44 protein-coding genes and 1 pseudogene are annotated in these 57671 nt (G+C 68.5%); 21 read left to right on the forward strand and 24 right to left on the reverse strand.

Translation table 11 applies throughout. The annotated features are described in order from the left end of the window. Positions 1-485: 485 nt before the first annotated feature. Entirely contained in the window at positions 486-1049 is a 564-nt protein-coding gene (locus ACWDV4_RS20125; protein ID WP_449981013.1) for a hypothetical protein, read from the reverse strand. Between the two features lie 482 nt (positions 1050-1531). On the opposite strand from ACWDV4_RS20125, the gene ACWDV4_RS20130 reads away from it, so the two are divergent. Together ACWDV4_RS20130 and ACWDV4_RS20135 are read left to right on the forward strand one after the other, a co-directional pair. Then, entirely contained in the window at positions 1532-2761 is a 1230-nt protein-coding gene (locus ACWDV4_RS20130; RefSeq protein WP_449981015.1) for a hypothetical protein, read from the forward strand. After that, positions 2745-3530 carry a hypothetical protein gene (locus tag ACWDV4_RS20135; protein ID WP_449981017.1) on the forward strand — a complete coding sequence of 262 codons (786 nt, stop codon included), beginning with the start codon at positions 2745-2747 and terminating at the stop codon, positions 3528-3530. Before ACWDV4_RS20130 ends, ACWDV4_RS20135 begins: the two co-directional genes overlap by 17 nt. A gap of 67 nt (positions 3531-3597) precedes the next feature. On the opposite strand, the pseudogene ACWDV4_RS20140 reads toward ACWDV4_RS20135, so the two are convergent. Beyond that, positions 3598-3930: pseudogene (locus ACWDV4_RS20140) on the reverse strand (MFS transporter); the annotation flags it as partial. 229 nt (positions 3931-4159) lie between these two features. Between ACWDV4_RS20140 and ACWDV4_RS20145 the strand changes: the two are divergent. Next, entirely contained in the window at positions 4160-4720 is a 561-nt protein-coding gene (locus ACWDV4_RS20145) for a hypothetical protein (RefSeq protein WP_449981019.1), read from the forward strand. Positions 4721-4875: 155 nt separating this feature from the next. Here ACWDV4_RS20145 and ACWDV4_RS20150 read toward each other — a convergent pair whose 3' ends face one another. Further along, a complete protein-coding gene (locus ACWDV4_RS20150; protein WP_449981021.1) occupies positions 4876-5898 on the reverse strand; it encodes an SDR family NAD(P)-dependent oxidoreductase in 1023 nt (340 codons plus the stop codon). A gap of 841 nt (positions 5899-6739) precedes the next feature. Here ACWDV4_RS20150 and rph point away from each other — a divergent pair. The 3 genes from rph (at position 6740) to ACWDV4_RS20165 (ending at position 10966) form a co-directional block, all read left to right on the forward strand. After that, complete coding sequence (gene rph / locus ACWDV4_RS20155; protein WP_449981023.1) at positions 6740-9340, forward strand: rifamycin-inactivating phosphotransferase; 2601 nt, start codon at positions 6740-6742, stop codon at positions 9338-9340. 321 nt (positions 9341-9661) lie between these two features. Then, entirely contained in the window at positions 9662-10390 is a 729-nt protein-coding gene (locus ACWDV4_RS20160; RefSeq protein ID WP_449981025.1) for an alpha/beta fold hydrolase, read from the forward strand. Positions 10391-10489: 99 nt separating this feature from the next. Next, a complete protein-coding gene (locus ACWDV4_RS20165; protein ID WP_449981027.1) occupies positions 10490-10966 on the forward strand; it encodes a winged helix-turn-helix transcriptional regulator in 477 nt (158 codons plus the stop codon). 67 nt (positions 10967-11033) lie between these two features. On the opposite strand, the gene ACWDV4_RS20170 is transcribed toward ACWDV4_RS20165, so the two are convergent. Together ACWDV4_RS20170 and ACWDV4_RS20175 are read right to left on the reverse strand one after the other, a co-directional pair. Next, a complete protein-coding gene (locus ACWDV4_RS20170) occupies positions 11034-12758 on the reverse strand; it encodes an ABC transporter ATP-binding protein (protein WP_449981029.1) in 1725 nt (574 codons plus the stop codon). A gap of 26 nt (positions 12759-12784) precedes the next feature. Next, positions 12785-14548 carry an ABC transporter ATP-binding protein gene (locus tag ACWDV4_RS20175; RefSeq protein ID WP_449981031.1) on the reverse strand — a complete coding sequence of 588 codons (1764 nt, stop codon included), beginning with the start codon at positions 14546-14548 and terminating at the stop codon, positions 12785-12787. 149 nt (positions 14549-14697) lie between these two features. On the opposite strand from ACWDV4_RS20175, the gene ACWDV4_RS20180 reads away from it, so the two are divergent. The 4 genes from ACWDV4_RS20180 to ACWDV4_RS20195 all read left to right on the forward strand — a co-directional run bounded on the left by ACWDV4_RS20180 (position 14698) and on the right by ACWDV4_RS20195 (position 19664). Then, positions 14698-15522: an ABC transporter ATP-binding protein gene (locus tag ACWDV4_RS20180; RefSeq protein ID WP_449981033.1), complete on the forward strand. Its 825-nt coding sequence runs from the start codon at positions 14698-14700 to the stop codon at positions 15520-15522. Positions 15523-15554: 32 nt separating this feature from the next. After that, positions 15555-16541, forward strand: a complete 987-nt coding sequence (locus ACWDV4_RS20185) for an ABC transporter substrate-binding protein (RefSeq protein ID WP_449981034.1) — start codon at positions 15555-15557, stop codon at positions 16539-16541. Then, the gene (locus ACWDV4_RS20190) at positions 16538-18646 is read left to right on the forward strand and encodes an iron ABC transporter permease (protein ID WP_449981035.1); all 2109 of its coding nucleotides are present in this window, start codon (positions 16538-16540) and stop codon (positions 18644-18646) included. Before ACWDV4_RS20185 ends, ACWDV4_RS20190 begins: the two co-directional genes overlap by 4 nt. A gap of 61 nt (positions 18647-18707) precedes the next feature. Further along, positions 18708-19664: a siderophore-interacting protein gene (locus tag ACWDV4_RS20195; protein ID WP_449981036.1), complete on the forward strand. Its 957-nt coding sequence runs from the start codon at positions 18708-18710 to the stop codon at positions 19662-19664. A 14-nt stretch (positions 19665-19678) separates the two neighbouring features. On the opposite strand, the gene ACWDV4_RS20200 is transcribed toward ACWDV4_RS20195, so the two are convergent. Next, positions 19679-21097, reverse strand: a complete 1419-nt coding sequence (locus tag ACWDV4_RS20200) for a short-chain fatty acyl-CoA regulator family protein (RefSeq protein WP_449981038.1) — start codon at positions 21095-21097, stop codon at positions 19679-19681. A gap of 197 nt (positions 21098-21294) precedes the next feature. Between ACWDV4_RS20200 and aceA the strand changes: the two genes are divergently transcribed. Together aceA and aceB are read left to right on the forward strand one after the other, a co-directional pair. Next, positions 21295-22566, forward strand: a complete 1272-nt coding sequence (aceA, locus tag ACWDV4_RS20205; protein ID WP_449981040.1) for an isocitrate lyase — start codon at positions 21295-21297, stop codon at positions 22564-22566. Beyond that, positions 22563-24188, forward strand: coding sequence for a malate synthase A (gene aceB / locus ACWDV4_RS20210; protein WP_449981042.1), 1626 nt, complete (start codon positions 22563-22565; stop codon positions 24186-24188). Before aceA ends, aceB begins: the two co-directional genes overlap by 4 nt. A gap of 379 nt (positions 24189-24567) precedes the next feature. Here the strand turns inward: aceB and ACWDV4_RS20215 are convergent, their stop codons facing one another. From ACWDV4_RS20215 to ACWDV4_RS20230, 4 genes are all read right to left on the reverse strand, one after another. Beyond that, positions 24568-27492, reverse strand: coding sequence for a BTAD domain-containing putative transcriptional regulator (locus tag ACWDV4_RS20215; RefSeq protein WP_449981044.1), 2925 nt, complete (start codon positions 27490-27492; stop codon positions 24568-24570). Positions 27493-27589: 97 nt separating this feature from the next. Beyond that, positions 27590-28246 carry a response regulator transcription factor gene (locus tag ACWDV4_RS20220; RefSeq protein ID WP_449981046.1) on the reverse strand — a complete coding sequence of 219 codons (657 nt, stop codon included), beginning with the start codon at positions 28244-28246 and terminating at the stop codon, positions 27590-27592. Positions 28247-28430: 184 nt separating this feature from the next. After that, entirely contained in the window at positions 28431-28664 is a 234-nt protein-coding gene (locus ACWDV4_RS20225) for a hypothetical protein (protein WP_449981048.1), read from the reverse strand. Between the two features lie 140 nt (positions 28665-28804). Continuing rightward, the gene (locus tag ACWDV4_RS20230) at positions 28805-29926 is read right to left on the reverse strand and encodes an epoxide hydrolase family protein (RefSeq protein WP_449981049.1); all 1122 of its coding nucleotides are present in this window, start codon (positions 29924-29926) and stop codon (positions 28805-28807) included. 99 nt (positions 29927-30025) lie between these two features. Between ACWDV4_RS20230 and ACWDV4_RS20235 the strand changes: the two genes are divergently transcribed. Further along, complete coding sequence (locus ACWDV4_RS20235; protein WP_449981050.1) at positions 30026-30499, forward strand: MarR family winged helix-turn-helix transcriptional regulator; 474 nt, start codon at positions 30026-30028, stop codon at positions 30497-30499. 11 nt (positions 30500-30510) lie between these two features. Here ACWDV4_RS20235 and ACWDV4_RS20240 read toward each other — a convergent pair whose 3' ends face one another. From ACWDV4_RS20240 to ACWDV4_RS20260, 5 genes are all read right to left on the reverse strand, one after another. Beyond that, the gene (locus tag ACWDV4_RS20240; protein WP_449981052.1) at positions 30511-31392 is read right to left on the reverse strand and encodes an ABC transporter ATP-binding protein; all 882 of its coding nucleotides are present in this window, start codon (positions 31390-31392) and stop codon (positions 30511-30513) included. An 18-nt stretch (positions 31393-31410) separates the two neighbouring features. Continuing rightward, a complete protein-coding gene (locus tag ACWDV4_RS20245; protein WP_449981054.1) occupies positions 31411-32205 on the reverse strand; it encodes a hypothetical protein in 795 nt (264 codons plus the stop codon). Between the two features lie 5 nt (positions 32206-32210). Then, a complete protein-coding gene (locus ACWDV4_RS20250; RefSeq protein WP_449981056.1) occupies positions 32211-32891 on the reverse strand; it encodes a hypothetical protein in 681 nt (226 codons plus the stop codon). Between the two features lie 61 nt (positions 32892-32952). Beyond that, positions 32953-33840, reverse strand: a complete 888-nt coding sequence (locus tag ACWDV4_RS20255; protein ID WP_449981058.1) for a zf-HC2 domain-containing protein — start codon at positions 33838-33840, stop codon at positions 32953-32955. After that, entirely contained in the window at positions 33837-34448 is a 612-nt protein-coding gene (locus tag ACWDV4_RS20260; RefSeq protein ID WP_449981060.1) for an RNA polymerase sigma factor, read from the reverse strand. Before ACWDV4_RS20260 ends, ACWDV4_RS20255 begins: the two co-directional genes overlap by 4 nt. 149 nt (positions 34449-34597) lie before the next feature. On the opposite strand from ACWDV4_RS20260, the gene ACWDV4_RS20265 reads away from it, so the two are divergent. The 6 genes from ACWDV4_RS20265 (at position 34598) to ACWDV4_RS20290 (ending at position 40852) form a co-directional block, all read left to right on the forward strand. Then, positions 34598-35137: an RNA polymerase sigma factor gene (locus ACWDV4_RS20265; protein WP_449981061.1), complete on the forward strand. Its 540-nt coding sequence runs from the start codon at positions 34598-34600 to the stop codon at positions 35135-35137. Further along, a complete protein-coding gene (locus ACWDV4_RS20270; RefSeq protein ID WP_449981063.1) occupies positions 35134-35937 on the forward strand; it encodes a hypothetical protein in 804 nt (267 codons plus the stop codon). The genes ACWDV4_RS20265 and ACWDV4_RS20270 overlap by 4 nt, the downstream gene beginning before the upstream one ends. Before the next feature lie 31 nt (positions 35938-35968). Beyond that, complete coding sequence (locus ACWDV4_RS20275; protein ID WP_449981065.1) at positions 35969-36769, forward strand: ATP-binding cassette domain-containing protein; 801 nt, start codon at positions 35969-35971, stop codon at positions 36767-36769. Further along, the gene (locus ACWDV4_RS20280; RefSeq protein WP_449981066.1) at positions 36766-38097 is read left to right on the forward strand and encodes a hypothetical protein; all 1332 of its coding nucleotides are present in this window, start codon (positions 36766-36768) and stop codon (positions 38095-38097) included. Before ACWDV4_RS20275 ends, ACWDV4_RS20280 begins: the two co-directional genes overlap by 4 nt. Further along, positions 38097-38696: a hypothetical protein gene (locus ACWDV4_RS20285; protein ID WP_449981068.1), complete on the forward strand. Its 600-nt coding sequence runs from the start codon at positions 38097-38099 to the stop codon at positions 38694-38696. Before ACWDV4_RS20280 ends, ACWDV4_RS20285 begins: the two co-directional genes overlap by 1 nt. Before the next feature lie 590 nt (positions 38697-39286). Beyond that, positions 39287-40852 carry a S8 family peptidase gene (locus ACWDV4_RS20290; protein ID WP_449981070.1) on the forward strand — a complete coding sequence of 522 codons (1566 nt, stop codon included), beginning with the start codon at positions 39287-39289 and terminating at the stop codon, positions 40850-40852. 130 nt (positions 40853-40982) lie between these two features. On the opposite strand, the gene katG is transcribed toward ACWDV4_RS20290, so the two are convergent. From katG to ACWDV4_RS20315, 5 genes are all read right to left on the reverse strand, one after another. Then, positions 40983-43211 carry a catalase/peroxidase HPI gene (katG, locus tag ACWDV4_RS20295; RefSeq protein ID WP_449981072.1) on the reverse strand — a complete coding sequence of 743 codons (2229 nt, stop codon included), beginning with the start codon at positions 43209-43211 and terminating at the stop codon, positions 40983-40985. Positions 43212-43257: 46 nt separating this feature from the next. Then, positions 43258-43689 (reverse strand): Fur family transcriptional regulator, encoded by a 432-nt coding sequence (locus ACWDV4_RS20300; RefSeq protein WP_449981074.1) that lies wholly within the window; start codon positions 43687-43689, stop codon positions 43258-43260. 71 nt (positions 43690-43760) lie between these two features. Next, on the reverse strand, positions 43761-44426 hold the full coding sequence (locus ACWDV4_RS20305; protein WP_449981075.1) for a fasciclin domain-containing protein: 666 nt from the start codon (positions 44424-44426) through the stop codon (positions 43761-43763). A gap of 107 nt (positions 44427-44533) precedes the next feature. Then, on the reverse strand, positions 44534-46681 hold the full coding sequence (locus tag ACWDV4_RS20310; RefSeq protein WP_449981077.1) for a M14 family zinc carboxypeptidase: 2148 nt from the start codon (positions 46679-46681) through the stop codon (positions 44534-44536). Positions 46682-49563: 2882 nt separating this feature from the next. Further along, positions 49564-50688, reverse strand: a complete 1125-nt coding sequence (locus ACWDV4_RS20315; protein ID WP_449981079.1) for a helix-turn-helix transcriptional regulator — start codon at positions 50686-50688, stop codon at positions 49564-49566. A gap of 95 nt (positions 50689-50783) precedes the next feature. Here ACWDV4_RS20315 and ACWDV4_RS20320 point away from each other — a divergent pair, with 95 nt between their 5' ends. Next, positions 50784-51812 (forward strand): ATP-binding cassette domain-containing protein, encoded by a 1029-nt coding sequence (locus ACWDV4_RS20320; RefSeq protein ID WP_449981080.1) that lies wholly within the window; start codon positions 50784-50786, stop codon positions 51810-51812. After that, positions 51809-52627: an ABC transporter permease gene (locus ACWDV4_RS20325; protein WP_449981082.1), complete on the forward strand. Its 819-nt coding sequence runs from the start codon at positions 51809-51811 to the stop codon at positions 52625-52627. Before ACWDV4_RS20320 ends, ACWDV4_RS20325 begins: the two co-directional genes overlap by 4 nt. Positions 52628-52685: 58 nt before the next feature. On the opposite strand, the gene ACWDV4_RS20330 is transcribed toward ACWDV4_RS20325, so the two are convergent. From ACWDV4_RS20330 to ACWDV4_RS20345, 4 genes are all read right to left on the reverse strand, one after another. After that, positions 52686-55832 carry a BTAD domain-containing putative transcriptional regulator gene (locus ACWDV4_RS20330; protein ID WP_449981084.1) on the reverse strand — a complete coding sequence of 1049 codons (3147 nt, stop codon included), beginning with the start codon at positions 55830-55832 and terminating at the stop codon, positions 52686-52688. Positions 55833-55928: 96 nt separating this feature from the next. Beyond that, a complete protein-coding gene (locus tag ACWDV4_RS20335) occupies positions 55929-56630 on the reverse strand; it encodes an alpha/beta hydrolase (protein WP_449981086.1) in 702 nt (233 codons plus the stop codon). An 86-nt stretch (positions 56631-56716) separates the two neighbouring features. Continuing rightward, the gene (locus ACWDV4_RS20340) at positions 56717-57085 is read right to left on the reverse strand and encodes a DUF4180 domain-containing protein (RefSeq protein ID WP_449981088.1); all 369 of its coding nucleotides are present in this window, start codon (positions 57083-57085) and stop codon (positions 56717-56719) included. Continuing rightward, positions 57078-57536: a helix-turn-helix domain-containing protein gene (locus ACWDV4_RS20345; protein WP_449981090.1), complete on the reverse strand. Its 459-nt coding sequence runs from the start codon at positions 57534-57536 to the stop codon at positions 57078-57080. The genes ACWDV4_RS20340 and ACWDV4_RS20345 overlap by 8 nt, the downstream gene beginning before the upstream one ends. Positions 57537-57671 lie beyond the last annotated feature (135 nt).

Consider the following 57671-nt stretch of genomic DNA (forward strand, 5'->3'; position numbering starts at 1 on the left):
GGACTCTCGACAAGCCCTATTTTCCCTGATCAGAAGGCACTTCTTCGTTTCCGGTCCACTCCTTGGACAGCCCTTAACGAAGGGCCGAGGTTAACTTGCGGTCGGAAAGGTCTATGCCGGATTGCGGGAGGTGGTGACCGGTTTTAACCTTTTGATCCATGGCTCATGCCGGAGCTGCTGCTGTGGTCCGGTGTGAAGTCGGCCGGCACGGACGATTCTCACAAAGCCCGCCGCAGGTCATCGCGCGAATGGTGATGTCGGCAGTTGGGGCAGCGGAGGGGCTTGGTTCGTCGAATCGATCATTTCGATCTGCCATCGCACGATGATGGGTGCGACGAGCCGGCCAAGGTGCCAGCTGAGGAACCCCGTGGCGATGAGGAGTGACAGGAACGCCAAACTGAATGTCCATTGCCGCAGAAGTAGCCGGCGATTGACGGGAGCGCTGGGCGGCAACCCGTCCTTGAGCGCCGTCCACTGAGGCCAGCTCACAGCCACGACAGCACCTCCTGCCCGACGGTAGCGGCCGACTCGGCGATAGCGGTGTCGGTGACACCGACCGCCTCGTACCTGACGTAGACGAGATAGGTGCCAAGACAGGCGGTGAGGTGAATGATCCGGCCTGTGCCGGGGTCACCCGCGAAAAAGTAGACAGCGGCGTCGCCGAGTGGAATGCGGTATGTGGTGCGGTTGAGGGGTGTCAACAGTGCGGTGTCACGCTTGATGCACTGCGGGCCTTGGCCGTCGTGCCGGCCGTAGCGAACCAAAGCGACCCACAGCGAGGCTCGTACGCCATTCACAGTGGACGTGCTCTCCGCTGAGCAGGTGTTCGAGCGGGTACCGGGGCGGCTTCCCTCCTCGCCCTTGGCATGCAGCGGCCCGCGTTGAGGCACGAAAAGGTCGAACAGTTCAGGTCGGATGAGCTGACACACCGGGCGTGGTGAAGGTGGGTCAACGGTCGCACTCTCCCAGGCCAGCCTCAGGCCGATCACGCCGGCCTGCAGGATGCAGATGGTCAGCGCCGTGAGCTGAATCGCTTTTCTAGAACTCACCCCGCCAGTGTGGCCGAGCTAGGCAAGGACGAAATCTGTCCAGAAAGCAACCGCCCAGGACAGCGGCGGACGAGTGTGTGCCGGCCGTCTCGCGTCATGCTCGGCCAAGGTTCGGATAACCCTACTGTCGCGGCGGTTCACCTGCTGGCACCACACGACGGTTTTGTCTGGAATACTGCCTACAGTCCACCTTGTACAGTGGTGGAAACGCTGATCGGGTCGGCGCCTACCCTCCGGGTACTGGGGCCAGATCCAGGGGCTGGTCAGCTGAAGGACGTCCTCTCATATTCTCCCCGCGTGGAAGTACATGGAGTGCATGGAAAACGAGATCCATGGAAGGTGGGAGAAAAGTAAAAGTAGGGAGAAAAGGGTCTGAAGCCGTGCAGGGCACCGAGTGGGTCGAACGGACTGTAGTGGGCTGCCGGCCTCTAGGTAGTTCTGTGCGAGTTCGTGTCGCAAACTCGAATGGCAGGTACGGATTAATGCATACAGTAGAACGAACAGAAGCTCACATCGAGGATGCGGGCAACATCCTGGTCGCGCCATCGGAGTTGCAAGGTAATGGCTTGGCCAGTGACTTCTGTGGGCCGGTAATCACTCTGGACGACCTTTCTTCTGGTTCGCTCGACCTTGCTCAGAAAACCGTCTATCTGTGCGGCGACATATCTAGCATCAGCGGCCACAAGCTCGATACGGCTGAACGGGTATTCGTTATCCGGGAGTTCTCGCACGGCTACAACGAGGATGATGGCAAGCCTTGGCCCCTCGTAGGCCTCGGCCAAGTCCCCATCCGCGTACCCGGTGTCGGCGTGTACTACCGGCGCTTTTTCGACCCCAGTTCCGATTATTTCAACCGGATCTGTGCAGAGCACTCGTTCCAGTCCCTCACAGAGTCCACCAAGCCTGGGACGGCCCATCGCACCGGAATTTATCTGACCCCCGTCACGCGGGACAGCGGCGAACTACATTTCCGCCTGCTCCGGTGTTCCACCAACCTCTCGGGACCGACCGAGAACTTTCGCGCGACCGACACGGGTATCGTCGATGCCCTGAACCGCGAGGCCGCCTTTGTATTTCGAAACCAAGCGTCGCTGAATCACGTCCTTGCGCAGATCTACCACAACACCCCCACCACCGCTGAGCGCAAGCAGTCCAAGGCCAAGATCTCGGCCCACGCCGACAAGACCAAGGACATGCCCGTCAACGGCATCATGGCCTTCTGCACCTTCTATGGTCAACTCGATAAGCTGCGCCCCTTGACCGAAGACGCCTTCGATTACGGTTTAAATGGTGTCAGCGGTCTGACCAAGCTCCGTTTTCGTCTCAAGGAGCCAGCCGAAAAACGCGCCGGGCACCAGTTCCCTTCGCAGTTCACTCTGACTCTGTATCCCAACTCCGTGTTTTTCATGCCGCTGTCCACTAACCGCCTCTACACGCACGAGATACGGCCCTCGACGTTGGACGCCGAGCTGCTCCCGACGCGCTTGGGGTACGTGGTTCGCTGTTCGAGCGCCGAAGCTGTTCACAAGAACGGCCACACGTTCCTCAAGGCAGATGGAGATCCGGTGCAGCTGGAACCACCCACACCCGAGGGCATGAACGAGCTGCGCAAGTTGTACGCCGAGGAGAACAAGAGTCAAGCCTTTATTGACTATGGCGACAAGTTTCTCTTCAGTATGAACACAGGAGACTACATTGCCCCCCAAATATGAAATCTCGGATGAGATTCGCTCGTACGCTCTGCTCGCTGAGGGAAATCTTTTTGAGGAGCTGTTCGCATCGGCTCGATTTGAAGATGTGGGAAAAGGTAGGCAGGGGGCTGTGCTTGTCAAGGCTGACGAGGCGAGTGGCATTCCTCTCGTACGTACCACCACTCGATACGGTACTCCGGCGCAACGTTTCCGGGCGGTGCACGAGCGGCTGGCGCAGCAGATTAAAGAACGTATGGCGCTTCCTGCTGGCTTCAACAACGCTCTTATCGAGAGCTATGCGAATTCTTATGCGACTATGGGTAGCCATTCCGACCAGGCGCTCGATCTCGCGGATGAGTCGTTTGTTGCTGTCTTCTCCTGCTACGAACGTCCCGAGCTGGTGAACCCGCCGAGGAAGCTGATCGTCGAATCGAAGGAGAGTGGTGGCAATAAGTTCGAGATCCCATTGGTACACAATAGTGTCGTCGTGTTCTCTGTTGATGTTAATCGGCGACTTAGGCACAAGATCGTATTGGATGCATCTGCTCGAACAACCGAGAATCGGTGGCTGGGTATCACCTTTCGAACGTCAAAGACCTTTGTGCGATTCAGTGACGGACATGCATACTTCCCGGATGGTAGGCGCCTTACGCTGGCCGACGACGAACAGAGGCGCGAGTTCTACCAACTGCGGCGCCGTGAGAACAATGAGACGGACTTCACCTATCCTCTGCTGACGTACACCATCAGCGAGAGCGATCTGATGCCGCCCGAACCTATTGAGGATTAGCCTCTGGCGTCAGATCGGCTTGTTCGTGTGCATCCTTGCCGAGAAATCACAGGGTCGCGGCGGCACATCACTCCTCGGGCAGCTTGTGCATGGTGCTCAGCGGAGAGAAGACGACCCAGAACACCCCGAGCAGGGCACCGAGGCTGGCGATCCAGAGAGCGGAACGTACCCCGATCACAGTGCCGAGTACCCCGCCGATCAGGGCACCGACCGGCCGGATGCCGTAGTTGACGGTGCGTTTGAAACCGGAGACCACGGCGAGCATCGTCTCCGGCGTAGCCGCGATTTGCACCGATCCGGCCGCGATGTCGAGGACCATGACGCCCAGCGCGGAGACGAACTCGGCGGCGAACAGCAATGCGAGCACCAGTGGCCGTGGTTCCCCAGCCAGCGGCACAATGCGCCGACCCGGTCTGTCTTGACCCGAAACGCATTCGGCGGAGCCAGCAGGTGCGGCTTACCGCCGGGCCTGGCCTGAGGTGACCAGGATCGGCATCAGTCAGCTACGGAGATTCTGCCAGCATTCCCCTGCCGGGTAGCCGCTTGATGGTCGAACCGGAACCATCCGGAAGGCTTGCCCTTCTAGTCACTGAGTCCCAACGCTGGAACTGGCATCCATGGAGGTAACGGTGAGAACACCCAGCCCCTTGGCCGTGCTGGTGCCGCTGTTCGCGGTCGTAGTCGGGTGCGGGCAAGCCCCGCCGGTAGCAGCACCCGCACCCGTCTTCAGCACACCTGACCCGAACCGGTCGGATTGGCCGAACCAGTCAACGCTCAACAACCATGCCCAGATCGTGCAGAAACTCGGTGAACGGAAGTACCGGGACGTGTTCGCCGGAGTTGAGATCGACTTGTACGGTGATCGAATCATCGTGTACCGACTCCCCAACCCAGCCTTTGACCGGGCAGTCCAAGCGGTGATCTCCGGTCGGGTGACACTCCGGGATGCGCAATACAGCGAGGCTCAGCTCTACGCCTGGCAGGCAACCCTCCACAGCGACTACACCTACTGGCAGCGCAGGGACATCCCGCTGCACACAATCGGGAGACGGCCCGGCGGCACTTGCGTCGAGGTCGGTGTCGAAGATCCGGACCGCCACGGCACCGTCCTCAGGGACCACTATCCGAACATCCCGCTCTGCGTGGCGCACTCCATGGGGATGGATCTGTTGAACGAACCTTCACCATGAGCCGTCCTGGCTTCTGCGGGGGCCCCACTGCGGGTTCTCGCAAGCCAGCCGCAGCACCCCAACCGCATGCCACAACGCAAGGACCTCGACCTCGCCACCCGACGGTCTTTTCCGTCAGGACAGCAGCCCCGTAACGCCGACCGGCTGAGCCACAGTCACTGCACCGACCAGCCACCGTCGGACGGCAGTACGGCCCCGTTGATGTTCACGCCGTCGTCGCTGAGCAGGAACGTGATCGACGCGGCGAGATGTTCGGCCGTGGCGATCGGTGGGATCTGTTGGAGGAAAGGACCGGTGCGACGCTGGCCAAACTGCGACGCGTGGGCGCTCTGCGCCATGCCGGTGGCGACACCGCCGGGTGCGACGGCGTTGACCCGGATCCCCTGTGACCCGTACATGAAGGCGGTGTTGCGCGTGATGCCCAGGACGGCGTGTTTGGACGCGGTGTACGCAACCCCGGCGGCGTTGCCGCGCAGTGCGGCCTCGGAGGCGACGTTGACGATCGAGCCACGGCCGGCGGCCAGCATCACCGGAACCACTGCACGGGTGAGTCGAAACATCCCATCGACGTTGACTGCGAAGACCCGCTGCCACATGGCGTCGGTGACCTCATGGATCGGTGAGAAGTCGTCCACGACCCCGGCGATGTTGGCCAGGCCGTCGACTCGGTCGCCGGCCGCGACGACGATCCGCTCGACGTCTGCCGGCTTCGTGATGTCCGCGGCCACCGCCACCACAGCTTCATCGCCGAATTCGGCGACGAGCTCGGTAAGCCGGTCACCGGTGATGTCGACGGCCACCACTCGCCCGCCCTCACGGGCGATGCGCGATGTAGTGGCCCGGCCGATGCCGGAGGCGGCGCCGGTCACGACGATGGTCCGGCCATCGAAACGGCCGGGTACGATCCGCTCGCGCCATCGACCGTCGCCCTCCTCCACGACGTCCGGCATGGTGCCGCCGTTGACCCGCACCACCAGCGCGTCGATCGCGCTCTGCGGCATCTTGCCCTGGCTGAGCGCGACCAGCTGCTGCAGTGGCAGCTGACGTACGGGGGCAAGCACGCTTTCCTCGAATCCGCTCTGGCCGAGCAACTCGCGCAGGACCGGGCCGCCCTCCGGGTGCTCCAGCCATTCACCAATTGTGTTGCTGCCGGTCAGTGGCTTCGGCGCGTTGGCCATCTCATGTTCCCTTCCCGAGGGCGGATATGACCGGTTGTCGTAACGGTGGGCCTGTGCCGGTGGCGGTTCTGATAGTAGCTGTAAATGCGTTTGGGGGAGCCAGAAGATAGCGCAACAGTGCGTCAACGAGCACAGTGGTTCAGCCGATGGTGCCGAGTGTCAGTCCGAGTAGTGCGGCGAGCCGTACGTAACCTATTCCCGTTCCAATACCGTTGCCGACCAGCTGTGCTCTGGTAACCGCGAGAACCCCGCATTGGAATACCTGCAGGTGATCGATGGTGATACCGGATGGGGCTGCCCGTCCCCGTCAAGGAACCAGCCGCCATGAAGCCCCAGAGCGAGAGGAACGAGAAAGCATGACGACCACGGGCTTGTCGACCTGCGGTGGTCGGTCAAGCAGCTTGTGGCCGTGGTCGTTCGGGTGACCCAGTCATCTGCGTTGAGCTGGTCTTTTGCGAGGCGTGTTCGTACTTGTTGATCGGTACGCCGAGTGCGGGCCGTTGTTTGGTCCGCTGTCGTTGCGGTTGCAGCAGCCGCGAACTGCGCGGATGAGATGGGCGGATGAGATGCGCGGCACCGGCAACGCTCCTTGCCACCTTCAACATATAGCGGACTGGGGGACTTGCGGCAAGACCCCAGTCATACCGCAGAATCGTCGGCCGAGGTCGCAAACTGCGGAAATGTGCTTTCGATGTTTCGTCATTGGCCGACCGGTCGACTCGCCAGAGGAAGGCAACGCGATGGGTACATGCACAACAAGAGCTTCGACAGAGGGCGAGACGCCGGTGATTCGACCGGCTGCTGCGGTGCAACGACGCTCGGCTGTCCCGGAGGTGTCGCAGTGATCGAGCGGTATGTATTGGGCCTGCAAGAGGTTGACCAGACGCAGGTGGCGGTCGCCGGCGGCAAGGGCGCGCACCTGGGCGGGCTGTCGCGGATCGAAGGTGTCCACGTGCCGGCTGGCTTCTGCGTGACGACGGACGCCTTCCGGCGGATCATGGCGGAAGCGTCGTCGATCAACGATCAGCTCGATCAGTTGTCGTGCCTTGAGTTCGACGACGGAGAGGCGATCCGCAGGCTCAGCGCGCAGATCCGCCAGACCATCGAAGGGATCACCATCCCTGCCGATCTCGCGACGGCGATCACCGGCGCTTTGGCCGAGCTCGGCGAACAGGCCGCGTACGCTGTCCGATCCAGCGCGACGGCAGAGGACCTGCCGACGGCCTCTTTCGCGGGCCAGCAGGATACCTACCTGAACGTCGTGGGTCCGTCCGCGATCCTCCGGCACGTCAGCCGGTGCTGGGCCTCGCTCTTCACCGAGCGAGCCGTGATCTACCGCCAGCGCAACGGTATCGACCATCGCAAGGTCCACATGGCTGTGGTCGTACAGCAGATGGCCTTCTCCCAGGCGGCTGGCATCCTCTTCACGGCCGACCCGGTCACGTCAAACCGGAGGGTCGCCTCCGTGGAAGCCGGCTTCGGCCTCGGCGAGGCCCTGGTCTCCGGCCTGGTGAATGCGGACGTGTTCAAGGTGCGTGACGGCGAGATCGTCGCCAAGGCGATCGTCGCCAAGCAGCGTGCGGTGTACGCCTCGCCAGCTGGTGGGACGCAGGTAATGACGATCGACCCGCAACGGCAGGAGCAGCCTGCGCTGACGGACGCGCAGGTCGTGCGGCTCGTGCAGCTCGGCCGGCGGATCGAGGCGCACTTCGAGCACCCTCAGGACATCGAATGGTGTCTGGTCGACGATGACTTCCAGATCGTCCAGAGTCGGCCGATCACCACGCTGTTCCCCATCCCCGCGGCCGGCGACGCGGACAACCACGTCTACGTCTCCGTCGGTCATCAGCAGATGATGACCGACCCCATGAAGCCCCTGGGGCTCTCCCTGTGGCTGCTGACGACCCCCGCGCCGATGTCCGAGGCCGCCGGGAGGCTGTTCGTCGACGTCACCCGGGGGCTGGCGTCGCCGGCGAGCCGTGCGGGTCTTTTGGAGGGCCTGGGAAAATCCGATCCACTGATCGGGGACGCGTTGCGGACCATCATCGACCGCGGCGACTTCGTCCCCTCGCTGCCGGACCAGGGGACCGGTGTGCCGCCGACCGGCGACACGACGACCCCCACCATCGAGACTGATCCGGCCATCGTCGCCCAGCTGGTCGCGCGCACCGAGAACTCCATCGCCGCCTTGAACCATGACATCCGGACGAAGTCCGGACCGGCGCTTCTCGATTTCATCCTGGCGGATATCCAGGAGCTGAAGCGGCTGCTCTTCGATCCGCAGGGCACTCAGGTCATCATGGCGGGAATGGCGGCCACCTCGTGGCTCAACGATCAACTACAGGCGTGGCTGGGCGAGAAGAACGTGGCCGACACGCTCATCCAGTCCGTCCCTCACAACGTCACGTCGGAGATGGGGCTGGCGCTGCTGGATGTCGCGGACGCGATCCGCCCGCACCCGGATCTGGTGGCGTTCCTGCAACGGGTGGATGACGACGGCTTCCTGGACGAGATGGAGGAAGTCGCGGGCGGCCGGGAAGCGCGTAGGGCCATCGAGGCCTGGCTCGACAAGTACGGCATGCGTTGTGTCGGCGAGATCGATGTCAGCCGGCCGCGGTGGAGCGAACACCCTGCCACGCTCGTGCCCATGATCCTTGGCAACGTCAAGAACTTCGAGCCGGGGGCCAGCGAGCGGCGCTTCGAGCAAGGCCGGCAGGAGGCGTGGAAGAAGGAACAGGAACTGCTGGAGCGCCTGCGTGCCTTGCCGGACGGAGAGCGGAAGGCCGAAGAGACCAAGCGTATGGTCGATCGAGCCCGGAATCTTGTCGGGTACCGGGAGTACCCGAAGTACGGCATGGTCAGCCGCTACTTCATCTACAAGCAGGCTTTGCTGGTAGAGGCCGAACGCCTCGTGGAAGCCCAGGTGATCCGCGCCAAGGAAGACATCTTCTACCTCAGGTTTCAGGAGCTCCAGGATGTCCTGCGCACGCACCACGTCGATGATCAGCTCATCCGCCGACGTAAGGCTGAGTTCAGGTCGTATCAGGCGCTCACGCCGCCACGGGTGCTCACATCGGATGGCGAGGTCGTCGCCGGGGCGTACCGACGCGACGACGTGCCAGCCGGGGCGCTGATCGGCCTACCGGTTTCAGCCGGGACCGTCGAAGGGCGGGGCCGCGTCATCCTGGACGTGACGCAGGCCGATCTCGAACCGGGCGACATCCTCGTCACGACCTACACGGACCCCAGTTGGACGCCCCTGTTCGTCGCCATCGCAGGACTGGTGACGGAGGTCGGCGGATTGATGACGCACGGCGCGGTGATAGCACGGGAGTACGGCTTGCCGGCCGTCGTCGGTGTCGTGGACGCCACCCGGCTGATCCGCGATGGTCAGCGGATTCGCGTGCACGGAACCCTCGGGTACGTCGAGATCCTGCCCTGACCGCCGGCGGACTCCGCGCCGCTCGAGCTGAGGGTCGTACTCGGAAATGAAGCCTGGGTAGTACCACCTGGCTGCGGCTTCTGTGCACAAGATGCTAACTTGTGTAAACCGAAGTCAGCTGGTGGTGAGGTGCATACCTACCCGCTCTGTTCCCGGTGCCTTCCGGAGGCGCTGTTGCTTGCTGTACCTGAGTACCGCTGAAAGGACACATGCATGAGTACGACCTACGCAGCCGACAAGGTCGAAACGCAGTACGTCACCACTGGCAGCGCCACGTACGCGTACCGCAGGTTGGGTCCAGCCGGGGGAGTTCCGCTGGTCATGGTGCTGCGCTTCCGCGGCACCATGGACTACTGGGATCCGGCGCTGTTGGACGTGCTGGCCGCCGAGCGCGATGTCATCGTCTTCGACAACCGAGGCCTCGGCCGTTCCTCCGGGACGCCGGCCAGCTCTGTGGACGGTCTGGCGGACGGCGTCATCGACTTCCTCGACGCGCTCGACCTCGTTGAGGTCGACCTGCTGGGCTGGTCTCTTGGCGGGTACGTCTCCCAGGGCGTCGCGTTGCAGCAGCCGAAGCTGGTCCGGCGCCTCGTCATCGCCGGGAGTGCGCCCGGCGGCGCTGTGCCGGACATGCCTCGGATGAGTCCCCAGACATGGCAGATCGCCACCAAGCCCGAAAACGTGGATGAGGACCTCCTCTATCTGTTCTTTCCTGACGACGAATCCGGCCGGCGGGCCGGGCTGGAATCGCTACGCCGCCTGGATGTCCGGCTGGCTGAGTCTGGAACAAGCCTGAGCCCGCAGGCACTCGCCGCGCAGATGCAGGCCGCAGCCACCTTCGGCGGGTACTGGCACCGCATTGAGGAACTCACGCAGCCCGTCCTGATCGCCAACGGTGCGCACGACGTGATGATCGACGCCTGGGGGAGTTGGGCGATGTCGCAGAAACTGCCTGACACGAAGCTTGTGATCTATGGTGACGCTGGGCATGGCTTCCTGTTCCAGCACGCCGAGGATTTTGGCCGAGAAGTGCTGGCATTCCTGCGCTGACAACCCGAATCGGCGAACCCGGCGCGACTTGCCGATGCCGAGCCCTGGGCTGGACCGACAGGCAGATCTCGACGTGCGCCAGGCAGGTACATTCGACCGATGAAAGACCTGCTGGGGGATCGGGACGCCTGGTCGATGGAGAACTGTTCGATCGTGCGGGCGTTCGAGATCATTGGCACGCGCTCGGCGATGCTCGTGCTTCGTGAGGCATTCTTCGGCGCCCGCCGATTCGATGAATTCGCGCGTCGCGTGGGCGTCGGCGAACCTGCGGTCGCCGCACGACTGAAGGAACTCACCGCAGTCGGCGTACTGGACCGTGTGCCCTATCAGGAACCCGGCCAACGAACGAGGTACGAATACCAGCTGACCAAGAAAGGCCGGGACCTGCTTCCGGTGATCATCGCCTTGCGGGAGTGGGGCGACACTTGGGCGGCCGACGCCGATGGACCACCCGTACGATCGGTCCACCGAGGCTGCGGAGCAGAAGTCCGTCCGCGACTATCGTGCGGCAAGGGCCACGAAGTCGCGCCGGAAGAACTCGAAGTCCAGGCAGGTCCCGGCCTGATCAGCGCATAGCGGGCGCACAGCGTGGTGAAACCGTTCGCTGCGGGGTTGGCGGGGCGGTGCGGACATCTCGTATCGGTCAGCGGTGCCATGCTGCCCACAGGCGGGCGTAGGTGCCGCCCTGAGCGATGAGTTCGTCGGGGGTGCCAAGCTCGACGATCCGCCCGTGGTCCATGACGGCTATCCGATCACAGGCCTGGGCCTGGGTCAGTCGGTGTGCCACCACGATGGCCGTACGTCCGTGCAGCAGCGCCGCGCTGGCGCGTTCGAGCTGTCGCGCTCCCGCACTACCCGCTTCGGCGGTCGCCTCGTCGAGAATGACGACCGGTGGGTCGACCAGCGCAATCCGGGCCAGTGCCAGTTGTTGAGCCTGCCCTGCGGTGAGCGGGTGTTCGCCGTCACCGACCCGGGTACGCAGCCCGTCAGGCAGGGCGGCGACCCACTGGTCGGCACCGACGAGTTCCAGGGCAGTGTGCAGGTCCTCGTCGGACGCGTCCGGGGCGGCCAACCGAAGGTCGTCGGCGAGCGTGCCGGCGAAGACGTGCACCTCCTGGGTGACGACCCCGACCAGTCGCCGTAGCTCGTTCGGCGCCAACTCGTCGATCGGCCGGTCGCCCAGTCGTACCTGGCCACTGCTGGCGGGGAAGACGCCGCCGATGATGGCCGCGAGGGTCGTCTTGCCGGCTCCACTCTCGCCGACGATGGCCAGGGACTGCCCGGGTGCGACCTCGACCGACACGTCGTGCAGCACGACCGGCCCGTCGAGGTAGTGGTGCCGTACAGCGGTGGCGACGACGCCGACCGAGCGCCGCTGTACGGATGGATCTGCTGTCCCCGCCATCGGCACCGGGAGGTTGGCGATGCCGACGAGCCGGGCGAGCGCGGCCCCGGCGGACTGGATGTCGTTGAACGTGATCAGTAGCAGCCCGAGCGGGCCGAAGAGGCGGTGGAAGAGCAGGGCAGCGGCGGTGACGTCGCCCACGGTGCTGACGTCACCGCGTACCAGCAGGAAGCCGGCGAGGAGCACCGCGGCGAGCCCGAGCGCCTCGGCGTAGTTCATCATGTTGGCGAACCAGAGGAACCCGCGTACCGCTCCCAGTTGAGCGTCGACCGCGCCCCGGGAGGCGCGTTCGACCCGCAGGCTCTGCCGGTCCTCCATGCCGTACGCGTGGACCGTCCGGGTGCCGCCGAAGGTGGTGAGCAGGCTCTGGGACTGGACTGCGACGGCGCGTCGTTCGGCGGCGTAGCGGCGCTGTGCCTGTGGCAGGAACCGGCGCAGGCTGATGACGTACACCGGGAAGACGATCAGGAACGCGAGCGCGATGCGCCAGTCGAGGGTCGCGAAGCCGGCGAAGGTGATGACGACGGTGACCAGGGCGGCGAAGACGTCGGCGGCGGGCCGGGCCATGGCGGTGACCTGCTCGACGTCGTTGGTGACCCGGGAGGCGACGTCGCCCACTCCGGCGGCCTCCAGCCGGGCGGCGTCCATCCGGAGGGCGTTGCCGAGCACCTCCTCGCGAAGGTCGGCACAGGCACGCGTGATCCATTCGGCGACGAGCCAGCGGGCCGCTCCGACGAGCAGCGCGGCGGCGAGGCCGCAGGCGAGGACCCAGGCTGCCACGGTGAGCAGCGATCCGAGGGTGCCGCCGGCGGCGACCAGGTCGACCAGCCGGCCGAGCAGGATCGGTACGGCGGCTCCCGCCGCGCTCGCTCCGGTCGCGGCCAGGATCGACGTCGAGGCGAGTACGGGGTAGCGCCGTAGCTTCCGGCCGAAAATCGTGGCGGTGGCCCGTCCGGTTGCCACGGGCAGGAGGGTGGCGGCTGCCTTGCTCAACGGAGTACCACTTCGGCGTAGGCGGGATCTTCGAGTAGTTCTCGGTGCCGTCCAATGCCCGCGATCCGGCTGTCGTGCAGGAACACGACGCGGTCGCAGCGGGCCAGTAGCGGGGCGCTGGTGGTGACCAGGACGGTGGTGCGGGTGTCGCCGGCCCGGTGGGTGCGTAGGCCCTCGGCGATGCTGTGTTCGGTGACCGCGTCGACGGCGGTCGTCGGATCGCGTAGGACCGTCACGGGCCGGTCGGCGAGCAGCGCTCGGGCCAGGGCGACCCGCTGTCGTTGGCCGCCGGAGAGGTTGAGGCCGTGGTCGAGCAGTTCACGGTCGAGCCCGCCACCGTCGTCCCCGTGTAGTTCACCTATGGCCGCGGCCACCATCGCCGTGCCCATGGCGGATTCGTCCTGGCCGTCGTCGGTGTGTAGTGCCTCGCGCAGGGTGGACCCGAACAGGTCGACCGTGTGCGGCGCGACGAGCACGACCCGTCGCAGCGAGGCCACGTCGAGCTCGGACATGGAGGTCCCGGCCAGTGTCACCTCGCCACGTTCGGGCCGGCGGGTGCCGGCGAGCAGTTCGCTGACGGCATCGGCGGCGGCGATCTCGGTGGTGACGATGCCGAGCAACTCGCCAGGTTCGATGGTGAGGTCGACGTCGGCGAGGCCCGGCGCGTGGACCTGGTCGAGGCGGATCGCTCCCGGGAGGGCGGTCTGGCTGCCGGAGGTGCTGCCTTCGGCAGCGGCGAGGATCTCGGCGACCCGCTTGGCACTGGCCCGGGAGGTGGCCATCTGGAAGACGCAGTCGGCGAGGTTGAGGACCGGATCGGTGAGGAAGGTGGCCAGCCCGACGACCATGATGAGTTCACCGATCGTGATCCGCTCCTGTAGTGCGAACCAACCGGAGAGGGCGGCTACGACGGCGATCAGCAGGCTCGCGGTGAAACTCGACGCGCTGACGAAGGTGGCCCCGGCCCGGACCGCGCCGATGTTGGCCCGCAGCGAGATGCGGCTGGCGGTGTGGTAGCGGCGGCTGGCTTCGTCGACCCCGCCGAACCCGCGTAGCGGCCGGAGCCCGGTGAGCAGGTCCGACGCTGTCGCAGCGGCCTGGCCGAGGGCCTGTTGCTGCCTGGCGGTACGACGTTCGACCAGTGGGCCGAGCGCATTGAGCCCGAGGATGAGCACCGGAATGCCGACCACCAGCCCCAGGCCGAGCGACCAGTCGATGCGAAGTAGTACGGCGGTCGACACGACGAGTCCGACGAGCGCGGCGACGACGCGGCTGCCCAGTTCGAGCAGTTCGGCGGCGGCACGGGTGTCCGATGTGGAAATCGAGAGCAACTCGCCGGACTGTCGGTTGGTTCTGATTCCCCGCCCGGTGACGACTCGCCGGACGACCTGCATCCGTAGTAGGTGTGACTCCTCCAGGAGCGCCTTGGAGAGGAACCAGTAACCCGTCCGCCACCCCATCGTGAGCGCGGTGAAGAGGCCGAAGAGGCCCAGGAGCGACCAGGTCATCGCCCAGCCGGAGCCGGTGCTGACGGCATGGTCGATGACCAGGCCGATCGCCACGGGTACGAGCGCCTCGCACACCTGGTGCAGCGACCAGAAGGCGGCACCCAGGGCAGTGTGGCGGCGCTGGCGGTGCACCATCGCGCGGATCAGTTGACGGGTGGGCGACTGGTGCGCGACGCCCACGCCCTTGTCCGGGGTCACCAGCGGTGTGCGACCGGGCTCGTTGCCGACGTACCGGTCTGTGGCTTGTGCCATCCCCACCCGCTTCCAAAATTAGGGGAGGCTAACCTATCGTCTCGTGAGGTGTCGTCCGACGGCGGGAGCCGGTTCGACGATTCCGTGGCCCGATTCCCGACCGGTGGCACCTTGACAACGGCACTCGCACTTAGGTTAGCCTAACCTCCGTGGAGGGTAGGAATAGTCAAGGTGATGGCCTTCAGGGTGTCGATCTGCATCTCGGTTACCACGGCGCCACTGTGGTGCGAGAGGCCGCGATCACGTTGCGCGCTGGGGCGGTCACGGCACTGATCGGGCCGAACGGCAGCGGCAAGTCGACGTTGCTGCGCGGACTGGCCCGGCTACACCCGATCGATCGAGGTGAGGTCCTACTCGCCGACGGCACCCCGGCGCGTGCCTTGTCCGCCCGGGAGTTCGCCCGCCGAGTCACCCTGCTCGCCCAGAGTCGTCCCACCCCGAGCGGGGTCACGGTGCGGGACGTGGTGGGGTACGGACGGCACCCCTACCGGGGACGGTGGCGAGCCGACGACCCCGATGGGCCGGCCGTCATCGACCGGGCCATGACCGTCACCGGCGTCACCGCCATGGCGAATCGGTCCGTCGGCGAACTCTCCGGTGGCGAGTTGCAGCGAGTCTGGCTGGCCACCTGCCTGGCCCAGGACACCGCCGTACTGCTTCTCGACGAGCCGACCACCTTCCTCGACCTGCGCTACCAGGTGGAGATCCTCGACCTGATGCGGGAACTTGCCGACAACGACGGCATCGCCGTCGGAGTCGTCCTGCACGACCTCAACCAGGCCGCCGCCGTCGCCGACGAGGTGGTGCTCCTGTCCGCTGGGCGGGTACGGGCCGCTGGCCGGCCTGCCGACGTGTTCACCGAGGACGTTCTCACCGAGACGTACGGAATCCGCATCGAGGTGACCGTAGACCCGGTGACCGGGCTGCTCTCTACCCGCCCCATCGGGCGGCACACGGCCCGGGCCCTCGCCTGACCCCTCAACCATTGACGAACAGAGAAGAAACCATGAAGCGTATCCGTGCGACCGCCCTGGTCGCTGCCGCCGCAGCGCTGCTGCTCAGCGCCTGCGGCACCACCGAGACCCCGGATGCTGGCGACGCCAACTCGGCGTCCCCGTCCGGCGGCCCGGTCACCGTCACCGACGCCCGCGGCAAGGTCATCTCCCTGAAGGCCCCCGCCACCAAGGTCGTCGGCCTGGAGTGGGGCGAGATCGAGATGCTGGTCAGCCTCGGCGTCATGCCGGTTGGCGCCGCCGACCCGAAGGGGTACGCCACCTGGGTCACCGCCGCTCCGCTCGACCCGAGTGTCAAGGACGTCGGCACCCGGGGTGAGCCAAGCGTCGACTCGATCGTCGCCCTCCAGCCGGACCTGGTGGTGATGGCGGACCCACGGGACACCGGGCTGGTCACCCAGTTGGAGAAGTACGTCCCGGTGCTGGTCACCAAGAGCAGCGACGCCACCGACAACATCGGCCGGATGCGCAACGACCTCAACATGATCGCCGCCGCGACCGGCAAGACCGCCGAAGCCCAGAAGCTCCTCGCCGACTTCGACACCGCCATCGCCGATGGCAAGAAGAAGATCGCTGACGCCGGTGCCGCTGGTCACCAGTTCGCCATCGCCGATGGCTGGATGCAGGGCAGCACCGTCTCGATCCGGATGTTCGGTCAGGGGTCGCTGCCCTCCCAGTTCGGCATCGCACTCGGCCTGAAGAACGCCTGGACCGGTGAGACCGACGCGGCGTGGGGGCTGGGACAGACCGACGTCGAAGGACTGACCGTCCTCAAGAGCCAGGATCTGCACTTCTTCTACAACGCCTCGGACGGAACCGACGTCTTCGCCGACGGGCTGGCGAGCAACGCGATCTGGAAGTCCCTGCCGTTCGTTCAGCAGAACAAGCTGCACAAGATGCCCAATGGCATCTGGACCTTCGGCGGACCCCTCTCCGGCAAGCAGTACATCGACCAGTTCGTAAAGGTCTACGCGGGTTGAGCCAGCTGAGCACCTCCGCTCGGGTGGGGTCGGCTACCGAGCCGGCCCCACCCGCGCCGCTGTCCCGTCCCCGGGTCGTCGGCACCTTCGTCCTTACCGCCGTGCTGCTCGTGGTGATCGCCCTGGTGCACCTCACCCAGGGCACCTCCTCGGTCGGAGCCCTCGACCTGCTGCGCCTGGCCACCGGCACCGACGACGAGGCCGCCCGGGTACTGGTCGCCGCCCGCATCCCCCGGCTGTTGACCGGGTTGGCCGTCGGTATCGCCCTGGGCTTCGCCGGAGCCGCACTCCAGTCGCTGGCCCGCAACCCACTCGCCGCACCGGACACGCTCGCGATCAACGCGGGCGCACATCTGGCCATCGTCGCCGTGGCGGCATTCGGGATCACGCTGCCGGTGCTCACCTCCGGGGCGCTCGCCTTCTTCGGCGGGCTGCTCGCGGCGGCTCTGGTCATGGCGCTCTCCGCCGGTGGCCAGGCCGCGACGACCCGGCTGATCCTCGCCGGATCGGCCACCGCGCTGGCCCTCAGCTCGCTGACCATGCTGCTGATGCTCCTGTACGAGCAGTCCACCATCGGTCTCTTCGCCTGGGGCAACGGCTCACTCGTGCAGGGCGACCTGAACGCCTTCACCCAACTCGCCCCGGTCATCGGCATTGCCGCGGTACTCCTCGTGGCGCTCGGGCATCGGCTGGACATTCTCGCCCTCGGCGACGACACCGCCACCGTGCTCGGGCTGGACGTCCGTCGTACCCGGCTCATCGTGACCCTCCTGGCCGTCCTGCTCGCGTCCGCCGCAGTGACCCTGGTCGGGCCGATCGCGTTCGTCGGCCTCTGCGCACCGGTGATCGTCCGGCTGCTCGGCCGGGTGCTGCCCAGCGTGCACCGGCACCGCATCCTCCTGCCGATGTCCGGACTCGTCGGGGTGGCCATCGTGCTCGGCTCCGACGTCCTGCTCCGCGCCGTGCTCGGCGCCCAGGCCGGCGTGGAGGTGCCGACCGGTGTGGTCACCAGCCTGTTCGGTGCGGCACTGATGGTGTGGCTGGCTCGCCGCCACCGGGACGCCGGGCCGACCCGGCAGCCCCCGGGCGGACACGCCGCCATCCGATCCCGGAGCTTCCGCCTCGTCGTGGTCACCGTCTGTGCGGTGGTTGCCGTCGGGGGCGTGGTACTCGGCATGCTCGCCGGGGACACCTGGGTCCTCTTTGGTGACATCGTCAACTGGGTCCAGGGGCGCACCGGTCCGGCGTACACCTTCGTGTTGGACCAGCGATGGCCCCGGGTCGCGGCAGCCCTGCTGGCCGGCGCGGCGCTCGCGGTGGCCGGCACCATCGTGCAGGCGGTCTGTCGCAACCCGCTGGCCGAACCGGGCATCCTCGGCATCACCGCCGGGGCCGGAATCGGAGCGGTCTCCCTGCTCACCTTCGTCCCGCTCGCCGGGGTGCTGGCCATCTCCGGTGCCGCTGGGCTCGGTGCGCTCGTGGCCTTCGCCCTGGTCTACGGGCTGGCCCGGTCCGGGGGACTGAGCTCCGACCGGCTGGTGCTCATCGGCTTCGCGGTGTGGCAGGGCGGTACGGCGATCATCACCTTCATCATCGTCACCTCCGACCCGTGGAACACCGGCAAGGCCCTGACCTGGCTCTCCGGCTCCACCTACGGTCGTACGGCGCCGCAGGTGATTCCGGTGGCGATCGCCCTGCTGCTCAGCATCCCGGCGGTGATCGCGCTCCGCCGTGAACTCGACCTGCTCTCCCTGGACGACGACACCCCCCGGGTGCTCGGGATCCGGCTGGAACGTACCCGGCTACTCGCCCTGGGCGCGGCGGCCCTGCTCACCTCGACCGCCGTCTCCGCCGTTGGCGTGATCGGCTTCGTCGGCCTGGTCGCGCCGCACGCCGCGCGGGCCCTCGTAGGGGGCCGACACGGCCGGGTGTTGCCGGTCGCGATCCTGCTCGGGGCGGCACTGGTCAGCCTCGCCGACACCCTCGGCCGGACGGTCATCGCTCCGGCCCAGATCCCCGCCGGTCTGGTCACCGCCATGATCGGTACGCCGTACTTCGTCTGGCTGCTGTGGCGCTCGCGCAATACCGCGACCGGACCCCGATGAGAACCCATCCGCCCGTACGGCATCCGGGCCGACGGTCGACGTCCAGTGAGGAGTGGCAGTCATGACCAGCACCCTGCCCGTTGCGCCATGGCGTGTCTTCAGTGCCGAGGTACGCGCACTGCGTCAGCTCAGCCCCTCCTTCCTGCGGGTGACCTTCACCGGGCCGGACCTGGACCGGTTCGCCGACAAGGGGTACGACCAGCGGATCAAACTGGCCCTGCCGCTGGACGGGGAGAGCGTGGTCGAACTGCCCGACGGCCCCAACTGGTACCAGCAGTGGCGGGAGCTTCCCGATGACCGGCGGTTCCCGGTCCGCACGTACACCGTTCGGGCGGTCCGCCAGCACCAGCAGGAGGTGGACATCGACCTGGTCCTGCACGGTGACGGCGGCCCGGCGACCCGGTGGGCCCGCCGAGCCCGGCTGGGCGACCGGCTCGGCCTGGTCGGCCCCGACGCCGGCTACCCGGGGGTGCACGGCGGGCTCGAGTTCCAGCCGCCGCAGGGCAGCACCCTGCTGCTCGCGGGGGACGAGACCGCCGCCCCGGCCATCTGCGCCATCCTGGAGCGGCTGCCGGTGGAGACCCGGGGTCACGCGGTGATCGAGGTCCCCCATCCGGACGACGAGTTGCCGGTCACCGCCCCGCCGGGGATGACCGTGACCTGGCTGCCCCGGATTGCCGACCAGTACGGCAGCCGCCTCACCCCGGCCGTGACCGCGCTCGCCGCCGGGATGCTGCCGGGCGGGACTCCGCCCACTGCCCAGGTGCTGCCGACCGGTCACGTCGATCTCACGCCGGCCCAGGTCGTCGAGTCCGACTCGTTGCCGGACGTGGACGTGGATCAGGAGGTCCTCTGGGAGGTACCCACCTCGTCGGCCGACACGGCGCTCTACGCCTGGCTGGCCGGAGAGGCGGGCGTCATCCGTGGGCTGCGCCGGCATCTGGTCGGTGACCGGGGCCTCGACCGCAGTGCGGTGGCGTTCATGGGCTACTGGCGGTTGGGCCGGTCCGAGGGTTGAACCCCGGGGGCGGTTCAGCCCTTCAACGGGTACGGGATGAAGGTGCTGCGGTTCTCGTCCAGGTCGAGTTGCCGGCTGATCGGCGGGGCGGCCCGCTGTGGGCAGGTCATCCGGTCGCAGGTCTTGCAGCCGGGGCCGATGGGCGTGGCGGCCTCGACCGCGTGCAGGTCCATTCCGGCGGAGTAGACCAGTCGGCTGGCATGCCGGGTCTCGCAGCCCAGCCCGATTGCGTAGACCTTGCCGGGCTGGCCGTAGCCGCCGTGGTGGCGGGTGATCGTACGGGCGATCCACAGGTAGCGCTGCCCGTCCGGCATGGCCGCGACCTGGGTGACCACCCGACCCGGTGCGCTGAACGCCTCATAGACGTTCCATAGTGGGCAGGTTCCGCCGGTGCGGGAGAAGGGGAATCCCGTGGCCGACTGCCGCTTCGACATGTTGCCGGCCCGGTCGACCCGGACGAAGGAGAACGGCACCCCACGGGCCCGGGGCCGTTGCAGCGTGCTGAGCCGGTGGCAGACCGTCTCCCAGCCGATGGCGAAGTGCTGGGTGAGCAGTTCGATGTCGTACCGCCGGGCTTCGGCGGCGGTCAGGAACTGCTCGTACGGCAGGATGAGCGCCGCCGCGAAGTAGTTCGCCAGGCCGACCCGGGTGAGGATCTGGGTCTGGATGTCGTCGAACTGCTCCTCTTCGAGGATTTCGTCGATGACGTCGGCGTATTCCAGCAGCGCGATCTGCGCTGCCATCCGCATCGCCTCCTGCCCGGGGCGCAGCGAGGTGGACAGGTGCAGGGTGTGGGTCTGTGGCCGGTAGCGGTGCAGTTCGCCGCTGAGCGCGCCGGTGAGCGAACCGCTGAGCGCGCCGGCGTCGTCCCGGGAGATCCGTACCCCGTGCCGCTGGGCCAACCGGTCCTGTATTGCGGCGCGGACCTCGCCTCGGCGCAGCCCGATTCGCGCGGCCAGCCCTTCGGCGGCCTCGTCCAGGTCCGGTACGTAGTTCTGCCGTCGGTAGAAGAACTCGGTCACCTGGTCGTGCGGGCTGCGGCCGACGGTGTCCCGGTCGCCGACCAGTTCGGCGAGCTGCTCGTCCACCTGCTGGTAGCGGCGATGCAGGTCGATGACGGCTTCCGCGATCTCGGGCAGCCGGGTGGCGAGTTCGGTGAGGTCGGCGAGGCTGGTCCGGCTGGTGAGCGCTTCGCGTAGCCCGGCGACCAGCCGGGGGGTGTCGTGCGGCGCGAAGACGGTCGGGTCGACGCCGAACAGTTCGGTGATGCGCATGAGCACCGCGACGGTCAGCGGGCGGGTGTCGTGCTCGATCTGGTTGAGGTAGCTCGGTGAGATGCTCAGGTGTCGGGCCAGGTCCGCCTGGCTGAGTGCCCGGTCCTCGCGCATCCGGCGGAGCCGGGCACCGGCGAAGGTCTTGGCGATCGCCCTCACCTCCACGTCCTGTCGGCCGGAGCCGACCCGGTTAACAGTCCTGTGAATCTACCTCTTCGCAACTTCGCAAAATGGCATGGGGAATTTTCAATACTTGGCTTCTTCCGTCCCTCGACCGGTCTGCCAGGTTCATGTGACCGTGAGCGACACACGGGCGGACCGGCACCGATCCCACCGAACGGCGGAGGTACGAAGAGATGGAGAACGCAGTCGAGCGGTTGCGTAACGAGTGGAACACCGACCCGCGTTGGCAGGGGGTACGGCGAAGCTACCGCGCCGAGGACGTCGTACGGCTGCGTGGCGCGATCCAGGAGGAGCACACGCTGGCCCGACACGGGGCGGACCGGCTGTGGCGGATGCTGCACAGCGAGGACTACATCCACGCGCTCGGTGCCCTCACCGGCAACCAGGCCGTACAGATGGTCCGGGCCGGGCTCAGGGCCATCTACCTCTCCGGCTGGCAGGTGGCTGCGGACGCCAACCTCGCCGGGCACACCTATCCCGACCAGAGCCTCTACCCGGCCAACTCGGTGCCCGCCGTGGTCCGCCGGATCAACAACGCCCTGCTGCGGGCCGCCCAGATCACCACGGCCGAGGGGGAGCCCGACAGCACCGGCTGGCTGGCCCCGATCGTCGCCGACGCCGAGGCCGGCTTCGGTGGGCCGCTCAACGCGTACGAGTTGATGACCGCGATGATCGCCGCCGGGGCGGCCGGGGTGCACTGGGAGGACCAACTCGCCGCCGAGAAGAAGTGTGGCCACCTCGGTGGAAAGGTGCTCATCCCCACCGGCCAGCACATCCGTACATTGGAGGCGGCGCGGCTGGCCGCCGACGTGGCCGGCGTACCCACGGTGGTCATCGCCCGTACCGACGCCCAGGCCGCCACTCTGCTCACCACCGACGTCGACGAGCGGGACCAGCCGTTCGTCACCGGCGAGCGGACCGCCGAGGGCTTCTACCGGGTCCGCAACGGCATCGAGCCGTGCATCGCCCGGGGCCTGGCCTACGCCCCGCACGCCGACCTGCTCTGGATGGAGACCAGCACCCCGGACCTGGAGGTCGCCCGCCGATTCGCCGAGGCCATCAAGGAGCAGTACCCGGACCAGCTTCTCGCCTACAACTGCTCGCCGTCGTTCAACTGGCGTAAGCACCTCGACGACGCCACGATCGCCAAGTTCCAGCGGGAACTCGGCCACATGGGATACAAGTTCCAGTTCATCACCCTGGCCGGCTTCCACGCCCTGAACTACTCGATGTTCGACCTGGCCCAGGGGTACGCCAACAACGGCATGTCCGCGTACGTCTCGCTACAGGAGCGGGAGTTCGCCGCCGAGGCGACCGGCTACACCGCCGTCAAGCACCAGCGTGAGGTGGGCACCGGCTACTTCGACCTGATCAGCACCGTGCTCAACCCGACCGCTGAGACCACCGCCCTGCGCGGCTCCACCGAGGAGGAGCAGTTCGCATGAGGTACGAGATCATCGGCCCGATGGCGGACCGGTTCGACGAGATCCTGACCGCCGACGCGCTCGCGTTCCTGGTCGCCCTGGACAGCGAGTTCGCCACCCGTCGGGTGGCGCTGCTGGACGCCCGGCGGGCCCGCCGCGCCCGGTACGCCAGCGGGCAACTGCCCGACTTCCTCCCGGAGACCGCCCGGATCCGTACCGACCCCAGCTGGCAGGTGGCACCACCCGCACCCGGCCTGGTCGACCGACGGGTCGAGATCACCGGACCGACCGACCGCAAGATGACCGTCAACGCCCTCAACTCGGGTGCTCGGGTGTGGCTGGCCGACTTCGAGGACGCCACCGCGCCCACCTGGCACAACATCATCGGCGGCCAGCTCAACCTGGGCGACGCCCTGGACCGGCGGATCGACTTCACCGACCCGCGCGGCAAGCGGTACGCCCTCGGCGACGAACTGGCCACGATCGTGGTCCGCCCGCGCGGCTGGCATCTGGTGGAGAAGGGAATCGTGGTGGACGGGCGGCCGATCTCGGCCAGCCTGGTCGACTTCGGTCTCTACCTGTTCCACTGTGCCCAGCGGCAACTCGACGCCGGTCTCGGGCCGTACTTCTATCTGCCGAAGCTGGAGACCCACCGCGAGGCCCGGCTGTGGAACGACATCTTCGTCTTCGCCCAGCACTACCTCGGGCTGCCGCAGGGCACCATCCGGGCCACCACGCTGATCGAGACGATCACCGCCGCGTTCGAGATGGAGGAGATCCTCTACGAACTGCGGGAACACTCGGCGGGCCTGAACGCCGGGCGGTGGGACTACATCTTCAGCGTGATCAAGAACTTCGGGCAGTGGTCCGACTTCGTGCTGCCGGACCGGTCCGCGGTGACCATGACCGTGCCGTTCATGCGGGCGTACACGGAGTTGCTGGTGCGGACCTGCCACCGGCGCGGCGCGCACGCGATCGGTGGCATGGCCGCCTTCATCCCCAGCCGCGACCCGGAAGTCAACGAGGTCGCCCTGACCCGGGTACGGGCAGACAAGCAGCGGGAGGCCGGCGACGGTTTCGACGGGTCCTGGGTCGCCCACCCGGGGTTGGTCGAGGTGTGCCGGGAGGTCTTCGACCAGGTGCTGGGCGACCGCCCGCACCAGATCGCGCGTCGCCGCGACGACGTACTGGTCAGCGCCGCCGACCTGCTCGCCGTCGACAAGACCCCCGGCCAGGTCACGGCGGTGGGGCTCCGCTCCAACATCGCGGTCGCCCTGCGCTATGTCCATGCCTGGCTGGGCGGCACCGGCGCGGTGGCGCTGTGGAACCTGATGGAGGACGCGGCGACCGCCGAGATCGCCCGCTGCCAGGTGTGGCAGTGGGTACACCACGGGACTCCGCTGGCCGACGGTGGTTGCGTGACCGAGGAACTGGTGCGGTCGATCCTCGCCGAGGAGTTGGGCGATCTGATCCGGGGTGCTACGGCCGCCGACCGGGAGCGCGCCGAGCAGGCCGTACGGATCTTCGAGCGGACCGCACTCGGGGAGGACCTGCCGGCGTTCTTCACCACCGACGCGTACGCCCACCATCTCGGGCCCTCGGGCGGAGGTGGTCCGACCCGGGAGGGTCGATCGGCGGCGTGAGTGTCGATCTACATGTCACATAAGTGGGACATGCGGGGAAGCAGGCAGGGCCCCTAGGTTCGGATTTGCGGATATTGATCAGCTCATCCGCCTCGCGATCCTGGGTAACGGAGGACGACGATGTGGAAGAAGGCTGGCGGCGGGCGGCTCGGGAATCACCTTCCCGAACAACTTCACCGCCTGGAAGTGCACCTCGGGTACCGGCACCTACCGGACCAGGGCGAAGTGCCTGAACCTTCCGACCAACACCTACGTCTACCGGTACGGCAGCTGGGTGGGTATCGGCAACTTCTCCTCGGTGACCTGTATCCGTAGCGATACCCGGGCCGAGGTCGTGGCCACGTCCGGCGTGCAGAAGGGCTGACGACGGTACGACCGTTCACAGCCGACCGAAGAACTCCTCGTAGTGCGGTTCGCGGTAGCCCGGCACCGACCTGGCCGCCTCCCGGGCCTCGCCGTGGAGCCGATCCGCAGTGGCCCCGTCGCCGGCAGCCTCGGCGGCGCGGGCCGCCGCGTGTCGGGCCACGGCCAGGACGTACCGGTCGCCGATCTGGGGGGCGAGGGCACCCGCATAAGCCGCGTCGTGACCGGCGGCAACAGGATCGGCGAGATGCAGGTGGGCCGCGGCCCGCGCCAGATACGCCTCGGCCCGGGACGGTAGATCGCCGGAGTGCTCGGTGACAGCGACCGCCTCGGTGAGGCTGGGGATCGCCTCCCGCCACCGTCCGGCCCGGCAGAGCACCTGCCCGCGCATGCTCAGCGCCGCACCCTCAAGACCGACGGCCCGGATCTCCCGCGCGATCCGCAGCGCCTCGGTCACCCCGGCAAAGGCCTCCTCCTCGGCACCGACAGCCATCCGTACCATCGCCGAATTGCTGAGACTGGCCGCCACCAGCAGCGGCGGACCGAAGCTGCGGCGCAGCGCCAGAGCCTCGTCGTGGTAGCGGAGTGCGCTGGCCACGGAACCGGTGCGGTAGTGCAGGACGCCCAGCGCCTCCAGGCAGGTCGAGGTCTGGTTCTGGTTACCCACCGCCCTGAGCAACTCCAGGCAACGCAGCAGGTCCGCCTCCACCAGAGCGGGGTCACCGGTGCCCCGGTTCAGGCCGGCTCGGTAGAAGAGCGCGACAGCGTACTCCAGGGGCATTCCCAGCCGGTCGGTCAACTCCACCGCGCCGTCGATCAGGCTGACCGCCTCGTGCCGATAGCCGTACCGGCGCAACACGGCGACGCTGGCCCAGGAGAGCAGGGCGGCACCCCGGGCGGATTCGCCGGAGCTCTCTGCCGCTGCGGTGAAGGCCGCCAGGATGTTCGCATGCTCCTCAGCCAGCCATCGGACAGCCTGTGCCGGACTGGTCGGCGGTGCGTCCTGCCATGGGGCAGTCGTCCGCTCCCGTCCGACCGACGGGGCCCAGCCGGCGCTCGCCATCCGCTCGATCTCCCGCGCTCCGAGTTCGTACAGCTGGGTCAGTCGGCCCAGCGCGGCCTCCCGGTCGGCCGTCGGGTCCGCAGTGGCCAGCTCGGCGGCGTACAGCCGGAGTAGATCGTGGAGGGCATAGCTGCCTGGCCCTCGGGGCTCGACCAGGCGCTGGTCCACCAGGCGTTCCAGGGCGTCCTCGGCGTGCGCCGACGATTCGTCCAGCAGGGCGGCGACGGCGCGTGGCGTGACGACCGGTAGCCGGGAACCCCCCACCAGTCGGAGCACCCGCGCGCCCCGGCGGTCTCGGTCGTCACCGTCGAGCAGGGCGACGTACGCGTGCGCAATCGAGGCCCGCAGGCTGAGGTCGTCGTACTCCAGTTCGTCGAGGCGCTGCCGTGGATCGGTGAGCCGGTCCACGAGTTGGTCCAGGGTCCAGTGTGGGCGACTCGCCAGGCGGGCCCCTACGATGCGTAGGGCCAGCGGCAGGAAACCGGAGAGTTCGGCGAGTCGATCGGCCGCCTCCGGTTGGGCGGCGATGCGGTCCGCGCCGCACTCGACCGCAAGCAGCTCCACCGCGGCGTCCCGGGGCAGCAGGCCGACGGCCAGGTGTTGGCCGTTGGGCAGGGTGGTGAGTATCCGCCGGCTGGTCACGATCGCCGTACAGGTCGGGTCGCCCGGCAGCAGGTCCCGCACCTGGGCGGCGTCGCGGGCGTTGTCGAGTACCACCAGGATCCCGCGTCCGGCGATTTCCGAGCGGTAGCCGGCGGTCGCCTCGCCCGGCTGCGTCGGCACCGCGTTGCCCGGCATACCCAGGGTCCGTAGGAACCGTCCGAGTACGTCGATCGGTCGTAGCGGCGGCAGATTGGCGTCGGAGCCCTGGAGGTCGACGTAGAGGGTGCCGCCGGGGTACCGGTTGGCTAGGTGACTGGCGAGTTGGACGGCGAGCGCGGACTTTCCTATCCCACCCGGCCCGTGCAGACCGAGGACGGCGGGTGGCGCGGTCCCGTCGAGCCAGCCCAGGATGGTGGCTATCTCCTCCTGCCGACCGACGAAGTGGGCGATATGGGCGGGCAGCTCGCGCAGGGGCCGGCGTGCGGACACGGTCACGGTGGCCGGCACGTCAGTGGACAGCTGTGGACTGTGATGCAGGATGTCGCGGTAGAGAGCCTGGAACTCGGGGCTGGGGTCCAGGCCGGTCTCGTCGGCCAGGACGTCTCGGGCCCGGAGATATGCGGCCACCGCGCCAGCCACGTCCCCGGTACGGTAGAGCGCGGTCACCAGCTGTCCCCAACTGCGTTGCCGGAGCGGGTGAGCCGACACCGTGTCACGTAGCGGCCCGACCAGCGCGGCGGCGGCCCCGAGGCCGAGTTTTGTCTGGACCAGGTCCTCCTCGACCAGCAGCCGTTCCTCGTCGAGGTGGGTGAGTCGGGCGGCGAGCGCGGGGGACAGGGGTAGGTCGGTCAGGGGCGCCTCCCGCCACAGCCGTGACGCGGTACCGAGGCTGGCCTCGGCAAACTCCAGCCGTCCGGCGGTCAACGCATCCCGACCCCGCTGGGCCGCCTCTCGAAACCTGTCCAGGTCACGCTCGCCCGGCTGCACCTCCAGTAGGTAGCCGCCGGTACGGGTGTGCAGGCGGCTGGCGACCTCCGGCGCCACGCGCAGCGCCCGACGCAGGCCGTGTACGTAGGTGCGGAGGTTGGCGGGGGCGGACATCGGGCGCGGCTGACCCCACAGCATCTCCACCAGATGGTCGGTACGCAGCACCTCGTTCGGATCGAGCAGCAGAGTGGCGCAGAGCAGACGCTGCTTGACCGAGCCGAGGTGCACCGGCGCGTCGTCGATTCGTACCTCGAGCGTCCCTAGCAGCCCCCACCGGATGTTTGCCACGCCGCTTTTTCTAGCAGAGCGGGCAACCCTCCCAAAGAGACTGACCGGTTTTCGCGGACGCTCTCCGGACCGGGGTCGTTGCGGGCGCGGGCCCGGCTTACCGATCGAGCGTCGGTCCGGCGAGCTGGAGACCCATCGCGATGCGGGTCAGCCCGGCTTTGTTGGGCGTACCGGTCTTCTGCCGGATTCGATGCACATAGGTGTCCACGGTCGTTTTGGACAGTCCTAGTCGAGTCCCAATCTGCTTGTGGGTCAGCCCACCGGCGACGAGCCGGAGGACTTCCCGCTCGCGTGGGGTCAATGCCCTGGGTAGCTGGATACCATCGGGTGTTGGGTCAGCCTGGCCGGGAGCGACCTGGGGTGATTCAGTGGCGAGCGCGGCCCGTAGCTCCCCGTCGACGTAAAGGTCGCCACAGGCAACCGCGCCGATGGCCCGGATCAGCGTGCCGGCGTCGGACTCCTTACCGATGTAGCCGCCGGCTCCGTGGCGTAGCGCCGTGCGTACGTCATCGGGGCGGCGGGACGCGGACATGATCAGCAATCGCAGGTGTCCGGGCAGCAGTGCGGGCAGCGGTGGCCCAGAGAAGGGGTCCACGACGACCACAGCTGGCTCCGGCCCCGGGATTCGTGGATCGCACTTGGCCAGTGACGGGAAGAGACCAGCGAACCGGATGCTGGCTGTTTCCCGGAGCACCTCCGCCACACCTCGGAACGTGATGGACCGATCGTCGACGACGGCGACCAGGAATTCCATCCGCGTCCCTTTCCGCGGCCGTGGGACATGCCCACGGCCGCTGCCCGCCTCCCGAAGGGGAACCGCCTGGCTCTCCTGGCAGCCCTACCACGGTAGGCACGGCGACCTACAAAGTAGCTACAAGGGACGTACAAGCCTGGTCACCCGCGGCGGACGGGTCACTTCTGCAGGTGGTCGGTCCACCTCACCGGACGCAGTCAGGAAGGGTCCAGTCCCACAGTGCCGGTCGAGCGCAGATGTTGATGCCGGGCTGGTCGAGGATGTCGTCAGGCAGCCCTGGGGCGACGGTGAGGTCGGGGGTCGCGGTGATCACCTGCCCGGGATCGGTGCTGGTCCCGGCCGCGCCGGCGAGCGCGAGCAGGACCAGGCCGGGCAGGAGTAGCCGAGTGGTGCGGGCACCACTGGTTGTCGTACGCACGGTGTCGTCCTTTCATGGTCGAGCTGTCAGAGAGAGCGTGACCGAAAACGCGTACGCGGTCGAGGGCAGCAAACCATTCGGCTAGCTCGACATCGTCCAGTTGGCTCAGGGGGACCGGGATTTCCGGCCAGCGGTTTCTCCTAGCGTGTGGCGACCTGGGGGTCGTACCAGCTTTGGGTAAGGAAGAAGTCCCGGATGTCCTCGGCAAGTAGCTCCGGTACCTCCATTGCGGCGAAGTGGCCGCCGCGCTCGAACTCCGACCAGTGCCTGATGTCGTACAGCCGCTCGGCCAGCGGTCGTACCGACTGCGTGATGTCGTGTGCGAACACCGCCACGCCAAGCGGTACCGGGCACGGCTCGGTCCGTCGCGGAGCGTCGCGGTGCAGCCGGGCTGAGGAAGCCGCGGTGGCGGTCAGCCAGTACAGCGAGATGTTGGTGAGCATCCGCTCGTCACTGATCTGCGAGCGAGGGTCCGTCCACTGTGCAAAGCGCTCGGCGATCCAGGCCAGCTGACCCACCGGCGAGTCGGTCAGCGCGTAGCCGATGGTCTGCGGGGTGGTGGCCTGCAAAGCCTGGTACGGCGGACGGTTCGCCATCAGCTGCCGGACTTTGTCCAGACGCCTTTCATCCTCCTCGGACAGTTCGGTGGCGCCGTCCGGATCCGGCCGGGTCGGCAGGTAGTTGACGTGCACCCCGACGACCTGATCGGGTGCCACCGCGCCGAGCGCCATTGAGATGCCCGAACCGAAGTCGCCGCCCTGCGCGCCGTAGCGCTCGTAGCCGAGTCGGCGCATCAGTTCCGCCCAGGCCCGTGCGACCCGGACGATGTCCCAGCCACGCTCGTGGGTCGGCCCGGAGAAGCCGTAACCCGGGATGGACGGGATCACCAGGTGGAAGTCGCGGGACAGCGGCTCGATCACGTCGAGGAACTCCAGGAACGAGCCGGGCCAGCCGTGGGTGAGGATCAGTGCGAGCGCGTCCGGCTTCGCGGACCGGACGTGGACGAAGTGGATGTTCTGGCCGTCGATCTCGGTGGTGAAGTGCGGAAGCTCGTTGAGGGTGGCCTCGTGCTCACGCCAGTCGTAGCCGGTGCGCCAGTATTCGGCCAGTTCCTTGAGGCGTGCCAGTGGGAAGCCGTAGTCCCATCCGGCGTCGTCGACCTCGTTGGGCCACCGGGTGCGGGCGAGTCGGTTGGTCAGGTCGTCGAGGTCGGCCTGGGGGATGTTGATGCGGAACGGCTTGATCACGGTCCTGCCCTCCATGAGTATTCATTTGGCGGTTAAACGTTTGGACGACCAACGTTTGGTGTCCAAACGATATCGCAATCGTTGGTGCCCCCAACGATTCGTTAGACTTGTCACATGGAGAACCCACCCGAGAAAACGGCTGCCAGCTGGGAAAGCCTGCCCAGCTGGCTGCTCACCCAGACCGCCAGCCACGCGCACCGCCTGGTGTCCGAGGGCTTCTCGGCCGTGCACGCCCGTGGCTACCACTACCGCCTACTGGCGACGTTGGAGGAGATCGGCCCGGCCAGCCAGGCCGCGCTGGGTCGCCGTAGCGGCATCCACGTCAGCGACATCGTCGCGACGATCAACGAGCTCGCCGAACGCAAACTGGTCGAGCGCGCCCCGGACCCCTCCGATCGGCGGCGTAACATCATCTCGCTGACCGTTGCGGGCAAGCGGCAGCTGCGGCGACTGGAGAAGCAGCTGGCCGAAACCCAGGACGAACTGCTGGCTCCGCTGTCACCCGAGGAGCGACAGCGGTTGACCGGGCTGTTGTCCAGGCTGTTGGACCACCACAACCGGCAAGAGCAGCCCGGCGTACGGCAGTAAGGGCGGTGCCGTCAGGCGGAGGTCGATGCCGAGGCGTGTCGCCGCATCAGTGCGACGTACCCCTCTTCCAGGGATGGAGTCACCGGCGTCGCGTCGGGGCTGGGGCGTACCGCGCTCACCACCCGGTAGACGGTGCCGTCGGCCCGGCTGACCGCCGAGACCACCACACCTTCCGCAGGCGGTGCGCCAGTGGTGTGCAGCTCCCAGGTCGCGCCCTCGCCGGTCCGGGCCAGGTCGGCAACCGATCCCGTGTAGATCACCTGACCGGCGGCGAGCACGGCCGCGTCCGGGCAGGTCTGCGCCACGTCCTCCACGATGTGGGTGCTCAGCAGCACGGTGCGCTGCCCGGCTAGCCCCGACAGGAGGGTCCGGAACCGTACCCGTTCCTCCGGGTCGAGGCCGGCGGTGGGCTCGTCCACGACCAGTAGCGCCGGGTCACCGAGCAACGCCTGGGCGATCCCCACCCGTCGCCGCATGCCACCCGAGAAACCCCTCATACGCCGGCCGGCCACCTCCGCCAGCCCGACCATCTCCAGCAGTTCTCCCACCTGCCGGCGTCGCGCCGCCGGGTCGTCGAGTCCCTTCAACAGGGCCACGTAGTCGAGGAACTCCCGGGGCGACAGGTCCGGGTAGAGCCCGAAATCCTGCGGCAGGTAGCCGAGCCGGCGCTGTACGGCGAGCCGACCGGCTCGCCGGGTCAGGTCGTGACCGCCGACCGAGACCTGCCCAGCGCTGGGGGCAAGTACCCCGGCCAGGACCCGCATGAGCGTGGTCTTGCCCGCACCGTTGCCACCGAGCAGGCCGAACATTCCGCCGGGCACCGCCAGATCCACCCCACGCAACGCGGCGACCCGGCCGAACGAACGGCGCAGTCCGGTGATCTGAATGTCCATCTGAGTCGCCTCCGGTGATCAGGTCGCGCGTCGGCGACTCTGGAGCAGGCCGGCCACCAGCAGGGGGAGCAGGCCGGCGAGGACGAGCAGCGCGATGCTGGCTGCGGCGGTCGCGGCGGTTGGTGCCGGCCGCAGGAACGACACCGGGCCGGGTATGCCCGCGTGGTTGACCGGGGTGCCCAGCAGCCAGCTGGTCGCGTAGCCGCCGATCGGGGTCAGCAGGGACCCGGTGAGGGTCGGCAGGGTCACCGGAAGGAGCACGTTGCCCCAGAACCAGTACCCGACGAACAGCACCCGGAACAGGGGCGCGCTCAGGAACAGCGGGCAGACCAGCGCGAACCCCGCCACGAACGCTAGCCCGGGGAGCAACACCAGGGCGAACGTCACGACACCCCAGGGCAGCATGGCGGCGTCGCCCCGCCGTACCGCCTCGTAGCCGCCGGCGGCGAGCATGGCGAGCAGGGCGGGTGTGCCAGTGGCGGCGACGCTGCCCAGGTACGTGCCGCCGAGCCGCCCGCCCACGCCGATCGGCAGGCTGGCCAGCAACTCGCTGGTACGCAGCCGGCGGTCGCGCAGCAGCCGGTCGGCCAACGCCATGCCGAACCCGATCGGCACGATGACCACGAACAGGAACGCCCAGCGGGTCATCACCTCCCGGGCGGAGGCATCCGGTGGTGGGGGCGCGTAGCGCGGGCCCATCCCGGAGCGGGCGACGGCGAGCAGCCCGGTCAGCAGTGCGATTGTGATCCACAGTGATCGCTTGCGGATCTGCATTCGGAACTCGTACCGGACGACCGCCAGTACCTCTCCCATTCGGGTCACACCTCCTCCTCGGTCAGCATTCGTTCCGGCTGGCGCAGCAGTACGGCAGCGCCGACGGCGAGCGGTACGGTCACCGCGACGAGTAGCAGCCGGTCGGCGACCCAGCCGGAATAGGCGTCGAGCCGGGTGACCGGAAACAGGTAGAACGGCCGTAGCCAATCGTGTTCCGTGAACGCCGGGGTCAACAGCTGCTGCACCAGCCACATGCCGGCGGGCACCGTCGTGGCCAGCAGCAGGCTGCGGGTGAGCAGCCCGACGAGGATCGCCAGGCTGGTCAGCCACGCCGCCGACGGTGCCCAGAGCAGCGGTGACAGCAGGGGTGTCGGGGCGTACCAGAGATCCGCCGACCAGACCGCGACCGTGAAGACGACGGCGATGGCGGCGGTGGCCCCGCCCAGGAGGGCGAGCCGTCGGCCCAGGACCACGGCGTACCTCGTGGGCAGCGACAGGTGCAGTTCGCGGGCCCGTCCGACGGCGACCACCGACGCTGCGGCAAGCGCCACCGCCAGGGGCAGCAGCGCCTCCAGGCCGGTGAGCAGGATGCCGGAGAGTTGTACGCGTTCCGCGCCGTTGCCGCTCGCAAGCAGCGCCCCGGCGATCGTGACCAGGACCGCCAACGCCGGTGCGGCGGGGGCGACCCAGCCGAGCCGCCGTACCTCGTGCCGCCAGATCTCCACGCCCCTTGAGTGCATCCAGCTCGTCGCGTGGTTCACTCAACAGAGGGGTGATCCGGCTCACTCAGCGTCCGAGTCGTGCCGTCCGGAGCGGCGGCAGCCGGGGGAGGAGCAGCAGGGCACCCGCCACCAGGGCGCCGGCCACGGTCAGCGCGGGCCATGTCGTACGCCACGCCGCCTCGATCACGCTGGCGAGTTCGGCGTCGAGCGAACCGGAGACGGCCAGCGCCCGCAGCGTCCACAGTGCTAGTGCAGCGGAGCCACCGACCGCTGGGCGCCACGTCGACGCCAGGGCGAAGCTGACCGCGGAGAGCAGGACCATCGGGCCGAGCCAGGCAGCGAGCAGCCGGCCCGGCTCGCCGGCCCCGGCCAGACTAAGTGCGAGCGAGCCGACCATCGCAGCCCCGAAGATCACCCCCAGTACCAGGGTCAGCCGGGCGAGCAGGATCGTGCGTACCGACGTCGGCGTGGCCCGCAGCAGCTCGCCCGACGGGTCGTCGTCGCCGCAGGCGGCGGCGACCACGAGCGCCGCGACCAGCGGGACGACCGTGGCGAGTACGGCTTCCGCCGGTGCCGTCGCCCACCCCGCGACGGCCGTCCCGGCGGCGAGCACCAGGGCGGCGACGATCCACACCCGCCACCCCACCAGTCGCCACTGATGGGCCAGCAGTCCCACGGCGCGGGCCACCGGGCGGGTGCCGGGAACCGCCCGGTAGGGCGGTGGTGTTCCAGGCCGAGGCGACGGTGGGGTGAGGCGGTCGCGCAGTGCCGAGAAGAGGCCGGTCGGCGCGGGCGCCAGCTGATCGCGGACCCCCTCGGCGATGCGCTGCCAGGCGCTGGTGTCCTGTCGGCACGCGGCGCACTGGGCCAGGTGCGCGGCGACCGCTGCCGCCGCGCGGTCGGGCAGCGTGCTGGCCGCGTACTCGGCCAACCGGTCGGTTGGATGGCTCATCGGTGGCCTCCCCTCGTCGTAACCGGGCGGGATGTCTCGGGCACCTGGTCGGTCTCGGCTGGCAGAGCCCGGGCCAGGATGGCGCGGGCGTGGTGGAGTCGACTCTTGACCGTGCCGACCGGTACGTCGAGCACGGCGGCGATCTCGTCGTGGGCCAGCCCGGCACCGAACGCGAGGTCCAACACCTCCCGATGGATGGGGGCCAGCCCCGCCAGCGCGGTGGCGACCGCTCGGGCGTCGGCCCGGGCGAGGGTGACGGCTTCCGGGCCGGGCTCGCCGGTGGCCTGCTCGGCGGCTACGTCGATGGGCAGGTGCAGTGGCTGGCGTCCCCGCATCCGGCGCAGCGCCTGCCGTCGGCAGATCCCGAAGAGCCAGGTCCGTACGGTGGAACGCGCCTCGAAGGAGGCGGCGGCGTGCCACACGGCCAGGAGCGTGTCCTGAAGTGCCTCCTCGGCGCTGAGCCGGTCGGCGAGCAGCCCTTCGGCGTACGCCAACAGGGCCGGTCCGTGCCGCGCGTACAGTCGTTCGAGCGCCGCCTGATCTCCGGCGGCCACCTGGTGTAGTAGCCGCCGGTCGGCGTCCTGTTGCCCGGCGACCGTCGCGTCCATCCCGTCCTGGGTAGCCGCCGCCGCCGCACCGGTTCACGCCGGTGGGCTCGATGTGACCGGGGTCACCGCCGCGGATTGTGGTGCGGGTCACTCCCCGTAATGCACCGGTGCGGACAGGAGAGGTCGTCTTGCCTAACGTGAGAAGAGGCGTGGACACGGTCGACGAGGCGGAACTCGTGCGCCGTACGGCCGCAGGTGACCGACGGGCCTTCGACGAGTTGTATCGCCGTACGTCGCCGTGGCTGGCCGTACGACTGCGTCGCCGGTGTGCCGACGAGGACGTGGTCGCCGACGTGATGCAGGAGACCTACCTCGCGGTCTGGCGGTCGGCGGGAAGCTTCGCCAGCGCCGCCACCTCGGGCAGCGCGGTCGGCTGGCTTTGGACGATTGCCGCCAACCGGCTGGTCGACGCGTTCCGGCGGCGGGCCCGGCAGGCGCAGGTGCCGGCCGTGCCGCTCGCCGAGACGGTTGCTCCGGCCGCCGAGGACGAGGTGATGGCCGGTCGGGTCGACCAGAACCTCGAACGTGCGCTGCTGACGCTGCCGCCCGAGATGCGCGAGGTGCTGCGCGCCATGGTGCTCGACGGGCTCACCTCACGCGAGACAGCGGTGCTGCTCAACGTGCCGGAGAACACGGTGAGGTCCCGCGCCCGGCGGGCCCGGATCGCCCTGCGGGAGGCGCTGTCATGACCACACACCCCAGTCTCGCCGCGATCGCAGAGTATGCCGGCGGCGGCCACGGCCTCGACGAGGCCACCGTCTGGTCGGTTGAGGTCCACCTGGAGGACTGCGCGGAGTGCCGGGCTCGGCTGGCGGGCAGCGCGGCCGGCAGCACTCTCGACCTGCTCGACCGGGTAGCCGCCGGGATCGACCGCGAGATCACCGCCGGGCCTGCCCCGGCCCGGCAGGCCCGCCGCTGGTTGGTGCTGAGGCGTCGCTGGCTGGTCGCCGCGCTGTTGCCCTGGGTCGCCATGACCGTCCCGGTGCTGCTCGGCGCGCTTGCGCTGAACCAACTGCTGCCCAATCTGCCATCGCTGGTGCTGCTGCTCGCCCCGGTAGCACCGCTGCCCGGGGTGGCGTTTGCCTGGAGCCACCACCTCGACCCGGCCGGCGAACTGATCGCCAGCACCCCGGCGGCCGGCCTGATCATGTTGCTGCGGCGCACCCTGGTGGTGCTCGCCGTGATCGTTCCGGTGCTCACCCTGTTCGGAGCCGGCACCGGGACGTCGCTGGCACTGATGTTGCTGCCGTGCCTGGCGTTCACCGCCGGCACCATCGCGCTCGGCGCACTGATCGGCGTATCGCGCGCCGCGGTCGGCCTCGGCACACTCTGGGCGCTGGCCGTGGTCGTGCCCACGGTGGTCACTGAGGACATGCCGCTCGTGCTGCGGCCCGACAGCACCCTCTTCTGGGCGCTGGCCGCTGCGGTGTTGTTCGGCATCGCGGTGAGTCGCGCCGGCGAATTCCGTCGGCTGACCAGCCACCGATGAGCTTTCCTTCTCCGCTACGAAAGGTATCTCCATGCGTACAGTGAGCGCGGCCGAGACGGCCGCCGTCACCCATCCCTGGGCCGTGCACGCCGACGGCCTGCGGGTGAAGGCCGGCACCCACCTGGCCGTCGACGGCCTCGACCTGGCCCTCGGTGCCGGCGTGCACGCGCTACTCGGACCCAACGGCGCCGGCAAGACCACGCTGATGCGCGCCCTGGCCACCGTGGCCAAGCCGGCCGGCGGCACGTTGACTCTGCTCGGCGCAGCCGTCAACGACCGTACCGACCTGCGGCGGGTGCGCCGCGGCCTCGGCTATCTGCCGCAGCAGTTCGGCTTCTACCCACGATTCACCGTGCGCGAGTTCGTGGAGTACATGGCCTGGCTCAAGGAGATGCCGAAGTCTGCGGTGCCGGCCGCGGTGCAGCGGGCGATCGACCGGGTCGGGCTCGCCAAAAAGGCCGACGCGAGGATGAAGACGCTCTCCGGTGGCATGCTGCGCCGGGCCGGCATCGCCCAGGCGATCGTGAACGACCCGGAGCTGCTGCTGCTCGACGAGCCGACCGTCGGCCTCGACCCCGAGCAGCGCCTCGACTTCCGCGAACTGCTGCGCGACCTCGGGGTCGACAGCTGCGTCCTGGTCTCCACCCACCTGGTCGAGGACGTGGTGGCCGCGTGCACCGACGTCATCCTGGTCAATGAGGGTCGGCTGGTGCATCGGGGCACCACCGACTCGCTGATCGCCGCGGGCGGTTCCGGCGACGTCGGTGACAGCCCAGCCGAGCGGGGCTATTCCGCCCTGCTGCGCCGTCACCGGGCGGAGGCGGGCCGATGAGCCGCATGCTGCGCATCGAACTGCGTCGCTCCGCCGCCCTCGGCGCTGCCCTGGTCCTGCTGCTCGCCGGCGCGATTGCGTGCTACGCCGCCCCGGGGCGCTGGTCGTCCAGCTGGATGGCGTTGGCCATGATCCAGCGGGAATACCTGGTGTTGTTGTTCCCCCTGGCGCTGGCGGCCGGGGCCTGGCAGGGTCGCCGGGAGAGCCGGAACGGCCTGGCCGAACTCGTCGGTAGCACGCCCCGACCACGCCCCCAGCAGGTCCTGCCGCTCCTCGGCGCGCTCGGCATCGCGGTAGTCGGCGGTTACCTGGCGGTCCTGGCGGTAACCGCGCCCTGGATCGCCGGCACCGCCAGCTATCTCCCGGCGGCGGCGTTCGCCGTGGTGGCCGTCGGGGCTCTCGCCGTGGTCGCGGCGGCCTGGCTGGGCCTCGCGGTCGGCCGCCTGTGGCCGTCGGTCGCCGCCGGGCCGGTGCTCGCCGTCGCCGGCATCGGCTGGCTGATGGGCTTCCCCGGAATCGTCAGGGGCCAGGAGTGGCTGGCCGCGTTGTTCTCCCCGATGTACGGAATGAGCCAGATCAGCGACTACGAGACGGTGTCCGGTCGGCTCACCACGGCCCAGGCGGTGTGGCTGGGAGCCCTCGTCGTCGGCGCGTACGTCCTGCACTCGGCGAAGAGCCGCCGGACCCGGGTGGCGGCGCTGCTGCCAGTGGCGCTCGGCGTGGCCGTGGCGATCGCGGTGATGCCGCACGACCGCTACCTGCCGCGCGTGATCGACCCCGTCGCGCAGGAACTCGTCTGCACCACGGACGCCCCGAAGATCTGCGTCGCCCGGATCCACTCCTCCCTGTTGCCCGAAGTCACGCCCCGGGCACGGCAAGCGCTTGCACTGCTTGCGAAGTTGCCGCAGCCGCCGGCCGAGGCGCACGAGGACACCGCCACCTGGGGTCGCGACATGCCCGAGCCCCTACCGGACCCGGCGGGAATCGCGCTGATGACCATCCAGGTCGATGATCGCGGTCACCTCGCCTCCCCGAACGACCTCGTGCCGCAGATCGTGGCCCGGAAGTTCAGCAACCAGGGTCAATGCCCGCCGAAGCCGGGATTCCGGACCCCCCTCGTTCTGCGGGCGGCCACGTACTGGCTGGTCGGCACCGAACCACCGGCGGAGCCTGGCTTCGACGACGGCGGCGAGTGGAACAACCAGGTCCGCCAACTGTGGCAGAGCCTGCGGGAACTACCCGAGGCGGAGGCGTTGGCCCGGGTGACGGCAGTGCGCGAGGGTGCGCTGAGGTGCGCCGACCTCGACGAGATCGTGCGCGGTAAGTAATGCGGTGGCCGACGCTCTACCTGCGGTCACGTCGGGTGCCGCTGGCCCTGGCCGCGGCCGTCGTAGGCATGGTGGTGATGTGGGTGCTCGGATCGGCCTTCAGCGACGGCGCCCCGGGCGTCACGATGGTCGTGCTCACCGTCCTCCTGCTGGTCGTGGCGCTCACCGCCACGCTGGGCGGCCCCGACGAGGAGCTCGACCGTACTGCCGCACAGCCCTGGGCGCCGCGCCGGGTCACCCACCTGCTCGCCGCGCTGGCCGTGGTGGCCGGTCTACCGTTCCTGACCCACCTCACCGGAGTCGGCTTCGGGCCGGCCTGGCTGGTGATCCGGGACGCTGCCGGCCTGCTCGGTCTGACCGCGTTCAGCGCGCCACTGTTCGGGGCGGTCCGGGCCTGGTTCGTGCCGCTGGGCTGGACCCTTGCCGCGGCCGTCTATCCGGTGACCGGCCACCTGCTCGGAGAGATCCTGACCTGGCAGTCCCAGGCACCGGGTAACACACCGGCGGCGGTGACAGCCATGCTGCTCGCGGTCGGCGGTCTCATCGCGTACGCAGTCGCTGGCCCCGCCCGGCGTGCCCCCGCAGAAGCCGCCCTCTGAGAATCGGGTCGTATGCCTGCCGGAAGAGACACCGAGCCCCTGGCCCTTCATCGAGGGGCCAGGGGCTCGACGTTCGTCGCACGATGGCGAGGGGTTTCTGGCCCTGCTCGGACCACCACCGGCAAGTGCAACCAGGCGTACGGCGGTAGCGGTGGTGCCGTCAGCTGATGGGTGATGTCGAGTAGGTGAGTTTTCAATCACCAATCTCGCCATTTGGGCGGATTTATCGATCTGTATAGCGCTGTGCTGCCGGTCGGTGTCCGGCGAGTGTCGGGCCGGGGTGACCGCCACCCGGTGCGGGGCGCGTGTCGAGTCGACGGCTCGCCGCCAACCAGACCCTGATCGACCAGCGAATGTGGTCGTTGGCGCGGCGGTTCGAGGGTCGAGGTCGGCCTGGTGTCTCGAGTGGATGGTCGCGGATGTGGTCGGCGGTCTCGCTGTGGGTGCGCCGCATTTAACAGCAAGATTCTCAATATTTCCAGCCTTCCATGTCTGATTAATGATCGTTAGGCTTCCGTCCCGCTAGATCAATTTGTGCCTGGTCCTGCGCGTTGTCCGCGCTGGTCCAGGTGGGATCAGGAAGCGAGAAGATGGAACGTTCGTATCTATCCGGGCGCGGCTGGCGCCTGGGCGTGGCAACGGCTGCGGCCACCGCCGCCATGGCGTTCGGTACCCCGGCGACTGCGGCTCCCGCCGAGGGACAGATCCTCCAGGCGGGCGGTGCCACCGCGGTTTCCGACTCGTACATCGTGGTGTTCAAGGACACTGCGGTGACCCGCTCCGAGGTCAAGGGCAGCGCCCGCGCCCTGGCCGGTCGACACGGCGGCACCGTCGGCCGAACATTCGAGAACACCGTACGGGGCTTCGAGGCTCGGATGTCTGCGCAGCGAGCACGGCAGCTCGCCGCCGACCCGTCGGTGCAGTACGTCCAGCAGAACCACATCATGCGGATCTCCGCTACGCAGACCCCCACCCCATCGTGGGGGCTGGACCGTAGCGACCAGCGCGACCTGCCGTTGAACAGCTCCTACACCTACCCGAACAACGGTGCGGGGGTTCGGGCGTACGTCATCGACACCGGCATCCGGATCTCGCACAGCGACTTCGGTGGCCGGGCGGTAAGTGGATACGACGCGGTCGACGGCGGCACCGCCGACGACTGCAACGGTCACGGCACGCACGTCGCGGGCACCGTGGGTGGCACCTCCTACGGCGTGGCCAAGGGCGTCACCCTGGTCGGCGTACGGGTCCTCGACTGCGCTGGCGAAGGTACGTACGCCGGTGTGATCGCCGGCATCGACTGGGTCACCGGTGACCACGACCCGGGTGAGCTGGCCGTGGCGAACATGAGCCTGGGCGGCCCGCAGGACCAGGCGGTCAACGACGCGGTGGCCCGGTCCATCGCCGACGGCGTGACCTACGCGATCGCCGCCGGCAACGAGTACTCCACCGACGCCTGCACCGTCTCGCCGGCAAGCACTTCGGAGGCCATCACCGTCGGTGCGACGACCAGCACGGATGCTCGCGCCAGCTACTCGAACATCGGTAGCTGCCTGGACATCTTCGCCCCGGGCTCGTCGATCACCTCGGCCTGGTACACGAGCGACACCGCCACCAACACGATCAACGGTACGTCGATGGCCACCCCGCACGTGGCCGGCGCGGCTGCACTGGTGCTCGCGGCGAACCCGTCGTACACCCCGCAGCAGGTCCGCGACGCGATCGTCAACAACGCCACCACCGGCAAGGTCACCAACGCGGGTACCGGCTCGCCGAACAAGCTGCTCTACATCGGCTCGGCCGCGTCGCAGCCTAGTTGCTCGGGCACCAACGGCACCGACGTCACGATCGCGGACAACACCACGGTGGAAAGCTCCATCACCATCAGTGGCTGCTCGGGCAACGCCTCTGCCACCAGCACGGTTGCGGTGAACATCGTCCACACCTACATCGGTGACCTCGTCGTCAGCCTGGTCGCGCCGGACGGTTCCACCTACAGCCTGCACAACCGCACGGGTAGCTCGACCGACAACATCAACGCCACCTACACCGGCGACCTCTCCAGTGAGGTCCGCAACGGCACCTGGAAGTTGCGGGTGCAGGACGCCGCCGCTGGCGACACCGGCTACATCAACAGCTGGACGCTCACCCTGTAACCCGCCCGAATAGCAGTTCAGCGGGGCTCCCCGAGTCGGTGGAGCCCCGCTGAACCGAGTGCGGGACGTCCGGGTCGGCCGGTACTCGGCCGACCCGGACGTCACCTCAGTACCAGGTCGAACCGATTCCTCAGATGAGGTCGAACCGGTCGAGGTTCGACACCTTTACCCAGGCGGCGACGAAGTCGTGCACGAACTTCTCCCGCGCGTCGTCGCTGGCGTAGACCTCCGCCAGCGCACGCAACTCGGAGTTCGAGCCGAAGACCAGGTCGGCCCGGCTGCCCGTCCACTTGACCTCGCCGGTGGCGCTGTCCCGACCCTCGTACGTGTGTGCGTCCTCGGAGGTCGCCGTCCACGTCGTACCCAGGTCGAGCAGGTTGACGAAGAAGTCGTTGGTCAGTACCCCCGGAGTCGCGGTGAAGACGCCGACCGGTGACTGCTGGGCGTTCGCGCCGAGTACGCGGAGACCGCCGACGAGGACGGTCATCTCGGGGGCGCTCAGGGTCAGCAGGTTCGCCCGGTCGATGAGGAGGAACTCGGCCGGAAGCCGGTTGCCCTTGCCGAGGTAGTTGCGGAACCCGTCCGCCGTCGGCTCCAGCGCGGCGAACGACTCCACGTCGGTCTGCTCCTGCGACGCGTCGGCCCGCCCCGGAGTGAAGGGCACCTCGACGTCGAAGCCGGCGTTCTTGGCGGCCTGCTCGACGGCAGCGGCACCGGCGAGCACGATCAGGTCCGCGAGCGAGACCTGCTTGCCGCCGGTCTGCCCGGTGTTGAAGGTGTCCTGGATGCCTTCGAGCGTACGCAGCACCGTTGCCAGCTGGTCAGGATCGTTGACCTCCCAACCGTTCTGCGGCGCGAGGCGGATGCGCGCCCCGTTGGCACCGCCGCGCTTGTCGCTGCCGCGGAAGGTCGACGCCGATGCCCACGCGGTGGAGACCAGCTGGGAGACGGTCAGGCCCGAGCCGAGGATCTGGCCCTTGAGGGCGGCGATGTCCTCGGCGCCGATGAGCTCGTGCGTCACCGCCGGGATGGGGTCCTGCCACAGCAGCGTCTCGGTCGGAACCTCCGGCCCGAGGTAGCGAGCGACCGGCCCCATGTCACGGTGCGTCAGCTTGAACCAGGCCCGGGCGAAGGCGTCGGCGAACGCGTCCGGGTTCTCGAGGAAGTGCCGCGAGATCTGCTCGTAGACCGGGTCGAACCGGAGTGCGAGGTCGGTGGTCAGCATGTTCGGCGCGATGCGCTGCGACGCGTCGTGGGCGTGCGGCACCGTGCCCTCGCCCGCACCGTGCTTCGGCTTCCACTGGTGGGCACCAGCGGGGCTCTTGGTGAGTTCCCACTCGAAGCTGAAGAGGTTCCAGAAGAAGTTGTTGCTCCACTTCGTCGGGGTGGAGGTCCACGTCACCTCAAGACCGCTGGTGATCGTGTCGCCGCCCTTGCCGGTGCCGAAGCTGCTCTTCCAGCCCAGACCCTGCTCTTCGAGCGGGGCGCCCTCGGGCTCGGGGCCGACGTGGTCGGCGGGGCCCGCACCGTGGGTCTTGCCGAAGGTGTGACCGCCGGCGATCAGGGCGACCGTCTCCTCGTCGTTCATCGCCATCCGGCGGAACGTCTCGCGGATGTCCCGGGCGGCTGCGATCGGGTCCGGGTTGCCGTTCGGGCCCTCCGGGTTGACGTAGATGAGGCCCATCTGCACCGCAGCCAGCGGGTTCTCCAGCTCCCGGTCGCCGGTGTAGCGAGCGTCGCCGAGCCAGGTGGTCTCGGGGCCCCAGTAGACGTCCTGGTCGGGTTCCCAGACGTCGGCACGGCCACCGGCGAAGCCGAAGGTCTTGAAGCCCATCGACTCCAGCGCGACGTTTCCGGCGAGGATCATCAGGTCGGCCCAGGAGATCTTCTGGCCGTACTTCTTCTTGACCGGCCAGAGCAGGCGGCGAGCCTTGTCGAGGTTGGCATTGTCCGGCCAGCTGTTCAGCGGCGCGAAGCGCTGCATGCCGGCCCCGGCGCCCCCACGGCCATCGCTGATGCGGTACGTGCCCGCGCTGTGCCACGCCATCCGGATCATGAACGGGCCGTAGTGGCCGAAGTCGGCCGGCCACCAGTCCTGCGAGGTGGTCAGCACCTCGGCGATGTCCTGCTTCACGGCGGCGAGGTCGAGGGTCTTGAACGCCTCGGTGTAGTCGAACTCGCCGAGGGGGTTCGCCACGGCCGGGTTCTTGGCGAGGATCTTCAGGTTGAGCTGGTTCGGCCACCAGCCGCGGTTGCCGCCGCCCTGGGTCGGGTGGGGGGCGCGTCCGTGTGCGACCGGGCAGCGGGACTCACTGCCCGCCTCCGCGTCATGGACTACGGCATCGTGGTTTTCGGACATCGGGTTCCTTCCGGGACCGGGTGGATCAGGGATGGATTACGAGTGGTCAAGAACTGTGTATGGCGGAGCACTCGGGGCAGAGCCCCCAGTAAACGATCTCGGCCTCGTCGATGGCGAAGCCGTGGTTGTCGGACGCGGTCAGGCAGGGAGCCTCGCCGATGGCGCAGTCGACGTCGACGATCAGATCGCACGACCGGCACACGACGTGGTGGTGGTTGTCCCCAACCCGTGATTCGTAGCGAGCCACGGAGCCGGGGGGCTGGATACGCCGTAGCAGACCCGCGATCGTCAGCGCGCGCAGTGCGTCGTACACCGTCTGGTGGGACACCTCGCGGAGGCTTTCGCGTACGACGCTGATGATCGATTCCGTGTCGGCGTGCGGATGCGTGTGCACGGCGCTCAGCACCGCTACCCGGGGTCGAGTGACGCGCAGAGCGGCCCCGCGCAGCATCTGCTCGAAGTCCTGGGCCGTAGCCATGCCAGGCAGTCTGGCCCCTTTTCTGGAATGAGTCAAGAATTAATTTCGGAGATGCGGCGACATCACGCTGCTCAGTGGGCGCGGTGGCCGCTGCCGTCAGCCGTCGTGGGAAGTTTGCCGAGGACCCTGCTGATGATGTGGAATCGGGCGTCTGTGACCCGGTAGTCCACGCAGAGAGTTGCGGCGTCCGTACCGATCCGGGCCATCGCGTCCGTACGGGTGACCGGGACGGACGCGCCGTCGAGGGTGGTGACCCCGCCCGCCTCCACCAGGTCGGCCAGCGAGTGGCTACCGTCGACGGCATGGGCCTTGATCAGGTCGCGCAACTCGTCCTTCCGCTTCAGGAGCAGCTCGTCGAGGTTGTCCTCGGAGAACTTCCGGATGAACGCGTCGTCGGTCGGGGCCAGGATCGTCAGCCCCTTCCGCGCCCGAAGCTCGTCAGCGAGCCCGGATGCCCGCAAGGCCGCCTCGAACGTGGTGAGGACCGGGATCCACTGCAGCGCCACGTCCACGGGCTCGCCGGTGAGCATTGCCGGGTTTCCCGGATCGGTACCGGAGGGCAACAGCTCACACAGCGGTCCGGTCACGCTCGCCACCCCCGCCGAACCGCTGGCCGCCGTCGCACCGTCCGCCGTCGCACCGCCCGCCGTACCGGGCTCGGCACTGGAACAGCCGCTGGTCACCATCGTCAGGGCCAGCACTGCTGCGGCCATGCGCCCGGGGAAGAGGGGGGACACGTTACCTCCAGAGTCCGATTCGTGTCGGTGCCATGCCGGCCGGTCGGGCCCGTACCCGACCGGCCGGCATGGTCACTTGCTCCGAGAAGTTCGCCGACGCTGACGGGTCACAGGCCGGCGCACTGACCGGCCCGGGGCCCCGAAACCGTGTTCCGCAGCTCCAGGTCGGTGGGTGCCGGTGCGTTCGCCGCACAGCTCAGCCGTCCGTTGACGGTGTTACCGACCACGAACGGCACATCGCTGCCGGTACGGTTCGCGGACAGGTCGACCGGACCGGCGACCCGGTTGTCGATCAGCGAGACCGCATCGGTGACGTTGGCGACCCGTACCGGACCCCGTACCGTGTTGTCGGCCAGGAAGAAGCCGGCAGCCCCGGCCACGCTGATCGGACCGTTGAACGACGAGCCGGTGGCGACCAGGGTGGCCCCCCGTGCCACCGTGACCGGGCCGGTCACGCTCGCCCCCGCCAGGCAGGCGAAGCCGGTGATCTTCAACGGCCCGTTGTGCCGGCCGGTCAGGGTCGGGTAGACCCGCTCGCCGGCGACCAGTCCCTCGACCGCCGCACCGTCGAGCAGCAGCGGGATCAGCCCGCGTTCCGGCTGGGCCAACGGTACGACGTACCCGTCGGAGGTCTTGACCACCTTCCAACCGTGCGCGGCGAGCCGCTGCGCCACCGTGGTCCGCTTGCCGGGCGGTCCGTCCGTGCGTTCCCCGTGGTACTGCTCTTCGGTGAGTCGGTAGGCGCATGGCGGGTTGTCCAGGATCCGCGACGGCAGGGGAGCGTCCACCGGCGGTACGGCGTCACCCGGGTGCGGTGCCGGGTGGGCCGGGATCTCGTACGAACCACGGAAGACGATCCGGCTGTCGTTGGCGCTCTGGAACCTGATCGCCGCGTCCCGGGTCTGCTCGATCGTGTTGAGGCTGGCCCGGTGATAGTCGAGGAACTGGTGGAAGGTCCAGACCGCGGAGTACGTCTTGCGCCGCCGGTTGTTGGCCGTGTTGCCCTCGTCCGGTCGGGTTGCCCCACCGGAGCTGCGTAGTTCGAGCAGCGAGTTCACGACGTTCTTCAGGCCGAGGGTGTTACGCAGGATGGTCTCCTCGCCCAGCCCCACGCCGCCGCCGCCGATGCAGCCGTACGGGCAGGGCCACCAGCCGTCCTCGGCGCCCTGCTCGTACATGTGGCCTTCGATCATGTTCAGTGACTCGTCGAAGATCCCCTTGGCTACGTTCTGGTGCCGGGGCGGCAGCATCGGCAGGTCACCGGCGCTGCTGTTGCCGTACTCGTGGCCGTCGTAGCCGGCCACCGGCCGGTACTCCTTCAGCATCTTCACGAACGCGAAGGTCTCCGGCTGCCGGACCAGCGAGTAGTCACGGTTGAGGTCCTGTCCGGTGTTGTTGCCCCGGGTGTTGGCCGCCCGACCGTCGCCGTTGATGGTGGGGACGATCAGGACCGTGGTGTGCGACAGCAGGTCGATCGTTCGGGCGTCCTGCCCGAAGGCGAGCTGGCGAGCCATGATCAGGCAGGCCTCGCGGTCGCCCGGCTCGTTGCCGTGCACGTTGCAGTTGATCAGCAGTGGGGAGGTCGCCGCGACCGCCTCCGGTGTGGCCGGTGGCTTCGGGTAGCCGAGGACCAGCATGTTGATCGGCCGGTCGAGGACCGTACGACCGATCTCCACCACGCGGACCCGCTCGCTGAGTTCGTCGATCGCGGTGGTGTAGGCGTACTCGTTCACGTCGCTGGTGTGCTGCGCCGCGCGGGTGGTCTCCCACTGGGTGCGCAGGTTCTCGCCCGGCACGTTCGGGTCACCCCACGGTTGCCGGGTGGTGCCGGACACCGGGGCGGAGTACGGCTGTGCGGTGGTTCCGAACCGGGCCCGTACTCGCCACTGGAACCGGTCGCCCGGGTTGAAGCCGGCGTCGGCGAAGGTCGGCGACTCGGGGTTGATCTGCCGGTTTGGCTGCCAGACGCCGGTGATTACCGCCGCACCGGTGGCCACGTCTCGGTCGTCCACCTGGGTACGTTCGATCTGATAGTCCGTGGCACCCGCCACCGGGATCCACTTGAGCGTGGCGTAGCCGTCGGCCTGCGTCACCGTCAGGCCGTGGACCTGATTCGGCTCGGCAACCAGCTGGCCGATGACCGGGGCGGTCGTCGTCGGTCCGCCGCCGTACGCCGATGCTGGCAGGGCCGTCGCGGTTAGGGCGGCGGCCAGCAGAATGGGCAGTGCGGCCAGCGCTCTTCGTCGAGGTGTCACTGGGCCTCCAATGATTCGCATTGAAATACGTGTATACATCACTGGGGCGTGGTCGCGGTGGGCGACCCGAGGTGCCCGGATGTCTGCCCGAGCGGGTCTGGGCGGGCTTCGGAGTCGCTGCTGACACTGAGCCGAGGCTGGCACAGGGAGACCCGATGGCGGTTCGTGTCGTGAACCAGAATGCCCAGGGGCCCATGCCGGCCCGGGCAGCCGCACCTCGCCGGCCCCGCAAGGCGCCGTCCCGGGTACCGCGGATCGGCGGCCCACTGAGCCCGGCCGACCTGCTCGCTCTCCAGCGCACAGTGGGCAACGCGGCGGTCGGTATCCTGTTGAACCGTCACGCCACAGCCCAACGGGACGCCGCGCCGCCAACGCCTGGCCCGGTGCAACGGGATGCCGCCGCACCGGCCACACTGGACGAGGCGCTGCGTTCCGATGATGCGGACAACCTTGAAGCGTTTCGCCCGTTCACCGGGATCACCGACAACCAGCTGCTCTCCCTGGTCAACCTGATCACAACGAAGTTCTATGTCACGCCGACCAACGAACGGATGCTGGAGGAGGCGTGGCGGTCCTACGGGCGGAAGGACTCGTTGCGGGAGAGCGACTTCGCGCTCTGGGAAAGCTGCGCCCGGCGGGGCGCGAAGATCCTGAACGTGCCCTGGCTCTACGAGTTGCAGACCCAGTTCGGCACCGAGGTTCGGGAGTTGGCCCGGCGCAACCTTGATCGCAACACCGAGGCGATCGACGCCGAGGCCCGACGGCTGGGGATCCAGCCCGGAGGCGACAACGCCGGTACCGCGACGCCGGAACAGGACGCGGCAATCCGTGATCAGCAGGTCCAGGCGGCCCGGATCCGAGACGCCAAGGACGTCATGCGGAGGTTGACCGCGCTGGAGGTCGGCTATCTGGATCCCAAGCGGGCTGCCCTGGGCAACGCATCGCTGCCGGGCGGAACCGTCACCGAGGAGCAGGACCGCCAGATGGCCGCCGAGCGGCGGCGGGCAGTCTTCTCCCCGACCGACCGCCCACCGTACGACGCCGAGCCGGCCGACGGGATGCCGACCTGGGAAGCGATCTCGGCGACGTACCAGCAGATGGCCCGCTCGATCGCGGCGATCATCAACCGTAACCCAGCGCTGTATGCGCTGGTGTCGACCGACTCCATGGACGCCACCGGGGACGGCGGTACGGATGCCGTCGCCGCGCCGGAGCGCAGCCCGCAGCAGATACGCGCGACGCTCGGCACGGCCCTGGGCGGCGTACTGGCCGAGATCGGCCGCACCCGGAAGGCGATCGACGACAAATCCCTCGGCTTCGAGCAGATGTTCCCGGTGCACGAGAAGCTCTACGAACAGCACAAGGTGTACACCACGCCGTTCGCCAAGGCCGCCGCCCAGAGGTACGTCCGGGAGCGGGGCGGGGATGCCGCCGCAGGGGGCGAGGTCGTCACGATCGCCACCATGGCGCTCATCCTGGCCGTGGAGATCGCCACCGCCGGGGCGGCGACCCCGGTGATCGGCGCACTGATCGGGCTGACCGCCTCCGGGGCGACGGCAGCCGACAGCTGGCAGAACTGGTCCACGCTGGACTCGGCGGCACGAAGCACGGTCAGCGACACCAACGCCGTGGTACGGCCGGCGCAGGCCGAAGAGGCGCTACTGACCGCCGCGGTCGACACGGCGCTGGCCCTGCTCGACGTCTACCAGTTGGGCAAGAGCGCCCGTACGGCCGCCGGGGCGGCGAAGGTGGCCGGGCTGGAGGCCCGGTTCGCCGCCCGACGGCAGTTCGCCGCATTGGCCGGTGATCGGCTGAAGCAGAAGGCGTTCCTGGTCGAGTTGGTGGAACGGGAAGGCGCCCAGGCGGCCGTACAGGCCAGTGGCCGCAGCGCCGACGAACTCCTCACCCTGGTGGGCCGGGAGACGCCGGCCGGGCAGCGGCTGTCGATGCTCGCGACGGGCCTCGGCGCCGCCGAGGAGTTGGGCACCTCACTGACCCGGCTCGGTCAGCTGGGCGGCGCCGAGGCCGCCACGGTGATCGGCCGGTCGATCGAGATCTTCGGGCCGGGGCAGACGCTGACCCGCGCGGGCGGCTGGGACAAGGTGGCACACGCGTTGCGCGACGACGCGGCCGGCCTGGCCCGAATGGAGAGCTGGCGGTCGGCACTGCTGGACCAGGCGGGTGCGATCGTGCCCGAGGGGACCGAGGCGGCCACGGCCATGCGGGGCTATCTCGCCGAGCGCACCGGCATCGGAGCCGATGCCGTGGAGACCCTGCTCGGCGTGGTGATTTCGTCGTTGCGGCCGGAGGAGGGCCAGCAGGGGGCCCTCGAGGTCGAAGGTGGTTACGTCCCGATCGAGCTGGACCTGGACCGGGCAGCCACCAGCCTTGCCCAGCAGCGGGGCGTCGACATTACCCAGGTGCAGCGACAGCTGGTGGTGCCAGCGTCCAACGTCCTACCGATGACCGAGCGGCAACTTGATCGGCTGTCGCCGGAGGAGTTCGAGGACGCGATCCGTACGGCTATCCGCTCGGGGCACTTCGCGTCCGAAGGGCTACCCCGGATGTCGGTGGTGGAGCTGAAGAACTCCTCCGGGCACGGGGTGGACGGCATCGGCATCCGCCGCAACGGCGATCGGGTGAACCTCTACAAGTTCGAGATGAAGCAGACCTCCGTGGTGTCGGAGTTCGGGCCTCGGCTGCCCGGCACAGCTGCGGGTGTCGAGGGCGGCAAGGGCTGGGCGTTCGCCAAGGCGGAGATGCTGTTCCAGTCGAGTGATCCAGCCGTGTTCGAGTCGTGGGACGTACTGCGTGGCAAACTTCGGCGGCTCTTCGGCAACCGCTATTCCGACCACCTGCTGATGGAGGCGTTCCAGCACGAACTACAACGCGCGCCGTTGACCACGTTCGTCCGGCTCAACGCCCGGTTGGACAGCCTGCTGCCCAGCCTGCGTGGGCTGGCCAGGTGGTACGGCAAGGGCTCGGTCAAGGTGATCGTGGTGCGCGGCCGCTGAGCCAGATGCGCCCAGTTGCCTCGCGACGGCGCAATGGTAGCGGGCGGCCAGGGCCACGGCCGCCTCCCGCAGTTGGGCGGGTCCGACGATCTCGACGTCGACGTCGAAGATCCCCAGCCACGCGGCCAGCCCGACCCATGACCAGCCACCGGCCACCACCCGACATCGGTCCGGGCCCAACTCCTCCACGACACCGTCGCCCCCCACCCACCGGGCGATCTCTGTGGCGGGCGCATGCAGGATTACCTCACCCCGACAGGGCAGCACGACTGTCTGCCCGAAGCGCTCGGTGATGTAACTGGCCACGTCCGATGCCGGCAGCGTACGTGGCTCGAACCGGGGACCGGTCGGCGTCCACGGCACCATCCGGTCGACCCGGAAGGTACGCCAGTCGGCACGGTCCAGGTCCCAGGCGACCAGGTACCACCGGCTGTCCCAGGTGGCGAGGTGGTGCGGCTCGACCCGACGGGGTGGTGTCGACGATGAGCCTGGCACACCGTCCCGGCTGGTGGGGTAGTCGAACCGGAGGACTTCCCGTGCCCGTACGGCGGCACCGACCGTGACCAGGTGCTCGACGTCGACGATCGGCCGGTTCCCCGCCCGATACCGGCCTACTGCGGTGACCTGGAGGGCGTTCACCCGGGTACGCAGCCGCGCCGGCATCACCTGACGGATCGTGGCGAGCGCGCGCAGGGCACCTTCCTCGACGCCGGTGACCGTCGTTGTGGCGGTCTGAAGTGCGACGGCAACTGCGACTGCCTGGTCGTCGTCGAACTGCAACGGGGGCAGTTCGCTGCCGGCGTCGAGCCGGTAACCACCGTCCGGGCCCTTGGTGCTCCGTATCGGGTAACCAAGTTCCCGGAGTCGGTCCACGTCTCGACGGATGGTGCGTGAACTCACCCGCAGCCGCTCGGCCAGCGTCTGTCCAGGCCAGTCACGCCGCGTCTGCAGCAGGGACAGCAGCGTCAGCAACCGGGCTGAGGTATCCAGCATGCCCCGAGGATGGCAGAGGGCAGCGGACATCTTGTGTCCTCTACCCCTGGCAGCGTGCCCTCGACGACACCCAGACCAACTGCCAGGAGGACTCCTTGATCCGTACCCACTTGCTCACCCGGGACTTCGTGGTGAGCCGTACCCAGACCGTGCAGGCGGTCCGGGGCATCAGTCTGGATATCGGACCTGGCGAGCTGGTCGCCCTGCTCGGACCGAACGGCGCCGGCAAGACCACCACGATGCGCATGCTCACCACCCTCATCACGCCCACATCCGGGACAGCGACGGTGGCCGGGCACGATGTCGTCGGTGCGCCGGCGGCCGTTCGCCGGCACATCGGGTACGTGGGCCAGGGCAATGGAGCCGGGCACCACCAGCGCGTCGGTGACGAGCTGTACGCCCAGGGCGTGATGTACGGCCTCGATCGGCGTGCGGCCATGCGACGGGCCGACGAGCTGATCGAGGCGTTCGATCTGACGGAGCTGCGACGGCGCAAGGTTGGTGACCTCTCCGGCGGTCAGCGTCGTCGGCTCGACGTCGCGATGGGCCTGGTGCACCGCCCGAGACTGCTCTTCCTCGACGAGCCGACGACCGGGCTGGATCCGCAGAACCGGGCCAACCTGTGGGAGCACATCCTGCGGATGCGCCGTGAGTACGCGATGACCGTGCTGCTCACCACCCACTACCTGGACGAGGCCGACTCGATGGCGGAACGGGTCGTCGTGGTCGACCACGGTGAGGTGATCGCCGACGACACTGCCGACGCGCTCAAGACGAAGCTCGCGGGGGACCGGATCGTCGTGACCGTGGCGACCGACGCGGCAACCGACGCGGCGACGGACGGGGCGATCGCCCCGCGCCGGCTCGCCGAACTCGCCGCACAACTGCCCGGTGCCCGGGACGTGACCGTCGACGCCCAGCGCGTCGAAGTACGCGTCGCCGACGGGCCGGCGGCGCTGCCCGAGTTGCAGATCGCCGCCCACGAGTGCGGCCTCCGGATCGCCACTGTCCAACTGCACCGGCCGACCCTGGATGACGTCTTTCTCAACCTGACCGGCCGGAGCCTGCGTGAGGCGGGGGCCATCGCCACTGACACCCAGACCATCCGGAAGGACCCCGCATGAGTACGCTCGCCACCGCCCCGGCGGCCTCCCGTCCGGTCCGGGGCAACCTGCTACGGGACATCGGCATCGTGATGGTCCGCGAACTGCGGCCGGTCCAGCGGGATCCGTTCTCGGTGATCTTCGGCATGCTGCAGCCCCTGCTGTTCCTTGGCCTCTTCGGCCCGCTGCTGGCCGGTTCTCTAGCCGGCTCCGGCGGCGCTGGGGCTTCATCCGGCGACGTCTGGCAGTGGTTCGTGCCCGCGATCATCGTGATGACCACCCTGTTCAGTACCTCGGCCACCGGGTCCAATCTGCTCTTCGAGTTGCAGACCGGCGCGCATGAACGCATGCTCGTCACCCCGCTGTCCCGATCATCGCTGCTCATCGGGCGGTCACTGAAGGAGATGGTCCCGCTTGCCGGTCAGGCCGTGATCATCGTCGCGGTGATGATGCCGTTCGGCTTCGATTTCTTCCCCGTGGGCGCGCTGGTGGGGTTGGCACTGCTCGTGGTCTTCGGCGTCGGGCTCGGCTCGCTCAGCTACGCGCTTGCGCTTGCCGTCCGCAAGCAGGACTGGATGTTCTGGGCCGTGCAGCAGACCCTGGTCTTTCCGCTGATGATCCTCTCCGGGATGCTGCTACCGATCGACAATGGCCCCAGCTGGATCCAGACCCTGGCTCGGTTCAATCCGCTCACCTACCTGGTCGACGCTGAACGGGCACTCTTCTCCGGGGAACTCGCCACGGTCACGGTTCTGCATGGATGGATTGCCGCCGCGGCCACCGCTGTGGTCGGCCTTGCGGTCGGCGTACGGACGATGGCGCGCAGCGCCGACTAGGGCCGCCCGTACTACCGGAGGTGCGTGGAGTCCGCCCGGACAGCTCAGTTCGGGCGGGTCACCTTCGGTCGAGTTCCCGCCGCAGCTGGTCAGCCTCCTGCCGAGCCTGTTCGGCGGCGACGGGCTCACCGAGCACGTCGTACGCCTCGGCGAGCGTCGCAAGGCCAATGCTCAACCAGTGCGGTGAGCCCAGCCGCCGCCACATCGCGACCGCCTGGGCGGCCCGGTGCCGGGCCATCCTCGGTCGACCGACGGCCAGTTGGGCCACCGCCAGTGCCCAGAGCGTGCCGGCCTCGCCCCACTCGTTGGCGAAGTCGCGGTAGATCCACAGGCACTGTGCCAGCAGCCGTCGCCCTTCGGTGTGGCGCCCCTGTCGTACCCGCATCTCGCCGAGCCAGCAGGCCGCGTGTGCACTGCCGAGGCGGTCGCCGAGACTTTCACTGATCTCCTTGGCCTGGGCGAAGTGGATTGCTGCGGCGTCGTGGTCGCCCCGGGTCCGGTAGACATGGCCCAGACACCGCCGGGCCTGTGCCGCACCTGGGAGGTAGCCGGCTTCCTGGCTGAGCCGCAGACACTCTTCGAAGCACTCGACGGCCTCGGTCAACTGTCCGCGTTCCATCTGTACCGCGCCGATGCCGCTGGTCGCGTAGACCAGACCGTTCAGGTTTCCGGTGGCCTCCGCCAACTGCCGGGCCTCGGTGAACCGGGACAGTGCGGCGTCGTACTCGCCTCGGAGCCGGTGCAGGTAGCCGAGCCCGGCACTGATCGCGGCGACGTGCTCGGGGTCCCGGTCGGTGCTCGCCGCATGCGCAGAGATGAAGTGCTTCATGGCGTCGTCGTACCGGTCCTGGATGGTGTCCAGTTCGCCCAGCCCACGATGCAGTTTCATTGCGGTGCGCTGGTCGCCGGCCTGCTCGGCGGCGACGAGTGCGGCCGTCTGCACCCGTCGCCAGTCGTCGAAGTGGTTGCCGACCTGGAAGAAGGTGGTCAGCGAGGCGGCCAGACAGCCGGCCAGCCCGATGATCCCCCGCTCGATGCCGTTCTCCACGGCGGCGATCAGGAATGCATGTTCCTGATCGAACCAGGCCCTCGGGTCGGTGGTGAGCCGTTCCACCTCGGCTCGGGGCAGACTCCACCGGGCCACCCGATGCCGGGTCAGACCGAGAAAGTCGGCGGAGAGCTTCGCCTCGGCCCGCTCCGCGAGCGCCAGACACGCTCCGCTGAGCCGGCGGACCGCCGCTGTCCGTACGTGGGCAGGATCCTTCTCGACCGCCTGCTCCTGGGCGTACAACCGGACCAGGTCGTGGAACCGGTAGTGCAGCTCACCCGATGACTGCCGGAGTCCCACCGATGTCGTCTCCAGTAGCCGTACCGTGAGCAGATCGTCGATCAGCCGCTCGGCCTGTGGCACGGGCACATTCATCAGGGCGGCCAACGCCCAGGCGGGGAAGTTTCGGGCCTTCAACAGGCCCAAGCGCCGGAAGGCCGTCTGCACTGGCTGCGGCAGCCCGCGATAGGTCAGCTCGATGCTCGACCGTACCGCCAGGTGCGCCACCGCCAACTCGTCGAGCCGATGTTGGGCGGCGGCCAGCCGGTCGGCCAGGGCAGCCAGCGGCCAGCCGGGCCTAGCCACCAGCCGGGCTGCGGCGATGCCCAGCGCCAACGGAAGGAAGCCGCAGAGCGCGGCCACCCGGGCTGCGGCTTCCGGTTCAGCTGCCACCCGGCCCGGGTCGGTGAGGCTGCCGAGCAGGGTGACGGCGTCCGGGGGAGTGAGCAGGCCGAGCGGCACCCGGACGGTTTCGGCCAGTCCGGTGAGCGCCTCCCGGCTGGTGATCAGGGCAGCGCAGCCCGGCCCACCGGGCAGAAGCGGTCGGACCTGGGCCAGGGACACCGCGTCGTCGAGCAGCACCAACACCCGACGTTGGGCGACCAGCGAGCGGAACAGTGCCGCGGCCTCCGCCTCGTCGTCCGGGACGCTGGCTGGCCGGACCCCGAGGGTACGCAGGAACCGGCCGAGTACGTCGATCGGCCGCAGCGGCGCCAGTCCAGGCGTGGCTCCCTGAAGGTCGACGTAGAACTGCCCGCCCGGGAAGTGAGCGACGTTGCGGCTCGCCGCCGCCAACGCCAGGGCCGACTTGCCCACGCCCGCGACGCCGTCGACGGCGACCAAGATCGGACCTCGTCGGGTCTCGTTGCCGGACAGGAGCTTGTCCAACCGGGCCAGCTCGGTGGCACGACCGTAGAGCGTGCTCGTCCCGGCCGGCAGTTGGCGGGGCGTCGCCACCGTCGGTTCGACGCCGACCGTCGGCCTACTGTCGACCTTGGGGTGGTCCACGACGGCCGCACCCTGGAGGATCTGCTGATGTAGCCGTCGCACTTCGGGGGCGGGGTCCACGCCAAGCTCCCCGGCCAGCACCGTACGCAGTTCGGCGTACACGGCGAGTGCTTCGCTTGGTCGACCAGACCGGTGCAAGGCCAGCATGAGGTGCGCCCAGAGCCGTTCCCGCAACGGGTGTTCCCGTACCAGGCCCCGCAGGTCGGCGGTGACGGCCTCCGGCTGCCCGAGGTCGAGTCGGGCCTGCGCCCACTCTTCGGCGACCACGAGTCGCCGTTCCTCCACCCGGGTCACCATCGCCTGAAGCGCCGGCCCATAGGTGACACCGTCCAGCGCGCGACCACGCCACAGCCGCAGCGCCCGTTCGAGATGGTCGGCCGCAGTGGCTAGCCCGCCGGTCTGCAACGCGCGTTCGCCCTGTCGGGTCAGCTCGTCGAACCGGTCCAGGTCGAGCTCACCAGGGCGGACGCTGATCCGGTAGCCGCCGGCCCGTTCGGTGTACAGGCGGGAGTCATACTCACCCGGCAGGTGCAGGATGCGGCGTAGCCCCGCCAGGTAGCTGCGGAGGTTCGAGCCGGCGGCCAGCGGTGGCTGCCACCAGACCGACTCCACCAGACGTTCCGTGGAGACTGCCTCGTTGGTGCTGAAGAGAAGGGCAGAGAGGACACTGCGCTGCTTCGGTGGCCCGATGTCGAGGTTCAGCCCGTCATGCCGCACTTCCGGTCGCCCCAGAACCCGAAACTCCACGCCAACCGCCCCCGCGTACCACCGACGTTCGCTCTCGCCCCCGCTGCCATCGGACTCGCCGGCCAATGAGAGGTAGTCGCAGAACGGGAGTTCGCGCAGCCGTCCAAGGACATTCAATACCATCGCGTCCAGCGCAGGCCCATGATTCGAATCTGCCGATCGTGGAGCCCGGTCCCACCAGCGCCGGAGCGTGGCCCAGCGGCAGGCGTCGACCATCGGTCAGGCCCGGGGCGGGCAGACCTCCCGCCGGATCGTCTCCAGCCGTTCGGCCAACTCCTGCGGGTGGCTCAGGGCGACCGGGTGGCCACCGTCCATCTCGTCCGGCGTGATGCCTAGCCGGGTGGATACGAGCTCTCGCAGGAAGTCGATGGGAAAGAAACGGTCCGCCCGGCACAGTAGCGCCCGGGTCGGTACGTCCGGCCAGGCATCGAGCGGCCAGGGCTTCTCGAACGGCGTACCGGACTGGACCCGGGCATGTGTGGCAGCCTGCTCGATCAGCGGTGGCGGCAACTCGTGGAAGAAGATGACGTTGGGATCGTCGTTCTCCTCTGGTGTCCAGCCCGCACGGTCCGCCTGGGTCTGCCGTGCCTGTGCGTAGCCGGTGTTACCCCACCACTCGCCTGGTGACTCGCCGGGCGAGGGCACCATCGGGGTCAGCAGCACGAGCAGGTCGGGGCGGATTCGGTCGGACACCAGTGGACCGGTGAAGGCTCCGAACGACTGGGCCACGACGACCAGGTCGGTGCGGTCCCCGATTGCCTGGACCGCCACGTCGGCGTACTCCGCCAACCCGGCCGAGTCGTCGTCGCAGGGTAGGTCGACCACGATCACGTCGTGTCCTCGGTCCCGCAGTTGCGGCACCAGCAGGTGCCAGTACCAGGGACCGCTGGCCGCCGGGGGAATCAACACGTAGGTCGCCATCGTCATTACCTTCCGGAGCGGATGTCGTGACAGGTGATCGTTGGTCGGCCGGGTCGCCCAGGCGAGGCTAGCGGGTCCAGTGCGGTTCAGGCGGCCGTACGCAGTCGATTGTCGAGGGCGTCGAGGTCGGGCAGGAACCAGATGTGGTCGGCAGAGTTCGACTCGTGTACGAGAGCACGCAGGGCCGAACTGGCCGCCAGGTGCGGGGCGATGTCGCCGATGACGGCCAGGCGTAGTCGGTAGTTGACGAACTTCTGCATGACCTCGCCCGCGAAGCGGGTGCCCAGGGAGAAGAAGCTTTCGTCCAGCCGGCTCGCGGGTACGGCCACCACTGTGGCACCGAGGAAGGCCGCGCCGATCAGGTCCAGCGCGTCCTGCACGGTGGTCACCGGTGGACCGTCCGGGTCGCAGACCAGTACCGGCACCCCGGCCCGTTCCTGGATCGTGTCAGGCACCCTCGACCTCCCGGGTGAGCAGACCGGCGTCGCCGTCGAGCACGGCTTCGACCATTTGCAGTAACTCGGCGGTGCTCGCGGCGTCGCCCAGGATCACGATCTTCATTCGGTGCCGGTCCTCGTCGTGCATGGTCTGGATGCGTAGCGGATGTCGCGGGTCGTGATTGGTGTTGGCGCCGGTCAGGACAAGGGTGCCGAGCCGGTCGGCGGCGAGGCGATCGATGCCGTCGATCTGCACGATGCTGGAGACCTCCACCGCGAGCCGGGTCGAGTGGGCGGTGGTCGACGGCGACTGGCCGGTCAGCTCGTCAAGGTCGGACCGGGCGATCCGGTACTGCTTGCCGATCCGTACCGCCTTGAGTCGACCAGTACGGATGTAGCCGCGCACGGTTCGTACGTGCAGGCCGAGGCGGTCCGCCACCTGCTCGACCGAATACATTTCATCCCTCATCGCTCCCTAATCTAGCCTTGTCGGGGGATGTTAGGGAAATTTGCGGTACGGATCGCAGCCGGATCGTGATGTCTGGTAACCCGCCTTGTATTGGTGATTAGACAAATGTCAAGCTAGACGCATGTCGAAACTGAC

It is taken from the genome of Micromonospora sp. NPDC003197 (genome assembly GCF_053590565.1).

Bases quoted from the DNA above. Each gene is read 5' to 3' on its own strand.
- ACWDV4_RS20130 (WP_449981015.1), top strand. From the start codon at position 1,532: ATGCATACAGTAGAACGAACAGAAGCTCACATCGAGGATGCGGGCAAC.
- ACWDV4_RS20150 (WP_449981021.1), bottom strand. From the start codon at position 5,898: ATGGCCAACGCGCCGAAGCCACTGACCGGCAGCAACACAATTGGTGAA.
- ACWDV4_RS20160 (WP_449981025.1), top strand. From the start codon at position 9,662: ATGGTGCTGCGCTTCCGCGGCACCATGGACTACTGGGATCCGGCGCTG.
- ACWDV4_RS20165 (WP_449981027.1), top strand. From the start codon at position 10,490: ATGAAAGACCTGCTGGGGGATCGGGACGCCTGGTCGATGGAGAACTGT.
- ACWDV4_RS20175 (WP_449981031.1), bottom strand. From the start codon at position 14,548: ATGGCACAAGCCACAGACCGGTACGTCGGCAACGAGCCCGGTCGCACA.
- ACWDV4_RS20185 (WP_449981034.1), top strand. From the start codon at position 15,555: ATGAAGCGTATCCGTGCGACCGCCCTGGTCGCTGCCGCCGCAGCGCTG.
- ACWDV4_RS20195 (WP_449981036.1), top strand. From the start codon at position 18,708: ATGACCAGCACCCTGCCCGTTGCGCCATGGCGTGTCTTCAGTGCCGAG.
- aceA (WP_449981040.1), top strand. From the start codon at position 21,295: ATGGAGAACGCAGTCGAGCGGTTGCGTAACGAGTGGAACACCGACCCG.
- aceB (WP_449981042.1), top strand. From the start codon at position 22,563: ATGAGGTACGAGATCATCGGCCCGATGGCGGACCGGTTCGACGAGATC.
- ACWDV4_RS20220 (WP_449981046.1), bottom strand. From the start codon at position 28,246: ATGGAATTCCTGGTCGCCGTCGTCGACGATCGGTCCATCACGTTCCGA.
- ACWDV4_RS20230 (WP_449981049.1), bottom strand. From the start codon at position 29,926: ATGGAGGGCAGGACCGTGATCAAGCCGTTCCGCATCAACATCCCCCAG.
- ACWDV4_RS20235 (WP_449981050.1), top strand. From the start codon at position 30,026: ATGGAGAACCCACCCGAGAAAACGGCTGCCAGCTGGGAAAGCCTGCCC.
- ACWDV4_RS20240 (WP_449981052.1), bottom strand. From the start codon at position 31,392: ATGGACATTCAGATCACCGGACTGCGCCGTTCGTTCGGCCGGGTCGCC.
- ACWDV4_RS20245 (WP_449981054.1), bottom strand. From the start codon at position 32,205: ATGGGAGAGGTACTGGCGGTCGTCCGGTACGAGTTCCGAATGCAGATC.
- ACWDV4_RS20255 (WP_449981058.1), bottom strand. From the start codon at position 33,840: ATGAGCCATCCAACCGACCGGTTGGCCGAGTACGCGGCCAGCACGCTG.
- ACWDV4_RS20260 (WP_449981060.1), bottom strand. From the start codon at position 34,448: ATGGACGCGACGGTCGCCGGGCAACAGGACGCCGACCGGCGGCTACTA.
- ACWDV4_RS20270 (WP_449981063.1), top strand. From the start codon at position 35,134: ATGACCACACACCCCAGTCTCGCCGCGATCGCAGAGTATGCCGGCGGC.
- ACWDV4_RS20275 (WP_449981065.1), top strand. From the start codon at position 35,969: ATGCGTACAGTGAGCGCGGCCGAGACGGCCGCCGTCACCCATCCCTGG.
- ACWDV4_RS20280 (WP_449981066.1), top strand. From the start codon at position 36,766: ATGAGCCGCATGCTGCGCATCGAACTGCGTCGCTCCGCCGCCCTCGGC.
- ACWDV4_RS20285 (WP_449981068.1), top strand. From the start codon at position 38,097: ATGCGGTGGCCGACGCTCTACCTGCGGTCACGTCGGGTGCCGCTGGCC.
- ACWDV4_RS20290 (WP_449981070.1), top strand. From the start codon at position 39,287: ATGGAACGTTCGTATCTATCCGGGCGCGGCTGGCGCCTGGGCGTGGCA.
- katG (WP_449981072.1), bottom strand. From the start codon at position 43,211: ATGTCCGAAAACCACGATGCCGTAGTCCATGACGCGGAGGCGGGCAGT.
- ACWDV4_RS20300 (WP_449981074.1), bottom strand. From the start codon at position 43,689: ATGGCTACGGCCCAGGACTTCGAGCAGATGCTGCGCGGGGCCGCTCTG.
- ACWDV4_RS20315 (WP_449981079.1), bottom strand. From the start codon at position 50,688: ATGCTGGATACCTCAGCCCGGTTGCTGACGCTGCTGTCCCTGCTGCAG.
- ACWDV4_RS20325 (WP_449981082.1), top strand. From the start codon at position 51,809: ATGAGTACGCTCGCCACCGCCCCGGCGGCCTCCCGTCCGGTCCGGGGC.
- ACWDV4_RS20330 (WP_449981084.1), bottom strand. From the start codon at position 55,832: ATGGTATTGAATGTCCTTGGACGGCTGCGCGAACTCCCGTTCTGCGAC.
- ACWDV4_RS20335 (WP_449981086.1), bottom strand. From the start codon at position 56,630: ATGGCGACCTACGTGTTGATTCCCCCGGCGGCCAGCGGTCCCTGGTAC.
- ACWDV4_RS20345 (WP_449981090.1), bottom strand. From the start codon at position 57,536: ATGAGGGATGAAATGTATTCGGTCGAGCAGGTGGCGGACCGCCTCGGC.